At 63.6% G+C, this 57671-nt stretch carries 51 protein-coding genes (1 of these 51 running past the window's edge); 26 read left to right on the top strand and 25 right to left on the bottom strand.

Annotated features, from left to right (window positions below):
- Positions 1-327: 327 nt before the first annotated feature.
- The 6 genes from R5H30_RS18130 to nanR form a co-directional block, all read right to left on the bottom strand.
- On the bottom strand, positions 328-2304 hold the full coding sequence (locus R5H30_RS18130; protein ID WP_318330010.1) for a DNA phosphorothioation-associated putative methyltransferase: 1977 nt from the start codon (positions 2302-2304) through the stop codon (positions 328-330).
- Between the two features lie 745 nt (positions 2305-3049).
- Positions 3050-4399: a four-carbon acid sugar kinase family protein gene (locus tag R5H30_RS18135; RefSeq protein ID WP_318330011.1), complete on the bottom strand. Its 1350-nt coding sequence runs from the start codon at positions 4397-4399 to the stop codon at positions 3050-3052.
- Positions 4396-5649: a ribulose-bisphosphate carboxylase large subunit family protein gene (locus R5H30_RS18140; protein ID WP_318330013.1), complete on the bottom strand. Its 1254-nt coding sequence runs from the start codon at positions 5647-5649 to the stop codon at positions 4396-4398. The genes R5H30_RS18135 and R5H30_RS18140 overlap by 4 nt, the downstream gene beginning before the upstream one ends.
- Entirely contained in the window at positions 5646-6689 is a 1044-nt protein-coding gene (locus R5H30_RS18145) for a Gfo/Idh/MocA family protein (RefSeq protein WP_318330014.1), read from the bottom strand. Before R5H30_RS18145 ends, R5H30_RS18140 begins: the two co-directional genes overlap by 4 nt.
- The gene (locus R5H30_RS18150) at positions 6686-8578 is read right to left on the bottom strand and encodes a D-apionate lactonase family protein (RefSeq protein ID WP_318330015.1); all 1893 of its coding nucleotides are present in this window, start codon (positions 8576-8578) and stop codon (positions 6686-6688) included. Before R5H30_RS18150 ends, R5H30_RS18145 begins: the two co-directional genes overlap by 4 nt.
- A gap of 35 nt (positions 8579-8613) precedes the next feature.
- A complete protein-coding gene (nanR, locus tag R5H30_RS18155) occupies positions 8614-9366 on the bottom strand; it encodes a transcriptional regulator NanR (RefSeq protein ID WP_318330016.1) in 753 nt (250 codons plus the stop codon).
- A 200-nt stretch (positions 9367-9566) separates the two neighbouring features.
- Between nanR and R5H30_RS18160 the strand changes: the two genes are divergently transcribed.
- Genes R5H30_RS18160 through R5H30_RS18175 form a run of 4 tightly spaced genes read left to right on the top strand, consistent with a single transcriptional unit; the run spans position 9567 to position 11117 of the window.
- Positions 9567-10400 carry a phosphogluconate dehydrogenase C-terminal domain-containing protein gene (locus R5H30_RS18160; protein WP_318330017.1) on the top strand — a complete coding sequence of 278 codons (834 nt, stop codon included), beginning with the start codon at positions 9567-9569 and terminating at the stop codon, positions 10398-10400.
- Between the two features lies 1 nt (position 10401).
- Positions 10402-10557, top strand: coding sequence for a hypothetical protein (locus R5H30_RS18165; protein ID WP_318330018.1), 156 nt, complete (start codon positions 10402-10404; stop codon positions 10555-10557).
- 54 nt (positions 10558-10611) lie between these two features.
- Positions 10612-10950 carry a cytochrome d ubiquinol oxidase subunit II gene (locus tag R5H30_RS18170; RefSeq protein ID WP_318330019.1) on the top strand — a complete coding sequence of 113 codons (339 nt, stop codon included), beginning with the start codon at positions 10612-10614 and terminating at the stop codon, positions 10948-10950.
- Positions 10951-10973: 23 nt separating this feature from the next.
- The gene (locus R5H30_RS18175; protein WP_318330020.1) at positions 10974-11117 is read left to right on the top strand and encodes a hypothetical protein; all 144 of its coding nucleotides are present in this window, start codon (positions 10974-10976) and stop codon (positions 11115-11117) included.
- 280 nt (positions 11118-11397) lie between these two features.
- Here R5H30_RS18175 and R5H30_RS18180 read toward each other — a convergent pair whose 3' ends face one another.
- The 6 genes from R5H30_RS18180 to R5H30_RS18205 all read right to left on the bottom strand — a co-directional run bounded on the left by R5H30_RS18180 (position 11398) and on the right by R5H30_RS18205 (position 18006).
- Complete coding sequence (locus tag R5H30_RS18180; protein ID WP_318330021.1) at positions 11398-12552, bottom strand: alpha-hydroxy acid oxidase; 1155 nt, start codon at positions 12550-12552, stop codon at positions 11398-11400.
- Positions 12552-13289, bottom strand: coding sequence for an SDR family oxidoreductase (locus tag R5H30_RS18185; protein WP_318330022.1), 738 nt, complete (start codon positions 13287-13289; stop codon positions 12552-12554). The genes R5H30_RS18180 and R5H30_RS18185 overlap by 1 nt, the downstream gene beginning before the upstream one ends.
- 10 nt (positions 13290-13299) lie before the next feature.
- Complete coding sequence (locus R5H30_RS18190; protein WP_318330023.1) at positions 13300-14064, bottom strand: SDR family oxidoreductase; 765 nt, start codon at positions 14062-14064, stop codon at positions 13300-13302.
- A 3-nt stretch (positions 14065-14067) separates the two neighbouring features.
- Positions 14068-15366 (bottom strand): M24 family metallopeptidase, encoded by a 1299-nt coding sequence (locus R5H30_RS18195; protein WP_318330024.1) that lies wholly within the window; start codon positions 15364-15366, stop codon positions 14068-14070.
- A 63-nt stretch (positions 15367-15429) separates the two neighbouring features.
- Positions 15430-16239, bottom strand: a complete 810-nt coding sequence (locus R5H30_RS18200) for an SDR family NAD(P)-dependent oxidoreductase (protein WP_318330025.1) — start codon at positions 16237-16239, stop codon at positions 15430-15432.
- A gap of 18 nt (positions 16240-16257) precedes the next feature.
- On the bottom strand, positions 16258-18006 hold the full coding sequence (locus R5H30_RS18205) for an ABC transporter substrate-binding protein (protein ID WP_318330026.1): 1749 nt from the start codon (positions 18004-18006) through the stop codon (positions 16258-16260).
- 305 nt (positions 18007-18311) lie between these two features.
- On the opposite strand from R5H30_RS18205, the gene R5H30_RS18210 reads away from it, so the two are divergent.
- From R5H30_RS18210 to R5H30_RS18240, 7 genes are all read left to right on the top strand, one after another.
- Positions 18312-19262: a sugar ABC transporter substrate-binding protein gene (locus R5H30_RS18210; RefSeq protein WP_318330027.1), complete on the top strand. Its 951-nt coding sequence runs from the start codon at positions 18312-18314 to the stop codon at positions 19260-19262.
- Between the two features lie 81 nt (positions 19263-19343).
- Positions 19344-20132 (top strand): SDR family NAD(P)-dependent oxidoreductase, encoded by a 789-nt coding sequence (locus R5H30_RS18215; RefSeq protein WP_318330028.1) that lies wholly within the window; start codon positions 19344-19346, stop codon positions 20130-20132.
- A gap of 65 nt (positions 20133-20197) precedes the next feature.
- A complete protein-coding gene (locus R5H30_RS18220; RefSeq protein ID WP_318330030.1) occupies positions 20198-21172 on the top strand; it encodes an ABC transporter permease in 975 nt (324 codons plus the stop codon).
- Positions 21173-21185: 13 nt separating this feature from the next.
- Positions 21186-22187, top strand: coding sequence for an ABC transporter permease (locus tag R5H30_RS18225; RefSeq protein WP_318330031.1), 1002 nt, complete (start codon positions 21186-21188; stop codon positions 22185-22187).
- Positions 22184-23695, top strand: a complete 1512-nt coding sequence (locus R5H30_RS18230) for a sugar ABC transporter ATP-binding protein (protein WP_318330033.1) — start codon at positions 22184-22186, stop codon at positions 23693-23695. Before R5H30_RS18225 ends, R5H30_RS18230 begins: the two co-directional genes overlap by 4 nt.
- Positions 23696-23942: 247 nt before the next feature.
- Positions 23943-28292: a chemotaxis protein CheB gene (locus tag R5H30_RS18235; protein ID WP_318330034.1), complete on the top strand. Its 4350-nt coding sequence runs from the start codon at positions 23943-23945 to the stop codon at positions 28290-28292.
- Positions 28293-28315: 23 nt separating this feature from the next.
- Entirely contained in the window at positions 28316-28657 is a 342-nt protein-coding gene (locus tag R5H30_RS18240) for a response regulator (RefSeq protein WP_318330035.1), read from the top strand.
- A gap of 239 nt (positions 28658-28896) precedes the next feature.
- On the opposite strand, the gene R5H30_RS18245 is transcribed toward R5H30_RS18240, so the two are convergent.
- The 6 genes from R5H30_RS18245 to R5H30_RS18270 form a co-directional block, all read right to left on the bottom strand.
- Complete coding sequence (locus R5H30_RS18245; RefSeq protein ID WP_318330036.1) at positions 28897-30057, bottom strand: dihydrodipicolinate synthase family protein; 1161 nt, start codon at positions 30055-30057, stop codon at positions 28897-28899.
- A gap of 63 nt (positions 30058-30120) precedes the next feature.
- Positions 30121-30882, bottom strand: coding sequence for a 3-ketoacyl-ACP reductase (locus R5H30_RS18250; protein ID WP_318330037.1), 762 nt, complete (start codon positions 30880-30882; stop codon positions 30121-30123).
- Positions 30883-30969: 87 nt separating this feature from the next.
- On the bottom strand, positions 30970-32544 hold the full coding sequence (locus R5H30_RS18255) for an acyl CoA:acetate/3-ketoacid CoA transferase (RefSeq protein WP_318330038.1): 1575 nt from the start codon (positions 32542-32544) through the stop codon (positions 30970-30972).
- Positions 32545-32653: 109 nt separating this feature from the next.
- Positions 32654-33814 (bottom strand): acyl-CoA dehydrogenase family protein, encoded by a 1161-nt coding sequence (locus R5H30_RS18260; protein ID WP_318330039.1) that lies wholly within the window; start codon positions 33812-33814, stop codon positions 32654-32656.
- A 17-nt stretch (positions 33815-33831) separates the two neighbouring features.
- Positions 33832-35109: a TRAP transporter large permease gene (locus tag R5H30_RS18265; RefSeq protein ID WP_318330041.1), complete on the bottom strand. Its 1278-nt coding sequence runs from the start codon at positions 35107-35109 to the stop codon at positions 33832-33834.
- Complete coding sequence (locus tag R5H30_RS18270) at positions 35109-35579, bottom strand: TRAP transporter small permease (protein ID WP_318330042.1); 471 nt, start codon at positions 35577-35579, stop codon at positions 35109-35111. The genes R5H30_RS18265 and R5H30_RS18270 overlap by 1 nt, the downstream gene beginning before the upstream one ends.
- A gap of 126 nt (positions 35580-35705) precedes the next feature.
- Between R5H30_RS18270 and R5H30_RS18275 the strand changes: the two genes are divergently transcribed.
- The 3 genes from R5H30_RS18275 to R5H30_RS18285 all read left to right on the top strand — a co-directional run bounded on the left by R5H30_RS18275 (position 35706) and on the right by R5H30_RS18285 (position 39790).
- Entirely contained in the window at positions 35706-36707 is a 1002-nt protein-coding gene (locus R5H30_RS18275) for a LacI family DNA-binding transcriptional regulator (RefSeq protein ID WP_318330043.1), read from the top strand.
- An 81-nt stretch (positions 36708-36788) separates the two neighbouring features.
- Positions 36789-37766 (top strand): TRAP transporter substrate-binding protein, encoded by a 978-nt coding sequence (locus tag R5H30_RS18280; protein ID WP_318330044.1) that lies wholly within the window; start codon positions 36789-36791, stop codon positions 37764-37766.
- 41 nt (positions 37767-37807) lie between these two features.
- A complete protein-coding gene (locus R5H30_RS18285; RefSeq protein ID WP_318330046.1) occupies positions 37808-39790 on the top strand; it encodes a hypothetical protein in 1983 nt (660 codons plus the stop codon).
- A gap of 38 nt (positions 39791-39828) precedes the next feature.
- On the opposite strand, the gene R5H30_RS18290 is transcribed toward R5H30_RS18285, so the two are convergent.
- The 7 genes from R5H30_RS18290 to R5H30_RS18320 form a co-directional block, all read right to left on the bottom strand.
- Positions 39829-40881 carry a hypothetical protein gene (locus R5H30_RS18290; RefSeq protein ID WP_318330048.1) on the bottom strand — a complete coding sequence of 351 codons (1053 nt, stop codon included), beginning with the start codon at positions 40879-40881 and terminating at the stop codon, positions 39829-39831.
- Positions 40878-41642, bottom strand: a complete 765-nt coding sequence (locus tag R5H30_RS18295; RefSeq protein ID WP_318330049.1) for an ATP-binding cassette domain-containing protein — start codon at positions 41640-41642, stop codon at positions 40878-40880. The genes R5H30_RS18290 and R5H30_RS18295 overlap by 4 nt, the downstream gene beginning before the upstream one ends.
- Before the next feature lies 1 nt (position 41643).
- Positions 41644-42672 (bottom strand): ABC transporter permease, encoded by a 1029-nt coding sequence (locus R5H30_RS18300; RefSeq protein WP_318330051.1) that lies wholly within the window; start codon positions 42670-42672, stop codon positions 41644-41646.
- A gap of 65 nt (positions 42673-42737) precedes the next feature.
- Positions 42738-43670 (bottom strand): substrate-binding domain-containing protein, encoded by a 933-nt coding sequence (locus R5H30_RS18305; protein WP_318330052.1) that lies wholly within the window; start codon positions 43668-43670, stop codon positions 42738-42740.
- Between the two features lie 66 nt (positions 43671-43736).
- Positions 43737-44540, bottom strand: a complete 804-nt coding sequence (locus R5H30_RS18310; RefSeq protein WP_318330053.1) for a 3-methyl-2-oxobutanoate hydroxymethyltransferase — start codon at positions 44538-44540, stop codon at positions 43737-43739.
- The gene (locus R5H30_RS18315) at positions 44537-44848 is read right to left on the bottom strand and encodes a MocE family 2Fe-2S type ferredoxin (protein WP_318330054.1); all 312 of its coding nucleotides are present in this window, start codon (positions 44846-44848) and stop codon (positions 44537-44539) included. The genes R5H30_RS18310 and R5H30_RS18315 overlap by 4 nt, the downstream gene beginning before the upstream one ends.
- Positions 44849-44866: 18 nt before the next feature.
- Positions 44867-45877 carry a fatty acid desaturase family protein gene (locus tag R5H30_RS18320; protein ID WP_318330055.1) on the bottom strand — a complete coding sequence of 337 codons (1011 nt, stop codon included), beginning with the start codon at positions 45875-45877 and terminating at the stop codon, positions 44867-44869.
- Positions 45878-46155: 278 nt separating this feature from the next.
- Between R5H30_RS18320 and R5H30_RS18325 the strand changes: the two genes are divergently transcribed.
- The 12 genes from R5H30_RS18325 to R5H30_RS18380 all read left to right on the top strand — a co-directional run.
- Positions 46156-47205 carry a LacI family DNA-binding transcriptional regulator gene (locus R5H30_RS18325; RefSeq protein WP_318330056.1) on the top strand — a complete coding sequence of 350 codons (1050 nt, stop codon included), beginning with the start codon at positions 46156-46158 and terminating at the stop codon, positions 47203-47205.
- The gene (locus R5H30_RS18330) at positions 47202-47978 is read left to right on the top strand and encodes an SDR family oxidoreductase (RefSeq protein WP_318330057.1); all 777 of its coding nucleotides are present in this window, start codon (positions 47202-47204) and stop codon (positions 47976-47978) included. Before R5H30_RS18325 ends, R5H30_RS18330 begins: the two co-directional genes overlap by 4 nt.
- Positions 47975-48850 carry a MurR/RpiR family transcriptional regulator gene (locus tag R5H30_RS18335; protein ID WP_318330058.1) on the top strand — a complete coding sequence of 292 codons (876 nt, stop codon included), beginning with the start codon at positions 47975-47977 and terminating at the stop codon, positions 48848-48850. The genes R5H30_RS18330 and R5H30_RS18335 overlap by 4 nt, the downstream gene beginning before the upstream one ends.
- A gap of 90 nt (positions 48851-48940) precedes the next feature.
- Entirely contained in the window at positions 48941-49663 is a 723-nt protein-coding gene (locus R5H30_RS18340; protein WP_318330059.1) for an SDR family NAD(P)-dependent oxidoreductase, read from the top strand.
- A gap of 30 nt (positions 49664-49693) precedes the next feature.
- Positions 49694-50824 carry a Gfo/Idh/MocA family protein gene (locus tag R5H30_RS18345; protein WP_318330061.1) on the top strand — a complete coding sequence of 377 codons (1131 nt, stop codon included), beginning with the start codon at positions 49694-49696 and terminating at the stop codon, positions 50822-50824.
- Between the two features lie 12 nt (positions 50825-50836).
- Positions 50837-51751 (top strand): sugar phosphate isomerase/epimerase family protein, encoded by a 915-nt coding sequence (locus R5H30_RS18350; protein WP_318330062.1) that lies wholly within the window; start codon positions 50837-50839, stop codon positions 51749-51751.
- A gap of 34 nt (positions 51752-51785) precedes the next feature.
- Positions 51786-52808 (top strand): ABC transporter substrate-binding protein, encoded by a 1023-nt coding sequence (locus R5H30_RS18355; RefSeq protein WP_318330063.1) that lies wholly within the window; start codon positions 51786-51788, stop codon positions 52806-52808.
- A 57-nt stretch (positions 52809-52865) separates the two neighbouring features.
- Positions 52866-54380 carry a sugar ABC transporter ATP-binding protein gene (locus tag R5H30_RS18360; protein ID WP_318330064.1) on the top strand — a complete coding sequence of 505 codons (1515 nt, stop codon included), beginning with the start codon at positions 52866-52868 and terminating at the stop codon, positions 54378-54380.
- Positions 54377-55345: an ABC transporter permease gene (locus R5H30_RS18365; RefSeq protein WP_318330065.1), complete on the top strand. Its 969-nt coding sequence runs from the start codon at positions 54377-54379 to the stop codon at positions 55343-55345. The genes R5H30_RS18360 and R5H30_RS18365 overlap by 4 nt, the downstream gene beginning before the upstream one ends.
- Complete coding sequence (locus tag R5H30_RS18370; RefSeq protein WP_318330066.1) at positions 55342-56319, top strand: ABC transporter permease; 978 nt, start codon at positions 55342-55344, stop codon at positions 56317-56319. Before R5H30_RS18365 ends, R5H30_RS18370 begins: the two co-directional genes overlap by 4 nt.
- 16 nt (positions 56320-56335) lie before the next feature.
- Positions 56336-57412, top strand: a complete 1077-nt coding sequence (locus tag R5H30_RS18375; RefSeq protein WP_318330067.1) for a Gfo/Idh/MocA family protein — start codon at positions 56336-56338, stop codon at positions 57410-57412.
- Positions 57409-57671 carry the start of a Gfo/Idh/MocA family protein gene (locus tag R5H30_RS18380; RefSeq protein WP_318330069.1) on the top strand. Its footprint extends 850 nt past the window's final position, so only the first 263 of its 1113 coding nucleotides appear in the window; the start codon lies at positions 57409-57411; the stop codon falls past the right edge of the window. The genes R5H30_RS18375 and R5H30_RS18380 overlap by 4 nt, the downstream gene beginning before the upstream one ends.

A 57671-nucleotide genomic window follows, 5' to 3' on the forward strand; every position in this document is an offset into this window, starting at 1 on the left:
CTATCAGCCATCGCGCTCGCCGCCGCAGTCATATTCTGGCTCTGAAAATCAATGAGTCTGGAGCCTAGCTGAGTATTCGGCGGATAGGGTTGGCTTTGGCCGGGTCTGATCAACAGACGCTTTCAAAGGACGGCAGCGCTCAATTGTCGAGTCACAAGATCGAAATAGAACAATTTTCCTTTATTGTTTTATTGCCAAACCAGCCAAGAATATTCTGTGGATATCTGGGGTATCTGTCGGATCCATTCAGGCGCAGGTGCGATTTAGTATAGCAACACCTCATGCTTATAATCCAGCCTCATCAGCCTTTTACTTAAAGTGCCCTTGCTATCGGAAAGCAACAGGCGCCCAACTCCACCCGTTGAGAACAAGACCCGCAGTTTCGGCGGCCAACGCTATCTCCGCTCCGGTGGCGCGGATCCCGAGCCCATCCAACCCGATTTCACTCGCTTGCGCATCGAACCTTTTCTGACGCTTAAACCCAGTTTGATCAGTTGCCATGAAACGAGACTTCAATAGCAGGCGCTGATCCTCACCGTGGTGGTCGAAGTCCGAAATTCGCTGCCGCCTCAGATCGACCTTGGTTCGAACCTCTAGACGCGGAAGAGGGGACAGCTCAAAGTCTGCATAGCGGAAACCTGTCAACTTGCCGGTTCGAAGATGAAATTTTATAAGTTGCATCTCGTCGAAGCCACCGGCGTACTTCTCAGCACAGCCTGCAAAACAACGCAGCACTGCGGGGAGTCGCGGTGTCAGTTCGGTGCTAACCCAGTAGTTATGTTCTTCGTCCAAATAACCCAGACCTTCGCTGGCGGTAGCCTCGGCCGCGGCGCAGAGACGCTCAGAGTCAGCGAGAGAGAAAAGCAAATCTCGCGCTGTCGCTTGCGCCATGGTGAAATTTTGGAACAGCGCGCGAACATCCCTTTGGAGACGCTCTGGCAAGTCCCTGTAATTCTTGCGCCGATTGAATTGATTGAGCGCTAAATAGACAGCGATATCTTCCTGCCTCTGCTGGGCTACTTCGTCGAGAACCTCGGGGTCGGACAGGCTGCTCGCCAAACTGATTGCCTTCGCGGCTGAGGTATTTGCCGCCGCGAGCCGGTTAAGTATTTCTTGCGGAAGTTCGACCACCGCTGGCCACCTTCCAAGTTCTGTCGCTACTGCCGCAATGGCTTCGAGGTCGGGTCGGAGGGCCTCGAAGGCCGCTTCTCGCGCCTCCTTTCGCCGTGCGGCGGCGCTCACGGCCGGGACGGACCGGCGAGTTTGTCGAGACAGCAGGTAGGATTGCTCGGACAACGGATCTGCAAAAATGAAGAAGAGACCTGGTCCTGCCGGAAATGCCTCTCTGCCAAGCGTGGATTCAATAAATTCCTTGAGTTCGACCGGGCGATAGAATTTCTGAAACGTACCGCGGCGTGTGACGTGCCCGTCACCATAGGGTCGGCACGTCTCTGTTCGCGCCCGGCTAGAGGTGATGACGGAGACCGCAAGGCAGCGTTGCGCGAGGGCAAAGGCCGAACGCAGGACATCCTGCCGCTCAGCGGGGGTCTCGATCACATTCAGAACAAAGCCGAGGTTTACGACATTAGCTGGCTCGCATGGCTGATCCGGAGCGTAGTATGGATCCCACCCGGCGGCCGAAATGCCAGCCGCCTGAAGCCCTTCGATATCCGATCCAAATCCGCACCCGTAATCGAATACGGTGGTCTCTTCATTGATTAAGCCATAACGGATCAGTGATTGAATTGGTGACGATAGTCCGTCTCTCCGGATGGCCGCGAGATGTCGCTGGATGGTGGCATCTGGCTTTGAAAGGGGCTCGTCAAGCAGCTCAATTGTATGCCCAACAATTTTGACTCCCGCTTCCCGCATACGTTCGTCCCATGCACGCCTTGTCCCAATGGAACTCGTCTCTCTGAGAAGCCCTATGCGTTCGAGGCCCATCGTCAGTTCGCTAAACTCCTCGAGCCTTGGGTGATCAGCTGGCAGGAGAAGTTCTTTGCGATGAAGTACTGGTGGGTTGACGCGTGCACGGTAAGAACGCCGAACCGCAGTCTGGTTCTCTAGATTTACGGTGATGCTCTCAAGCAAGGCCGGAAACGGCCGTTCAAAATCCTCGTAGGTTAGGAGCGAAATTCGCTTTAGTCCAATCGTGTTAAGCTTGACGACGTTCCAGTGCGATGAATTCGCTATCGCTTCAGCCTCCCAGATTTCTGACCGCAAGGCTTGCTCCAGACGGGCGACCGCATCTCGATGCAGGTAGCGGTTACCCGCGACTAGCTTTCCAGGATCTTCCGCATGCATTGCTGCACCTTTCAATTAGCGGCCATACTACCTATCGACAGCAGGATGCCCGCGTGGTGGTAGGGTGGCGATGGCTTGTCGGTTTACTCCACCATGATAGCTTGGCAGACGACAAACCTGGTCACGCAGTCGGTGAAACCTCGACCGATCTGGCGTGCTTCAACTGAATTATGTATCTCTGCGAGGTCTCTTCACGCAAGCGTCGAGCCAGTCGCGTCAGTCTTCGATCGGTAGCTTGTCTGGAAAGCTTTGAACCTCACGTTCGAATGCCTCGACATCCGACAACCTGTAGGCCACCCGGCCGCCGATCTTGAGGTATCGCGGACCTTCCTGGGCCCAACGCCAGCGCTCAAGTGTTCGGTGGCTGATCTTCCAGCGGGCCGCCAGTTTTTTCTATTCACACATACTTCGCTCATTTTCGTCTCCTTTTGCGCAACTCACTTCGGTCGCAAAAGAACGAATGCGTGAGAAGAAAAACTATTCAAGTCGGTAGGTTGCGTGCTCGGAGGCTATGTTCGAAACAGACGGAAAAGGCGTGAATTGGCGCAAGCCTTAGAAGCGGGGTCGGAACGTTCGGGACGGAGCGGCCCCCATCGGCATGGGGTCGGACACTTTTCTCAAGATTTCAGGGATTTTCGTGGCGTCTAGACTCGATCCGAAACGCCAAAACAGCCGAATTGCGGAGCGAGTCATTCCCTCCGCCAGCCCAACCGGAGCGAATTTGCACAACCGGCCCGGATCACCTTCAGGTTCCCTCGCGCAGTCGCCCGAAAACATCGACCGGGCCCATCTGGCCGCCTTTTAGCATGATCTCGATCGGCAGTTGATCGGGGTCTGCGAAATGCCCGGTGTGAAGCGCGGCCCCGCCCGCAATGGCCGCGAGCGGGGTCAGCGCCGCGATCCCGAGCGCTGTCGCGGCGTGGCTCGAAGTGTCTCCCCCCGCGATGGCGACGCGGGACAGTCCGTGCGCCTGCGTCAGCCGCGCCAGGACCTGTCCTATCGCCGCCGCAAGTGCGATCCGGGCTTCCGGCATGGGCCGGTGTGCCCGATCCGCGGCTTGCCGGAACCGGTCGATACGCGGGTCATCGGGGCCGCGCGCTGCATGAACGATCACGTCGCGGCCTGCCGCGATATAGGCGCTCGCGGCCGCCACCGCCTCGGCGATCACCTGCTCTTCCGTCCCGGCAGCCGTTTGAGGCGAGTCGAAGGCGACGGTGGCGAAACCATGCGCCTCGCCCCACGCGATCTGATCGGCGCTTCGCGGCGATTGCGACCCCGAGACCACGGCGATGGGACGCCCGGTTGGCCCGAGTGAACCGCGCGTGCGTCCGGTGCATAGACCAAGATCGGTCCAGTGCGCGGCAAGCCCGGCGGACAGGCCCTGGCTGGCCACGGCGATCCCGATCTCGTCCCGGAGGCCCCAGATTGCGGCGGCGGCGCGCTTTTCGGTGGTCGCGTCGATCACGTCAACCGAAACGACTGGCCGTGCGCTGCGCGCTTCCCGGCGAAAGGAGTCTTCCGGTGCCTCCGTCGCCAGATCTTCGAGCGTGACAAGCCCGACGCCCAGATCGGTCTGACGTGAAAGGTGAACCCGCGTATCGGAATCGTCGATGGGCGTCGAGGGATGCCGCGACATCGTGCCATGCCGGTCGATCCGGGCCATGCCGTCGGCGTCCGAAGCGAAGAGATGACCGAAGGCCTGGTACCGACGAAAAGCAGGCGCGGCGAACATAACAGGCGTCAGCGCTCGGCCAGTCATCTTCGACCCGATCTCGATGGCGCGCCCGATCGAGCCGATGTCTGGGGCGGAATCCATGGTCGAGCACACCTTGTACTGGATGAGCTCGGGATCCTGATCTTTCAGCCACTCGAAGATCGGTGGCAATTCCCGATCCATCCAGGCAGGCGATTGCGACCGCGCGCTTCCCGCGATGCCGATGGCTTGGGCGTCGGCGAAACGTGCGCGGAGTGCGGCATCCGGGAAGCCTACAAATAGCACCGCCTCGATCCCATAGCCGTCCAGGATCTCGGCCACGACAGCTGAACCGGTGAAGTCGTCGCCATACCAGGCAACAAGCGGCCTGGTCCCGGTCATTTCGACACACCGCCAAGGGCGCGGGCGAGCTCTGGCGAGCGCCTTGCCCTGTCGGCAAGTGTCTCGCCAGCCATGGCCGCGCCCCAGGCCTCTCGAAATGCAGCGACGCCGGCCGCGGGCCCGTCGGGATGTGCCATGATCCCGCCGCCCGCCGCATGGATCAGGTCTGTCGATCCAAGAGCCGCATAGGTGTCCGGAGCCTGCCGAGCGGTCTGACCGGACGAAAAAACCGGCACAGCGATGCAGGGCTTTTCGGCGAACATCGGCGTCAGACAGTCGCGGGCCGAAGCAATCACGCTCTCGTCGGCCTCGCAAAACTTGTTGGCGAGGCCGTTGACATGCATGTGATCCGCGCCAGCCAATCGCCAGAGCTTGGCCCAAGCGGCATAGGCCCACCCCAGCGAGGGATGACGCGACAGAACGCCCCAGCCGTTGCGGTGTGCGTGGATCGGAAGTTCGGAATTGCGCGACAGTCCGAGAAAGCCCGACATGCCAACCGAATTGAGGCTGACCATGACGCAACTCCCGCCGAGATCGCGCACGAGATCGTGCCGACGGCGCATCTGGTCGATCTCGCCGGTAAGATTGAAGGCGAACATGACCTTTCTGCCGGTCCGTTCGGCGTGGTCGTTGATGACCTCCATGACTGCGCGCACCCGGTCGTCGAAAGGGCAGTTGGGACCATCCGACTGCAGTTCGTCGTCCTTGATGAAGTCGATTCCCGCCCGCACGAGCTGATCGACCATCCCGGCAGTATCTTCGGCGGACATCCCGACGCTGGGCTTGATGATTGTCCCGATGAGCGGACCCTCTTCGACGCCCGAGAGACGCCGCGTACCCGCGATCCCGAACCGGGGACCGGGATAGGCCTGCGCGAAACTCTCCGAGAGCCGGAGGTCCATCAGGCGAAGCCCCGAGAAAGCGGCGAGCTCGAAAAGATTGCCCGCAACCGTCGCGATGAGGTTCGGCAGCGATGGCCCGATGTTCGCGACGGGCCAGGACAGCGTCACGAGAGCCGTTCGGATCGCACGGCCCTCGGGTCGCGATGCCCCCGAGAGTGAGGGTGTGTCGACTTCGCCCAATTCCTCGATGCGTTCCACCCGTGCTCCCGAGCGCGCCCGAAGCTCAGGTGTCTCACCTGGCACAGATACGAAGGTGCCCGAAGATTGCTCGCCCGCCATCGAGGCGGCGGCGTCCTCGAGCGGCCACGCGGTTTCGATCAGGTAGTCGGCCTCGAAGCGTTCGCTCATCGATGGGCCTCCTCATAGCCGGCCAGGGAAACCGGAGTGCCTGCCGCCGCCGAGGCATAAGAGGCAAGCGCAAGATCAAGCGTCTTGAGATTATCCGCCCCCGATGGTTGCGGCGCGGCGCGTTCTGCCAGCACGTCGACCACGTGGCGTTGGAAATTGATGACGCTGTCCTGAACCGCATGCCAGGGCTTCTCACCCCAGTGGGGCACCTCCGGTTCAACATCGATCTCGCGGTTCCCGTCGCGGCGGGTCAGCGCCAGGCGATATCCCTTTTGCAGTTCGAGGGTCCCTTCGGGTCCTTCGATCCGCGCGAATGTTTCGGGAAAGGGATCGGGGGTTTCGACAGAGTAGAAACTCACATCGACCAGCGAAACCGCCCCGTTGTCATGGCGCAGCAGCGAAGAGAATGCATCCTCGCCCTTTACATCCGGGTTCAGTCGCTGGGTCGCGCAGTCCACACTTGTCACATCACCCAGAAGAAAGCGCGCGACGTCATAGACATGCACACCGACGTCCATCAACGCGAGCCTGGGAACCTGCGCCAGATAGGGTTGATTTGCATACACGTCAAAGCCGTGGCGAAACCGGATATGAGCGAAATGCGGGTTCCCGATTGCGCCTTGGTCCAAGAGGCTCTTCATCTCGATAAACCCGCGCTGCCAGCGAAAATTTTCGTGGATGATGAGCGATGCGCCGGCGTCCTCGGCCGCATTTACCATCGCGCGGGCATCGGCCTGGGTTTCGGCCATGGGTTTCTGACAGATCACGACGCGACCGGGCGAGACGGCAGCTTGCGTGACCGCCAGATGCGTCGGCGGCGCGGTGGCGATGTCGACGAAATTGGGCGAAACGGCTTTCAGCATGGCCTCGGCGTCGGTGAACCACTCGGGCACGCCGAATTTTTCAGCGGCGGCTTTGGCGCGCCCGCTGTCCAGATCGCAGACCGCGACGAGGTCCGCACCCTCGAGTCCGGCCCAGGCATTCAGGTGGTTCTCGGCAAAAAAGCCGCAGCCGATCAGGGCCCCCCGGAATTTTGTCACGCCCCGTCCTCCAATTCCTGAAACACGAGATCAAAGGGCTGAAGTTGGACCATGCCGCTGTCCTTGGGTGAAAGCGCCACGCGCCAGTTCGGAGTCCCGCGGGTTCGAGCTTCTGCATTCGCGTCGAAATGCCAGAACCGCCCTTTGTCCGCAGTCTGGAGATTCGCGGGCGACAGTCCGCAATTGGCGAAAACCGCTCCGCCTTCGAGCGAAACTCCGACGATGCCGTGGGGCAAGGCTCCGATCACTTCGCCCGCTTTGCCGCCGTGCTTCGAAAGGAAACCCAGAAGGTGACAGAGCGGACTGTATTCGCGTTTACCGTCCGCGATCCGCGTCACACCGAAGGGACCCGCAACAGAGGCAAGCGAGAGGGAGGCCACGCCCGCCTCTGCCGCCGCCGCATAGGCGCCAAGCGCGAAGGCTGCGCCGAAGCGAGTCCATTGGCGTGGGTCGTCCATCGCCATGGCGATCTTTTCGCCGCCGGGATTGGCAACGGTCCCCGCGCCGTAGGGGTTCGTGCGCATTCCGATCGAGACCAGCCCCAGGCAGAGCGGCAATCCGTCCGCGATCGTCCGCGCACTGGCAAAAACCTGCGGCAGGGCCTCGAGTGTTTCCATGACCGAGACATCGTCGGCGGCATGGACGATTGCAGTCGTCGAATGAGAGACAAAGTCGACTTGGTCACTTCGGGGCGGGCACCTGTTCAATTCGGTGAAGTTGGTCAGCATGCCGGCTCCGATCTCCGCCTCCGGAAAGGCGGTCCGGGCCCAGTCGGCCGCTTCCTCGGGCGTGGTGCCGAGCGGCCAGTCTCCGTCCGGCTGGTAGCTTTTCAGGTACGGCTCTGGCAGGGCGAAAACCCTGCGGGGCCGAATTCCCCGATCGGACAAGGCTACGGCGAATTTGGAGACGTCTCCGGGTTCGGTCCCCTCTGGCAGAACGATCTCGAGATCGAGTGGCGTCGCACCCACCAGATGGTCCGGGACGCCGTCTTGGGGCTCCGGACTGCGCCAGATCACATGCGCAGGGGCAATCGCAGTAATCGCGGCGGCCGTGTCGTCAGGATCGTCCCAGCCATTTTCGGCGACCAGTCCGATTTCGGGCAAAGTTACCGGTCGGGCCGCGGGCTCCGGCTTGGTCGCGGTTGACGATCCGCTTTCCCGGACGGCCAGCGTCACGCTCTGCCGGATTGTCTCGCCCGCCGCGATACGATAGGGAAATCCGAGCGAGAGCGGCCGCGAGTAGGTCTTGAAAGAGGCGTCGGTCCAGTTCCGCTGGTCCTCCATCTCGAAGAGGTCGCCGGAAAACTCGATACGAAGCTCGACCGGGCCGACGCTGTGCTCCATCACGACGATATCTGTCGCAGGTTGCGAGGGCATGACCGCCTGCGGGAATTCGGTGGTTTCGGTTTGCCCATCGCTGTGTGTGATCCGAAGGGGCTTGCCCACGACGTCAACAAGCGGTGACAGAAGCACGAACCCGATGCGGTTCAACTCAACGTCGCTAAGCACATGGCCCTCGAACCGGGCTGTCAGCCCGCCAGTGCCAACCTCGAAACGCACCGTCCCGTCGATCGAGCCGTCGAGTGCGGAGAAGTCAAACCCGAAAGTGTGGAGGTTGGTTTGTGTGCTGAAACCATGGGGCCTGGTGCGAAGCGGAGTCGTGGCCCAGGAGCTGTCCCGGACGAGGAATTCCAGGCTTCGGACAGCTTCAACGCCGGAACACCGAATGCTGCGCAGGCCGTTCGGCAAGGGCGCATATGTCACCGTTCCGAGACGCAGGGTTTCGCCGCGCGCCTCCGAACTTGAGGCAGTGCTCTGCTGTGTTGACGTCATCTGCCTTCCCTTGAACCGACCTTGTTTTAGTATGTTATGGTCATCATACCAGTTCAATGAAATTTCGGTTTCAGAAGCAACTACATCCTAGTCTAGGTTAGATTGGCCTTTTGATACAGGACGTTGGCGCGATTCAAGTGATCGACCATGCGGCTTTCCGCCAGGTCGGGATCGCCTTTCTCTATGGCATGGAGGAGCGCTTCGTGCTCCTGCAGTGTCAGGCGCTCGAGCCCGGGCACACGCACCATGTCGATGTGAAATCGGCGCAGCCACTGGAAGATCGACCGCGACGCGGCCGAAAGGATCGGATTGCCGCCTACCATCGCGATGCGTTCGTGGAACTGTTCATCGAGATCGAGGAATCTAGGAACGTCGTCAGAGGCTTGCGCTGCGCTTGCAATGAGCTCCGAAAGGTCGGCGAGGTCGCTTTCGGTCCGCTGCACCGCCGCGATCCTTGCATTGCGCGCCTCCAGCACCAAACGCACTTCTTTCAGATGCGCCATGGTCGCCTCGGAGTAGGACAAGACGTGATGCATGGTCAAAGCAAGCTGCTCGAACACCGGTTCCAGCGTAGGTTGAGCGACCCTTGGACGTTCGCCATGACGGACGGTAATCAGGCCCATGGCCTGCAGCGACTGCATCGCCTCGCGGATCGCCGGACGGCCGACGCCGTACAAATCCATCATCTCGCGCTCCGACGACAGGGTGTCGCCCGGCGCCAGCGACTGCTCGTCGATGCTCTCTAGGATGCGCTCCCGCACCTCGTCGGCCAGTTTGCGCCGGCGAATCGGCTTGCGTTCATTCGGCCGGTTCATCTGGCTGCCTTGTGTCCTTTCGCCAAACACCGGGCGTTTCGCCCGTTGCGCCGCCTTCCCTTCAATCGGCTATTTTCTTCAGTCCGTAAAGCATTTGCGGTGCAGCCGCCGATCTGACCTGACCTCATCTGGAACCAAGCAAGATATTCGTAGAGGACGGCATGTCATCTGGTATGATATGTATAATAGATGATCAACGCCACTGCGTTGCGACCGGGAGACAGCCGAAAATGACCGAAAAGATCGCCATTCTTGGCGCCGGCGGAAAAATGGGCTTCAGGATCACCAAGAAGATCTTCGATGCCGGCTACGACCTGACCGCGATCGAGATTGGGGAAGACGGCCGCGCTCGGCTTCGAGAAGCCAGCATACCAGTATCGGAGGGTGACAGCTGGAAAGCGGAGGCCGACGTCATTGTCCTGGCGCTGCCTGACTCCGTCATCGGCAAGGTCGCAACCGATCTCGTGCCGCGCCTGAGGCCCGGCGCCATGGTTCTGATTCTAGATGCCGCCGCGCCCTATGCCGGCGTGCTACCCGAACGTGAAGACGTGACCTATTTCATCGGCCACCCCTGCCATCCGCCGCTTTATAACGACGAAACCGAATGGGATGCACGGCGCGACTATCACGGCGGCGTCGCCGAACAGGCCATCGTCTGCGCCCTGATGCAGGGGCCAGAAGAACACTACGACCTCGGCCGGGAAATCTGCGAAGCCATGTGGTCGCCGGTGATCCGCACCCACCGCGTGACATTGGAACAGCTTGCCATCCTGGAGCCGGGCCTGAGCGAAATGGTTGCCATGCCGTTTATCGACGTCATGGTCGAGGCGGTGGACGAATGCGCCGAGAAATACGGCATCGACCGGCAGGCAGCTTTCGATTTCATGATCGGCCATCTGAACGTCGAGATTGCCATGTGGTTCGGCTTTGCGCCCAAGGTGCCCTCGGACGCGGCGCTGCGCCTGATGCGGTTCGCCAAGTCGGTGGTCGTCAAGGACACATGGCGCGACGCGCTTGATCCCGGCAAGGTCAGGGAAGCGTCGGAGCTGATCGTGAAGGGATGACATGAGCCTGCCGGGCGTCTCGACGGTCATCTATGACGGTTGCAACGAGGTCATCGTCTATTTCGCCCGCGCGGCCGCAAAGGGTCACGTCACGGGAACGGATGACATCATCCTCTCGGGCAAGGCTGGGGTCGAAGCACAGGCCCCTGCGGATTAACAGCATGCTGCCGGAAATCCTTCCGAACTTCGCCGACCTTACCGGCTGCCTACCATGGTCGCTCGCACCGCTCATGGGGCTATCCTGATCTACGTTGTCCTGGATGGCTTCTGTCTTGGCGTCGGTATCCACTTCTCGTTGGCCGAGCCGCGCGAGCAAGACCGTATGATAGGGCGGTTCTGGGATGCCAATGAAATCTGGCCCGTGCTCGCAGTCGGGCTGTTGCTTATGGCCTTTCCGACTGCACATGGCTTGATCCTGTCGACCCTCTATCTGCCGGTCTTCTTCAAGCTTGTCGACCTGATCCTGCGCGGCGTGGCCTTCGAGGTTCGTGCAAGGCGCGCGAACAGCACAAGCGACTTTGGAAACGTGCATTTTTTGCCGGCTCGCTGACGACCGCTCTGGCTCAGGGCTTCATGCCGGGTCGGTACATCTTGGTGCTGGAGCGGTTCCCGCCGGCGCTGGCGTTCGCTGCGCTGAAGGCAGTGTTTCTGGCCGTCGGTTACAGCTTCATCGGAGCGATCTGGCTGGTGCATAAACGGGACACGATTTGCGGATAAACTCGATCCGCTGGTCCAGCGAAGCGCTCTGAGGCGTGATCCTTGGCGTTGGCGCCGTGGCGCGGGCGACGCTGCTCGTCTGCGCGCGAAAATTCGACAAGCGGTTCGGCTTCCCCGAAGTTCCGTGGGTCGCTCCGCTTCCGGTGGTCTTGGCCGCGCTGAACCTGGCGCTCTGGGCCGTGCTGCGCCGCGTGCCTTTTCGGAACCCCCGTCTCACCTGGCTGCCCTTTGCCACCTCGGCGAGACAAGTTACTGTTGCAGCACGTCCCAAAGGTGGTTGCTATTCCCGAGACATGCCATCTTTGACGTGCAAGGCTGATTGCGCAAGCGCGGCATAAGACGAGATACCAAGCTGGCCGAGCGCGCGGAGAAGTTCCAGCTTCAGGATGTCCATCGCGCGTTCCGCGCCCTCGTCTCCGCCCGCGCCGACGCCATAGGCCAGAGCCCGGCCCGCCAGGACAAATCCGGCGCCCAGGGCTTTTGCGCGAAGGATATCGGCGCCCCGCCGAATGCCGCTGTCGAGGATGATCTCCAGCTTGCCGCTCAGGGCCTCGGCAATGTCGGGCAGCGCCTCAATGGTCGCCGGGCCAAAGGCGACCTGTCGGCCTCCATGATTGGACACGACGATGCCGTCCGCCCCCAATTCCGCACATCTCACGGCGTCTTCCGGATGCAAGATCCCTTTGACGACGAGCTTACCTTTCCAGCGGTCACGTATTCGCTTGAGCTGCACCCAGGTCAGGCCGGGAGTGATCAGCGTCTTCTGCACGTCGGCGTAGGACGTCGCGTTTTTCAGAAGATCGGCGTAGTTCGCGATATTGGGTCTTCCATGGCGCAGGCTGGTGAGCGACCAGACCGGATTGGCTGCAAGTTGCAGCATAACCCCGGGTGTGAACTTGAAGGGCACCGACAACTGGTTTCGGATGTCACGGTCGCGTTTTCCGGCAGCCGGAACATCCACCGTGACCATCATCACCTGATAGCCTGCTGCTTCGGCGCGCGCGATCAGACCCTCGGTCACCGCGTCGTCGCCAGAGACATAAAGCTGGAACCATCCGTTGCCGTCAGCCGCCTCGGCCAGTTGCTCGAGGGTCGTGGAAGCGGCGGAGCTGGCGACATAGGGCACGTTCTCGCGCTTGCAGAGCCGTGCCAGCTTCAGGTCGGCATCGGGCCAGAAGGCATTGAGCATTCCGATGGGCGCCTGGCCGAATGGCTGATCGTACGTCTGGCCGAAGATTTCCGCCTTGGTGTCGATCTCGGCGACATCCACCATGTAACGCGGCACGAGTGCGATCTCTTCGAAGGCCTCGATATTGCGGCGCATGTTCCGTTCGCCTTCGGCGCCGCCATCGACAAGATCGAAGGCGAACCTCGGGATACGGCGTTTCGCGCGCGCCCGCAGGTCGTCAATGGATGCCGCCCGGTCCAGCCCCATCAGATCGACCAGCCTCCGTCCACGGCAAACGACTGTCCGGTGGTAAAGGCCGACAGATCGCTTGCGAGGTAGCAGACCATCTCGGCGATTTCTTCGGGCGTGCCGAGACGGCCCATCGGCTGACGCGCCTTGAAGGCGGCCAGTGCGGCTTCGAAATCGCCGGTGGCGCGCAGCCGGTCTTCCAGCGACGGGCTTTGCACCGTGCCGGGGCAGATCGCGTTGCAACGTATCCCGTCTTTAACGAAATCGGCGGCAATCGACTTCGTCATGCCGATGATCGCAGCCTTGGAAGCGCCATAGGCGAACCGGCGCGGCGCGCCCTTTTCGCTCGAAACGATCGAGGAGATGTTGACGATGGATCCCGAGCGCTTGTCCAGCATCCCTGGAAGCACCGCTTTGATGAGCCGGAACATGGCTTTTGCGTTCAGGTCGAAAGACCGGTCCCATGCCGCCTCGTCACACTCGAGGATCGTGCCGTCATGAACCCAGCCAGCGCAGTTCACCAGTACGTCGACCGCATCGACCTCGGCGACCAGCGCGCCGACCGCGTCGGCGTCGAGCACGTCCAGCCGGCGTGTCGCGATCCTGTCCGACGTCAGCGATGAAAGTCCGTCTTCATCGATATCCGTCGCGATTACGGATACCCCCCGCGCCGCGAGAGCCTCTGCCGAGGCGCGACCGATCCCGTTTGCGCCAGCGGTGACAAGCGCGGTCTTTCCGTCGAGTGCGTCTGTCATCCTGTCTCCTTCATCTCGCCAACCAGCCACCGTCCACGGTGACCACGCTTCCATGACAGTAAGAGGCCGCATCCGAGGCGAGGAAAACGGCAGCGCCGCCGATCTCGGAAGGTTCGGCGAAGCGTCCCGCCGGTATCCGTTCCAGAAGCGCCTTCGAGCGTTCGGGATCGTCGCGGAGTGCCTGCGTGTTTTCGGTGGCCGTGTACCCGGGCGCGATGGCGTTCACGTTGACGCCGCGCGGCGCCCATTCGTTGCAGAGCGCGCGCGTCAGTCCGAGCACCGCATGTTTGCTGGAGGCGTAAGCGGGGACGCGAAGCCCGCCCTGCGAACTCAGGACCGAGGCAACGATGACGATCTTGCCGGACCCCTGCTCGACCATCTGGCGTCCCGCCGCCTGGCTGAGGAGCCAGACCGTATCGAGGTTGATTGACAGTACGCGCCGCCAGTCTTCGAACGGCATGTCCGTCGAATTCTCGCGGTGGATGATGCCAGCGTTGTTGACGAGGATGTCGAGCCCGCCGAGCACGTCTGTCGCAAAGCCAACGACGTCGCGCGCCGCGACCTCGTCCATGCCGTCGAAATCGGCCTTGACCGCCGCACCTGTACGACCCGCCGCCTCGATGCGCGCTAGCGTGTCTTCGGGCGCGTGACTACGATAGGTCAGGGCGACGTCGGCCCCGGCGTCGGCAAGGGCAAAGGCAATTCCCTCGCCGATCCCCGTGGCACCACCGGTGACCAGGGCCTTGCGCCCCGACAGGTCGAACGGATTTGGCATGACCTAGTACCGGTTCGCGATGGGCAGGTCTTCCGCGGGGAAAAGCGAGATCACCTCGCAGCCTGTCTCTGTCACCACGACCTCCTCCTCGATGCGGGCGGCGGAGTAGCCGTCGGCGGCGGGGCAGTAGGTTTCCAGCGCAAAGACCATGCCGGTCTGGATTTCCATCGGGTGATCGAGGCTGATCGCGCGGCTGATGATCGGGCGCTCGTGCAGCGCCAGACCCAGCCCATGACCGAACTGCAGGCCAAAGGCCGCATCCTCGTTCGGGAAACCGAGGCTTTCCGCGGTCGGCCAAACCTCGGCCACCTTGTCGGTGGTCACACCGGGTCGGATCATCGCGATGGACGCGTCGATCCATTCGCGGGCCTTCACGTAGGCGTCGTTCTGCGCGGGTGTCGCGCGCCCGACGTTGAAGGTGCGGTAATAGCAGGTCCGGTATCCCTGGTAGCTTTGCAGGATATCGAAAAACGCCTGATCGCCGGGCCGGATCAACCTGTCGGTGAAGTTGTGCGGATGCGGATTGCAGCGTTCGCCGGAAATTGCGTTGATCGCCTCGACGTCGTCTGACCCCATCTCGTAGAGCATCTTGTTGGAAAGCGCGACGATATCGCTCTCGCGGACGCCGGGTTTCAGCTCCTCGTAGATCATGTGGTAGACGCCATCGACCATGGACGCCGCCTGCGTGAGCAGCTGGATTTCGTCCCAGTTCTTGATCTCGCGGGCCGCCAGCATGATCTGCTGACCGTCGACGACATGAATGCCCTCTTCTTGCAGGGCATGGAACATCGCCGTTTCGGCATAGTCGACGCCGACCGGCATATCGGCCATGCCCGCGTCCTTGATCAACTCGGCGATCATCTTGGCGTATTTCTTCATCAGGCCAAAGTCGGGCGGGATGGTGCCGCGCATGCCGACTACGCCGGCCAGGCAGTGATCCGGTTCGAGCCAGTCGGAATACCGTTTGTGGTGGACGGCTGCCGAGCCGAAATCCCACACGTACGGGCTGTCATCGCCCGTCAGCAGGCAGAAGCGGCACATCTTGTCCCGCTCCCACTCGCCGATCTTGGTGGCGCTGACATAGCGGATGTTGTTGACGTCGAAGAGCAGAAGCGAGCCCGCGTTCGAGTTCTGTAGCGACTGGCGTGTCCGTGCGAGGCGGTAGCGACGCAGACGGTCGTGGTCGATGCGGCGCTCGAAATCGACCGAGGTATGGCCCCATGCGGGCAGCTTGTCGCGCCATTCCCAGTTGGGTTCGAGGTCTTTCGGGGTAAGCATGTTCGGCAATAGTGCGCGTGACATAGGCGGCTCCTTTCGGGAAGGGCGTCCTCCCCCGCTATCGAGTGAAAAAGATCGGAAATGCGGTTACTTGGTGACCCAGCCGCCATCGACCGAGATCATCTGGCCGGTCATGTAATCGCTATCGTCGGAGGCAAGGAATGACGCGGTCCCGATGATGTCCTTGGGGTAGGACACACGCTTGATCACCAGATTGTTCTCGACGATGTCGTCATAGGCCTGGCCCGCGCGCTCCTTGAAGCCGATCTCGACCAGATCCTTGTCCAGTTGTTCCCAGAGCGGCGTGACGACCACGCCGGGTGCATACCCGTTGACGGTGATGTTGTGCTCGGCCAGCCCGAGCGCGCCACATTCGGTCAGCGCCAGGCAGCCGTATTTCGACGTGCAATAGACCGTCACGTCCACCAGAGGTTTGCGCGAGGCGATCGATCCGACGTTGATCAGCTTGTAGGGGTGATCCTCCATCGGGCCTTGGGCGATCATCTGCCTGGCCGTCTCCTGCATGCCCAGCCACATCGCCTTGGTGTTCACGTTCATGATCATGTCCCAGTTGTCTTCATCGATATCCATGAAGAACCGGGGCTTGTTGAGGCCGGCGTTGAAGAGGCCGACGTTTATGGACCCGAAGGCCTCGACCGTTGCGGCAACGGCCGCGGCGTTGTCCGCGCGCTTGGTCACGTCACACTTGATCGCAACCGCCTTGCCGGCTCCGGCGCCGTCGATCCTGTCGGCAACCCTTTGCGCCTCGTCGCCGTCGAGGTCTGCCAGGCAGACGTTTGCGCCCTGCGCGGCGAAGGCTTCGGCATTGGCGGCACCCATGCCGCGTGCGGCACCGGTAATCAGGATGTTCTTACCTTTCAGGCGATTGGGGTCCATGACATCTCCTCCTCGATCCTACGGTTTCCCGTTTGGTCCCATCAGCGCATCGGCCCTGGCCTGGGCCTTACGCAACGCGTGTTGCGGGGTGGTGATCCCGCGCAGCATGTCGTGAAATTCTTCGCCGCAGATGCGGATGATATCGACGATCTCCGGCACCGGCGGGCGCGGCCAGAACTGCAACTCATCGCGCCAGGACATGGCATCGACGGCCTCGAAGATCGGTGAGGCGCGGCGCACCTCCGGGTCCGACGCGACCGAGTAGCGCGGGTTGGTGCGGCTGCCGTTCTGGATGTAGAGCTTCTGCGCCTCGGGCGAAGTGAAAACGGTCAGCGCCTCCACCGCGGCCGGCACGCGCTCGGACGGCAGATTTGCAGGGATGCCCATGACATACCCGCCGACCGGCGCGACGGGGTTCGCACCAGGGCCCGCGGGATGGGGAAGATAGCCCGTCTGCCCATAGGCCGGCGAACTTTCATCGAGCTCGAAGTACGGGGCAAGCAGCGTGTAGCCGTAGGCCATGGCAATCCTGCCCTCGGCATAGGGGCGAATGCGTTCGTACCAGGACATCGACAGGATATCGGCCGGCGAAAACTGCAGAAGCTCGATCAGGAATTCCGCCGCGCGCCGTCCCGCATCGGTATCGATCGTGGGCCGATACCCGCCGGCGGCCAGATTCCGGGTATCGAAGCCACCTGCAATTTCGGGGATGTCCAGGACCGGCTGTCCGAAATCCGCCATCGTCATGAGAACCGTGTGGCCCAGAGCGGTGCCGCGCGCCGCATTCCAGGCGATGCCGTGCAGCCCGCGTCGCGGGTTGTGCAGGGTGCGCGCGGCCTCGAGCAGATCGTCGGTCGTCGCGGGCGGTTCGAGCCCCGCGTCGGCAAAGAGGTCGCGACGGTAAAGCAGCAGCTCCGGCGTCGTCTGTGCCGGCACGCCGTAGGCGCGGCCGCCCCAATGTGCCGCCTGCCAGCCGGCCGTGTGGAAATCCGACGGGTCCAGCCGGGTCACGTCCATCGCCTGGTCGAGCGGCATCAGAACATTTTTCTCCGCGAATTCCCCGATCCAGGGCAGATCGACCGCGATGATGTCATAGCGGCTCGTGCTGCGTTCGGCATTGCGCAGCGCTTCTTCGCGCAGGCGGTCGATTGAAAACGCGCGCTGGCTGATCTCAGAGCCGATGACCTGCTCGAACTGACGCTTGAGCGTATCCATGACCATGAACGTCGGATCGCCGTGGACCAGCACCCGGACGCCGCCCGGTACCTTCAGCGGTTCTTGCAGAACGCTCAGCGGAGGAATGGATCGCGCCGCCGCGTAGCTGCCGCCGAAATAGTAATCCTTGGATGTCTCATCATCTTGTTGCCCACCGAACTGCATTTCAGCAAGGCGGCGAATGCGCCCCGAGACTTGCATCCACTGCTCCAGCAACAGCTCGCTGGGATGCATGGAAAAACTCTTGCCGGTCTTGGTCCGCGGCCGCTGCTCGATCAGACCCGCCGCGATCACCTCTTTTAATTTTCGGTTGGCTGTCGCGTACGGGACACGACTGGCGCCGATCAGCGCGGTCGGCGTTACCGTCTTTCCGGAAAAGTGCCCGTTGAGCAAATGCACCACCATGCGCAGATGCGGATTGGGCGCGATCAGGTCGAACAGACCTTCCAGCTCGTCGCTGAAGTCGTCGAGAAAGGACAGCACATTCAAAGCCTCGGTTTTCGCCTGCGGCGAGATCTGGCTAGATAGGCTATGTCCCGTCATCGCATTCATTTGCGCCCGTGGCTCCCTTCGCGCATCAATCCCTTGCTGGGCGGCTGATCTGTTCGATCTGGAAGATTTCTCAACAGCCATTTTGACGTCTCCAATGGTGATCAGTCCGGGACGCAAAGCATATTTGGGAATCTGTCCAGAATGGATAGAAAAATATCCATAACGGATCATTTTTGCGCATTTTGGATGATGCGAAACGGGCAAGTTGTCGGGCAATCATCCGGCGTACCGGGCGATGAAGCGGCCGCCGGGGGAGGTGGCCAACGAACATGGATGAACCACGAAATTTCCGGGAGGAGACTGGAATGACACTTCGTACGACGCTTGCCGCAACGACCGCGATGCTTGCCCTGACGGGAATGGCATCCGCCGAAACGATGAAGATCGGGATCACCCAGAACAATGTCGGCGTCGACAGCTATCAGACGACCTACGAGAAAGCCTTCATCGCTGCCGCAGATGAGAACCCGGACGTGGAAACCGTCGTTCTCGACGCTGGTGGTGACGTGGCGCGTCAGATCGCCCAGATGGAAGACCTGATCCAGCAGGAAGTCGATGCGATCATCATCTGGCCGACAAACGGCGAGGCCGTGATCCCCGCCGTCCGCAAGGCGCACCAGGCCGATATTCCGGTCATCGTGACCAATTCGAACGTGGCCGAGCAGGGCTTCGATTTCGTCAAGTCGTTCTCGGGCCCCGACAACATCACCCAAGGTGCGCGCTCGGCGGAAATCATGTGCGACAAGTTCACCGAAATGGGCATTCAGGATGAGGCCCAGGTTGTCCACATTACCGGCCAACCGGGCTACACGACGGCCATCGAACGCGCCAAGGGGTTCGAAGATCGTCTGCCGGAGGTTTGCCCGAACGTGACCGTGGTCGACACCCAGCCGGGTGACTGGAACCGCGAAAAGTCGCAGCAGGTCATGGAGGCGTTTCTCGTCAAGTACGACGACATCGACGGGGTCTACGCCGGTGACGACAACATGGGCGTCGGAGCCCTGAACGCCGCCAAGGCGGCCGGACGCGACGGCATCATCTTCGTCGGTGCGACCAATTTCGCCGTCGGCTACGAGGCGATGGGCGCGGGCGAGTACTGGGGGTCAATCTACCAGTCGCCGGTCGATGACGCCGAAGCCGCGCTGAAAACCGCGATCGACGTGCTGAACGGCGAAGAGGTTCCGTTCCTCAATTACTTCGACACGCCGAAGATCACTCAGGACAACATGGGCGACTTTACCAAGCCCGTGTTCTGAGCCAAGCCGAACCGGGGCGCGGGCCAGGTCCGCGCCCTGAGCGTTTTTCACGAACCAACAGGTTTGAGGGGGACACGCGGCATGGGACGTGTAACCGACCGCGTCTGCATCGTGACGGGCGCCGCTCAGGGTATCGGACGCGCCATCGGAGAGGCGCTGCTCGATGAGGGCGCCAAGGTCTGCTTTGCCGACATCAACGGGAACAAGGTCGCTGACGTGGCCGATGCAAACCGCGCTGACTACGGTGACGATGTGACCTCGGCCCAGGTGGATGTCACCGACCGCGACCAGGTCCGGGCCATGATCGCCCATACGGTCGAGACCCACGGACGGCTCGACGTGACGTTCAACAATGCCGGCGTCAACAAGCCGATGAACTTCATGGACGTGACCGAGGACAACTGGAACTTCATCATGGGCGTGAATGGTCTGGGCTGCATGATCGGGATGCAGGAATCTGCCCGCCAGATGATCCAGCAAGGGCAGGGCGGAAAGATCATAAATACCGCCAGCATCGCCAGTCGGCAGGGCTTTGACAACGTCGCGCCCTACTGCGCATCGAAGTGGGCGGTGGTCTCGCTGACGCAATCCGGCGCGCGGGATCTGGCGAAACACGATATTACCGTGACGGGTTTTGCGCCCGGTGTGGTTGCGACCGAGATGTGGAAACAGGTCGACCGGGACCTTATGGACATCGGCGCCGCCGAACGTCCCGGCCAGGCGATGGAGGAGTTTTCCGCCGAGATCCTGCGGGGCCGCGTGGCGCGACCCGAGGACATAACCGGCACGACGACGTTCCTTGCATCGAAGGACAGCGACTACATGACCGGCCAGATCGTCATGATCGACGGGGGAATGACGCTGGTCTGAGCGCAGTCAAAGACCACGACGAGTGTCGGCCTCCACGTCTTGCCGACAACCCGAGGGAGGGGAAGATGGCGACATTGACCAAGGCCCGGATGGGCAGCCTGCTGGCAAGTCAGGGCATCCTGATCGCCTTCGTGCTTTTCATGATTGCGTTCACTTTCGCAAATCCAAAGTTTCTATCTGCCGACAATGTGCTGAGCGTGATCCGCTCGTCGGCCATTCTCGGTGTGATCGCCCTTGGCGTGACCTTCGTTGTCATCGGCGGCAACCTCGATCTGTCGGTCGGCTCGATGATGTCGTTCTCGACCATCGTCGTTCTGGATCTGCACGACAAGATCGGACCCTTCATGGCGATACCGGCCATGTTCGCCATGACGCTCTGCCTCGGGGCATTCATCGGCTTTCTGGTCGGCTATCTCAGGCTCAACTCTTTGATCGTGACCCTGGGAATGCTTTCGGCCATCCACGGTCTCACCCTGACCTATTCCGGCGGGCAGAACATGGACATCGCCGACAAGGAAGGCACGTGGTTCGGCGTGTTCGGGCAGGGTGACGCGCTGGGCGTTCCGATACCGATCCTGATCTTCGTGTTGCTGGCGACGGTGCTGGGAATGGTTCTGGCCAAGACACCTTTCGGACGCAAGGTCTATGCGGTCGGCGGCAACGGAACGGCAGCGACCTTCTCGGGCATTCCACGCGCGCGCACGGTCTTCTATTGCTACCTGATCTCCGCATTTTGCGTCGCGACTGCCGGGCTCATCCAGGCCAGCCGGTCGCTGGGCAGCCAGAATACGGTGGGGCAGGGCCTCGAACTCGAGGTCCTCGCAGCGGTCATCCTCGGCGGCGCGTCTCTTCTCGGAGGCTCGGGCACGATCTTCAAGACGGTGATCGGTGTTCTGATCCTTGGTTTCATCCAGAACGGCCTGCTGCTTCTGGGCCTGCAGTTCTACGTCCAGTTCATCGTGACCTGGGTCATCATCATTCTTGCCGTCTGGCTCGATATCGCGGCCAAGCGCGGCAAGCTCTGGTCGCCGATCGCGTAGGGGAGGGGAATTCATGCAACCGGGTACACTGTCCAAGGCGCTGAAAAACGGCGCGATCTGGGGCTTCATCCTGCTGGAACTGGTGTTCTTCAGCGTCGCCGGATCCTACCTGTCGATCTCCGATCAGGCCTTCATGGACTGGGACAACATGCTTCTGCTGCTCAAGCAGTCGGCCCCGATCGGGATCATCGCGATGGGCATGACCATCGTCATGGTGAACGGCAACATCGATCTCTCGGTTGGTGCTACTTTCGCGATTGCGGCAATCATCCTGCTGGACAGCATGACCTGGCCGATCTTCGCAGGCTTGGGCGACTGGGTGATCCCTGTGGCCTGGCTGCTGGCGCTGTCCGTGGGAACGCTCCTGGGCGCACTCAACGGGTTGATCGTGTGGAAGACCGGGGTGGACGCCTTCATCGTCACGCTGGGCTCGATGCTCGGCTATCGCGGTATCGTCTTCATGTTCAACGGTGAAAATCCGACCAGCCACCTGAATTGGACGCTGGTGGATTTCGCCGAGGCGGAGTTCCTGGGCTTTGCGACCGCGTCCTGGTTTCTTGTCGTCGTGACCGTGGCGATCTGGTTCCTGATGACCAAGACGGTGCATGGGCGCAACGCCTATGCCATCGGCGACAACCGCGAAGCGGCGGTGAACGCCGGTATCCGCGTCGGGCCGCACATGATGATCAACTTCGCGATCATCGGCTTTCTCGCGGCCCTGTCTGCGGTCGTGTTCTATTCCGAAAGCGGCTCGGTCAACCCGAACGACGGGCAACTCTATGAACTCTGGGTCATCACCGCCGTCGTACTTGGCGGGACCAAAATCACTGGCGGTGCGGGCTCTGTCATCGGCACGTTTGGCGGCGTCATCGCGATCCAGCTTCTGCGCAAGGGTCTGGGCCATATCGGGGCGGACACATCGACCGTGAACCTGGTCATCGGTCTCATTCTCGTCGCCGTTCTGTTCCTGGATCGTCAACTCAACATCAAGGGCAAAGAGGAGTTGAAGGTATGACCGACGCAAAACCCGTCCTCCACCTCGATAACATCGTCAAGACCTTTCCGGGCGTGCGTGCACTCGACGGTGTGTCCTTTTCGGTGATGCCCGGCGAAGTGCACGCGCTGATGGGCGAAAACGGTGCCGGAAAGTCCACCCTGATGAAGGTCTTGGGCGGCATCTATCAGCCTGACGGCGGCAATATTTACATGGGCGAGGACAGGGTCGGCATGGCAGGCCCGTTGGAGGCGAAGGCCAAAGGCATTGTTTTCATCCACCAGGAACTCAGCCTCGCCGAAGAACTCACGGTGGCCGAAAACATCTATCTGGGTGAACTGCCGCGCAAGAGCTTTGGCCGCGTCGACTGGGCAAGGCTTGCCGACCAGACCAACGCCATCCTGAAGAAGCTGAACGTGAGTTTCGATGCGAAGACACGCGTCGGCGATCTCTCCATCGCCAACCAGCAGATGGTCGAGATTGCTCGCGCCCTGACCGTGGAAGCGAAGGCGGTGATCTTCGACGAGCCGACCGCGTCGCTGACCGATGCCGAGAAGGTCGTGCTGTTCGACGTCATTGCCGATCTGAAGCGCGACGGCGTGGGCATCATCTACATCTCGCACCGCATGGAGGAGATCTTCAAGATCACGGACCGCATCTCGGTCCTGCGCGATGGCCAGTATCAGGGCACTGTCGCCACCGCCGACAGCACCGAAGAGTCGGTGACGCAATTGATGATCGGGCGCAAGCTCGACCTCAGTCGCAACGTGTCGCACCACGAACTCGGAGACGTGGCCCTCGAGGTGCGCGGCTTGAGCTGCGGCAAGCTGTTCAGCGATGTCAGCTTCGAGATCCGCCGGGGCGAAGTTGTCGGCTTCTATGGTCTCGTCGGCGCGGGCAGGACCGAGATTGCCGAAACGCTCTTCGGCCTGCGTGATCCCTCTCAGGGAAAAATCCTGCTCGATGGGGAAGAGGTTCGCATCCATTCGCCTGCAGACGCCATCGCACGTGGGATCAGCCTGGTTCCGGAAGACCGAAAAGGTCAGGGTCTTGTGCTTGGCATGAACTGCCGGGACAACATGACGTTGCCGCAGGTCGATGATCTGAAGGCCGGGCCGTTTGTGGCTGAAGGGGCCGAGGTCGCGATCTTTGACCAGTACCGCGACCGGCTGGATATTCGCACGCCGGGCTGGAAGGCGCGGGCGGGCAACCTGTCGGGCGGCAATCAGCAGAAGATCGTCATCGGCAAGTGGCTGTCGATGCACCCGAACGTGCTGATCGTTGATGAGCCGACCCGAGGCATCGACGTCGGCAGCAAGTCGGAGATCCACAAGCTTCTGCGCGAACTTGCGGCACAGGGCTATGCGGTCATGGTGATCAGCTCGGAAATGCCCGAGGTGTTGCACGTCTCGGACCGGATCGTCGCGATGTATTCCGGTCGGGTCATGCGCACCTTTACCTCTGACGAGGTGACGGAGGACAATCTCATTCAGGCGATTTCCGGACTCGGCGGCGATCAGGCCGCGTGATCGACCCTTTAGGACAAACCGCGCCTGAGGTGCGTCAGGGAGCCAATTCTCATCGCGCGTCCGCGGCCTGAAGTGGCGTTGCGGGAACGGCGCGACAGCCCTAGTCTCTTTCCTGTCGAAGAATTCGAAACATATCCATACCTGCGCCTGTTAGGTTTCTGGCGGGATGCCAATGCTTCAGGACTGTCGTATCATGTGAAACTCTGGTGCCGATCCGGAGAGAAGGCTGAGAGTGCGAGCGACGAAGATGTCCGAAAAAGACTTTCCGATCGTGGGAGTCGGTGCGTCCGCCGGCGGGCTTGACGCCTACAAGTCACTGCTGAAGTCGCTTCCGACGGACACCGGTGCGGCGTACATCCTGATCCAGCATCTCGATCCGAACCATGAAAGCATGATGGCGGAACTTCTGGCGCGGCAGACCAGCATGAAGGTTCTGCAGGCCGAGAACGAGATGGCGCTTGAGCCGAACACGGTCTACGTCATCCCGCCGGGCAAGTTCATCCGCCTTATCGATCACGGCCTTTTTCTCGACGATCCGGTCAAGGAAAAGGGCATCCGGATGGCGATCGACTACTTCTTCCGGTCGCTTGCCGAGGTGCGCGGCGAGAAGTCCATCGCGATCGTTCTATCGGGCACCGGCAGCGACGGAACGCTCGGGATTCGCGAGATCAAGGCCGCGGGCGGCATGGTGATGGTGCAAAAGCCAGACGATGCCGAGTATGACGGCATGCCGCGCTCGGCCATCGACACCGGTGCGGTCGACTTCATCGCCCCGGTCAGAGAGATGGGCGAACGGCTCGTCGACTTTCTGCGCCATCCCTATCTGCGCAAGCACGACCGCGGCACCGCCCTGTCGGAAGAGGCGCCAGACGGGTTCGCCAAGGTCCTGAAGATCCTCAGGTCTCAGACCGATTACGATTTCCGAAGCTACAAGAAGGGCACCGTCGAACGGCGCATCCAGCGCCGGATGGGGCTCAGACAGGCCAAGACGCTCGAGGATTACGTCGAGATCATGGGGGAGACTCCCGAAGAGGTGCAGCAGCTGTTCCGGGATCTGCTGATCGGGGTGACGCGATTTTTCCGCGAGCCCGAGGCCTGGGAGGCGTTCGGAGACGAGGTGCTCGATCCGCTGGTGACGCGTACCAAGAACGGCGCGCGCTTGCGGGCCTGGGTGCCTGGATGCGCCAGCGGCGAGGAAGCCTACACGCTTGCCATGACGCTCTTCGACCGGATCGAGCGACAGAACAAGGAGATTACGGTCCAGATCTTCGCAACCGACTTGAACGACCGCGCCATTGAGGCCGCCCGGTCGGGACATTACTCTTCTGCGGCATCCCCCGACATACCGGAAAAAATGCTGAACAAGTACTTTACCGAGGACGGGGACAATATCCGGGTCAACAAGCGCCTGCGGGAAACCGTGGTCTTTGCGACGCAGAACGTGATCTCGGATCCGCCGTTTTCCAAGCTCGACCTGATCACCTGCCGAAACCTGATGATCTACCTCGAATCCGATGTTCAGCAGCGGATGATCGAGATGTTCCATTTCGCCCTGGCGGATGGCGGACATCTGTTCCTTGGAAACTCCGAGAATGCCGAGCGGCCTGGGCGGCTGTTCATCCCTGTCGACAAAACGCACCGCATCTACCGCAAGAGCGATGCGGCCCGCGCTCCCACGGGCAGCTTTCCGATCGTTCCTGCGGGGCGGCGTGGCAAGACCAAGGAAACCGACAAGACGACGCCGGTCTACAGTGCGAGCACCGAGCAGGCCCGCCGCACGCTCATGGAGCGTTTCGTCCCGGCAGCCGTGATGATCGACCGGTCCCTGGAAGTTCAGTATTTCCACGGGCCCGTTCGACACTACCTCGACTTTCCGTCGGGAGAGCCGACGGTGCAACTGCCCGAAATGGTGGTGCCCGCCCTGCGCACGAAGTTGCGCGCGCTTGTGACATCGATCCAGAGCGGTAAGTCGCGGGAAGAGGCCGTCGTGCAGAAGGTCCCGAGGAACGGGCATGAGGTCTCTGTCCGACTTGTCGCGGAGTCTCTCAGCGACCCCGAGACCACACCGGCGATCCTGATCTATTTTGAGGATGTCTCGGAACTGCGCGATACCGAAGCGGACCGCGAAGCACGTGAACGGGCGCGCGCGTCCTCGACACCGGAAGAGCAGAGCGAGGTCGCTTCGCTGGAATACGAGCTGCAGTCGACCCGCGAGGATCTGCAATCGACCATTGAGGAGATGGAAACCGCGAACGAAGAGCTCAAGGCCTCGAACGAAGAGGTCATGAGCATGAACGAGGAATTGCAGTCCACAAACGAGGAGCTCGAGACCTCGCGCGAGGAACTGCAGTCGCTCAACGAAGAGCTTGCGACCGTCAACAGCCAGCTCGAGGACAAGATCGAAGAGCTGGAGCGGACCAACAACGACCTCACGAACCTTCTGGTTTCCACCGACATCGGGGTGATCTTTCTCGATACCGAATTGCTGATCCGCCGGTTCACGCCGGCCATGAAGGACATAATGCGCATCATCGACAGCGATGTGGGGCGGCCGGTGGAAGATATCGCGATGCGGGTCAGCGACCCGAAGCTGATCAAGGACGCCCGGGTCTCGCTGCAGAAACTCACCGAGATCGAGGCCGAGATCACGAATGACGAGAAGCAGCACCTGATCCGCAGGGTTCGTCCCTATCGCACCAGCGAGAACAGGATCGAGGGCGTCGTGGTCACCTATACCGATGTGACCAAGCTGCAGAACGCCCGGGCCGCGGCGCGCCTGCGCGAACAGCAGCAGGAGGCCGTTGCCGAACTCGGGCGCGAGGCGCTGGCAGGCGAGCCTCTGGGCGAGGTTCTCGACAGCGCGGTGCAGGAAGTCGCGAAGCATCTTGGCGTAAGGTTCGCGAAGATCCTTCAGCTCGATGGCGATCGGCGCAACCTGACATTGCGCGCCAACATTGGATTTCAGCAGGGCGAGCTTGGTGTCACCAAGGTCGAAGCGGGCGTCAGGAGCCAGGCCGGTTTCACGCTCGATCGGTCGACGCCGGTTGTCGTTCGCGACTTCCGCGAAGAGAAACGCTTCAGCGCACCGCCTTTGCTGAAGGACCATCACATTCTTTGCGGGGCCAGCGTCATCATCGGTCCGGTCGACGATCCCTGGGGCGTTCTCGGGGCGCACGAGATGGACATCGAACGCTGTGGCTTCGACGCCGACGACATCAACTTCCTGCAGTCCGTCGCGCATGTGCTCTGGCTGGTCATCGCGCGCGATCGTTCGATTGCGGAACTCGACCGCGAGCGGGCCCAGCTGCGCGACATGACCGACGCCTTGCCGGTGCTCTTCGCCATCGTCGACCGTGACGCGCGTTATGAATTCGTCAACAAGGCCTACGAGGCCTGGGGCGCGGACACGGGCGAGGTCGAGGGCAGTCTGGTGTCGGATATCCTAGATGACGACGCGTTCCGCGAGGTCGAGCCGCATATTAAGGCCGCGCTGAACGGCGCGCCTCAGAACTTCGAGGTGACGGTCAAGCCCTTCGGAGGCAAGTCTTCTCGCGCCAGCCTCGTCAGTTATGTTCCGCGCCGGGACGAAAATGGAGACGTCACGGGTTTCTACTCCGCCTCCATCGACATAAGCCGGCAGAAGCGCCTCGAACGCAATCTCGCGGAGCGGTTCGAACAGTACCGTGTTCTGGGCGAATCCATACCCTTCGGCGTCTGGATCACCGATGCCGAGGGCAAGCTGACCTATGTGAGCCAGTCCTTCCTTGACCTGATCGGCATGACCGAGGACGAGGCGTCGGGTTTCGGCTGGATCGACTGCCTAGAAGAAGCGACGCGCGAGGAGACCGCGCGTCTTTGGGAGGAAACGCGCGACGCAGGAGCCAACTGGGAGAAAGAGCACCGGGTGATCGGCAAGGACGGTCAAACCTACCACGTACTCGCCTTGGGACGTCCGATCCGCAATGCCGCGGGCGAAATCACCACGTGGGTCGGCCTGAACCTCAACATCACCGAGCGAAAGGCGGAAGAGGAGCGGCTTAGCGTGATCTCGGCGGAACTCGACCATCGCGTGAAGAACATTCTGGCCACCGTCAGCACGATCGCGCGCATGACCGGGCGCTCGGCCAGTTCGCTTGACGACTACCGCAACGCACTGCAATCGCGCCTTTATGCCATGGCCACGGCGCACAAGCTTCTGGCCGAGCAGGACTGGCGCGGAATGGACCTGGGCCTGCTCGTCAAGACGGAACTGGAACCTTACGCCGAAACCCACGCCGACAGGGTTCGGATCGAAGGACCCGAGGTGCGCCTGCCGCCTTCGATGGTGCAAAGCCTTGCGCTGGCCTTGCATGAACTCACCACCAACTCCGCGAAGTACGGTGCGCTCGCCAGTGACGGCGGACGGCTGGAGATTTCCTGGCAGACCAACGGCAGGACGACCTTGAGTTGGAACGAAAGCGGACTGGAAAACGTTTCTAAACCTGAAACGCAAGGGTTCGGAACGACCCTGCTGACGAAAATCTTGGCCGCGCAGGATGTGGACGTGCACCTGGACTTTGCTGAAACCGGGCTGTCCGTGGACGTCACGTTCGGCTGACGACTGAATGCCGGACGGTGCGAATGAAAGTTCTGTTGCTGGAAGACGACCCGTTCCTCCAATTCGACATCGCCGATACCGTCTCGATGTCGGGTCACGAGGTGATCGGACCCTTTTCCAACGAGGAAGAGGCCCTTGCGCGCTGTCGCTCGGAACTTCCCGATGCGGCGGTCATCGACTTCAATCTCGGAGAGGACAAGAACAGCAGCCGCCTTGCCGATTTCTTCATCGAGAACGACGTGCGGTTCGTGATTACGACCGGGTATAGTATCAAGCACCTGCCCGAGCGCTTGCACGCAGTGCAGGTCATCGAAAAGCCCTTTACGGATCGCGCCGTGTTGCAATTTCTGGATGGTTCTGACTGATCCGTCCGGGCCGCCGGTGACACCCTGCCATTGCCGCCTGCCAAGTAGCACGCTGCGAGAACCAAATCCCGCCGCGGGACCCTCGCCATGATCAACGTGTCCATTTCGGTTCTACCAGCCGGCGGGGTGACTGGGTCCGAACCGGGCAAGCGCGCGGCGGATCGCGGTGCTCGGTGCGGTGCCTGCGCTTCGCAGGTCTTGTGCGACGACTCCGGCCCGCGTCGCGAGGCCGCGATGTCTCAGGTGATCCCGTGCAGGTCCAGTAGCGTCGACATGCGCTTTTCGGCAAGGTCGGGGTCGGAAAGAAGGTGCGCAGTGTCCGCAAGGCGAAATACCTGCGCGTAATGCGTGATGTCGCGCGACGACTGGAATCCGCCAGGCATGATGAAATGGCTTTGCGCCCCGTTCAACCAGGCGAGGAAGGCGATCCCGGCCTTATAGAACCGCGTCGGGGCGCGAAAGATCTCGCGCGAGAGCGGCACCGTGGGCGCCAGAAGCCGGTGGTAGGTGTCGAGATCGCCGGCGGCGAGCGCTTCCAGCGCCTGCGACGCTGCCGGCGCGATGGCGGCGAAAATTCCTAGCAGTGCATCGGAATGATGCTCTCCGTCGCCCGCGATCAGGTCCGCGTAATTGAAGTCGTCGCCCGTATAGAGTTTCACGCCGTCCGGCAGGCGTTTGCGAAAATCCTCTTCATGCTTCCGGTCGAGCAGCGAGATTTTGATCCCGTCCACCTTGTCGGCGTGATCGCGCATCAGTGTCAGAACGGTTTCAGAGGCGAGATCGACGTCGCCCGACCCCCAGTAGCCGGCAAGTGCGGGATCGAACATATCGCCGAGCCAGTGCAGGATCACCTTGCCTCGAGCCTGCCGGACCAGCGTGGAGTAGGCCTCGAGATAATCCTCAGCGGTCGCTTCGATAGATTTGAAGGCGCGTGAGGCCATCAGGATGATCTGGCCACCGGCGGCTTCGATGGCCTCCATCTGCGTCGTGTAGGCCGCGACGATGTCGTCAGTCGTGCGGATTTCGTCGAGCGTCAAATGATCTGTTCCGGCGCCACAGGCAACGCGGGGCTTCAGCGGGTGGGCCGCCGCCTCCGCCATCGTGCGCGTGATCAATTCCTTCGCTGTGAGCCAGTCCAGTCCCATGCCGCGCTGCGCGGTGTCCATCGCCTCGGCCAGTCCCAGGCCCTGATCCCAAAGCCAGCGTCGGAATCCCAGCGTGTTCTCCCAGTCGATTGCCGGACGGCCGTCCCAGGGATCACGCTCGGCGATCGGGTCCGAGACAACATGCGCTGCGGCGAAGGCGGTACGCGTGAACGCCTGACGCGGGGCGCGCGGCATCAGCGGATCGCCGGTCATGACAAAGGTTTCGAGCGTGCGGTTCTGGGTGGGAAGGCGCATTGTCTCTCCTAGGTTGTTTCGTGCGAGTTCGGATTTTTCTCCGCGGTTCGGCCCGCGGACCCGTCAGAGTCGCGGGATCGACAGGCCTCCGTCGATGGGCACCGCGGCGCCAGTTGCAAAAGCCATGCGCCCCTCGACCATCGGCAGGATCGCTTCGGCAATGTCGGACGGTTGCCCCCATCGGGACGCAGGGACCAGGCCGCCCTCGATCCGGGGCGTGTAATCGGCGTGCACGCCGTCGGTCATCGGCGTCTCGATGATGCCAGGCTGGATCTCGAACACCCCGATGCCGGCTGGCGCGAGACGGGCCGCGAAATGGCTGGCCGCTGCCGATGCCGCGGCCTTGGAGACGCAGTAGTCTGCCCGGTTGATAGACACCATTTTCGCGCTGATTGAGGTGACGAAAACGATCGAGCGATAGGTGTCCACGTCCTCTCGGGCCAGCATGCGACGCGCGACGTCGCGGGCAAGGAAGAATGCGCCGCGCAGGTTCACGCCCATGACGAAATCGAAGTTCTCCGGCGTGATATCGAGCAAATCGCCGCGCACGCGTGATCCGACGCCGGCGTTCGAAACCAGTGTCGTGATTGGTCCCTGTTCCGCCTCGATCCGGTCGAGCAGGGCGCCGCGCTGGCCGATGTCGGCGATGTCGTTGGCGTAGTAGCGCGCCTCCGGGCCCAGAGACTCGAGTGCTGCGGCGACGTCGGGGTGATCCGGTGCACTACGTGAGGCAAGCGCCAGCCTGAAATCGGCCTGCGACAGAACCTTCGCGATCCCCAGACCGATGCCGCGCTGGCCCCCGGTGATGAGTACGGTTCCGGTCATCTTGCATTTCCTTTCAGGTTTCGTCTGGTCTTCCGGGGCGGTCCGCAAAGTCGCCCTTGGCGTCTCGGTTGCGGCTACAGGTACGGATCAGAGATCGAGTGCCATTGGTGTTGGCGCCAGCAGGCGCAAGGGCATGACGCTGGCGTTTTCCGCAACACGCACGCGGCCATGCGAGGCTTCGGCGATATCCCGACGCGCGTCGATGCCCGGCATGATCTCGGTCGCCACCAGCCCGCCATCGTCCAGGCGGATCACGCAGCGTTCGGTAACGTACATGACATCCTGTCCGGTCTCTCTCGCACGCGCGCCCGAAAAGGTCACATGCTCGACCGCGTCGACCATCTTGGTGAACTTTCCGGGCCGGGCGACCCGGATTCCTGTGTCGTCGAGTTCCAGCCCGGCGGCGGTCTCGAAATAGCCCGAAAAGACGATCTTGCGGGCGTTCGCAGTGATGTCGACGAAGCCGCCGCATCCGGCGGTGAGGTAAGGCTTTTTGCCCAGCTTCGAGACATTGACGTTGCCTTGGGTGTCGATCTCGAGAAACGACAGGAACGACACGTCGAACCCGGCGCCCTGAAAGTACGTGAACTGCTGCGGTGCGGGCATGTAGGCATCTGCGTTCGACGCGCAGCCGAATGCGAAGTCCATCAACGGCATGCCTCCGACCGCCCCCTGTTCTATAGCCCAGGTCACAGCCTGCGGATGTCCGGCCTCGAGCAGGATGCGCGGCACCATCGTCGAGATTCCGAAGCCGAGGTTCGCGGTCTCGCCAGCGCGCAGCTCCAGCGCGGCGCGGCGCGCAATGATTTTTTCAACGCCGTGCGGCACGTGAGTGAAACTCTCCCAAGGCCGCAGGATGTCGCCGGAAATTGCCGGATCGTAGGGCGTCTCGGTCGTCTGGTATTGCGCGGGGTCGAGCACCACCACGTCGACTAGGTGACCCGGTACGCGCACATCGTGCGGTCGAATCGTTCCGCGCGCGGTCAGTTGCTTGACCTGCGCGATGACCAGGCCGCCGTGGTTGCGCACCGCGATGGCCTGTTCCAGCCCGCCGAGGTAGGCTCCTTCCTGCTCGAAGCTGAGATTTCCGTGCTCGTCCGCGGTGGTGGCGCGGATGATCGCGACGTCCGGTACGATGTTCGGGAAATGCAGCCAGGTCTCGCCGCCAAGCTCGACGCGAAAAACGATCGGTTGCGCCGCGGCCGCCGTGTTCATCGCGCAGCCTTCACGTTGGGGATCGACGAAGGTGTCGAGACCGACCTGCGTCAGGACGCCGGGTTTTCTTGCGGCAACGTCGCGGTGCATGTCATAGAGGATGCCCGACGGAACATTGTAGGCGGCGACCCTGTTTTCGGTCAGCATGCGCCAGATCTCCGGCATCGGCAGCGAGGACGGTCCCGACGGGTAGGAGCCTGCCACGATCCGCGACAGCAACCCGTCCCTGGCGATATGATCAATGCCCTTGATGCCGTACATGTCGCCGGCGCCGATCGGGTGCAGCGTGGTCAGGTCGCGCGGGTGTCCCTCGCGCGCGTACCGTTCGCCGATCGCTTTCAGCATCAGGTCCGGGCAGCCGAGACCGGAGGACGAGGATACCGTGACGACGGCGCCGTCCGCGATCCGACCAGCCGCCTGATTGGCAGTTGCAAGCTTGCTATTCACCCTTGAGCCTTTCCGCAACCGGTCGCGGTGCCTTGCTCTCGGTGGTTTTTGTTGAGCGGCGACATGGCGCTCGATACCGCGCAATACGCCTTCGGACTTAGGCCGCGGATCACAGGCGCGCCCCATGCCGCAGCAGTTCACGGGCGATGATGTTGCGCTGGACCTGGTTGGTGCCCTCGTAAATCTGGGTGATCCTGGCGTCGCGGTAGAGCCTTTCGACCTCGCAGCCCTGAATGTAGCCCGAGCCGCCGAAGACCTGCAGCGCGTTTGAGGTCTGCGCCACGCACATGTCGCCAGCGAAGCACTTCGCGATCGAACAGGCCGCGGTCGCGGGACGTCCGGCATCCAGAGCCGCCGCGGCCTCACGCACCAGGGCGCGGGCGGCGGCGATGTCCTTGGCCATGTCGGCCAGCATCCATTGCAGACCCTGCTGATCGGCAATGGCCTTGCCGAACTGGCGGCGTTGCTGCGCGTAGTCGAGCGCCGCCTCGAGCCCTGCCTGCGCGATGCCGACGGCCAGCGAGGCGATGCCGACACGCCCCTTGTCAAGCACGCTCATCATGATGTGGAACCCGCGGTTCAGCTCACCCAGCAGCGCGGCTTCGGGCAGGGCGACGTCATCGAAGGACAAGGCGCCGATCTGGCTCGCGCGCTGGCCAAGCTTTTGCTCCTTGGGGCCGCGGCTGACACCCTCGGCATGCAGGTCGACGATGAAGATGCTCATGCCGCGATGGCCGGCCTTTGGGTCGGTGCGCGCCAGAACGAAGCCGAGGTCGGCGACGGGTGCATTGTGAATCCACAGCTTGCTGCCATTAAGCACCCAGCCATCGTCAGTGCGCGTCGCCGTGCTGCGCAACGCCGAGACGTCCGAGCCGGCCTGCTCTTCGGTGATGCAATAGGCGATGCGGGTCCGGGCCCCCATGACGTCCGGCAGGTAGCGCGCCTTCTGATCGGCGCTGCCGTAGCGCGACAGTAGGGTGCAGATCAGCTCGACCACGCCACACTGGTCGGCGATCGAGGCATAACCGCGCGACAATTCTTCCATCACCAGGGCGTAGGACAGCACGTCGAGGCCGGCGCCGCCTTCGGCTTCGGGGACAGTGATGCCGAAGAGCCCAAGCTCGGCCATCTCGTCGAAGATGTCGCCTGGAAAAGTGCCGTCCCGGTCGAGCGCCTCGACACGCGGCCGGACCCGATCCTCGGAAAAGGCGCGCGCCGTGTCGGTCAGGCTCTGGTAGATGTCGGCGTCGAATTTCGGCCGGTGGAACATGTCGGGCAGTCTCTTTCTCAGCCGGCCACGAGACCGGGCAGCAATGTAGTAATGGGCGGGACGACGATCAGCAGCGCGAGCACGAGCAGGATCACGCCGAACATCTTCATCGTGTCGCGCAAGGCATCGTGCATCGGGATCTTTCCGATGGCGCAGGCGATCAGCAGGCACAGCCCGTAGGGCGGCGTGATCAGCCCGACGGCGAGCGAGACGCCGGCGATCACGCCGTAATGCACCGGGTCGACGCCGACGGCGAGCATGGCGGGCAGGAACAGCGGCCCGACGATGATGGCGATGACCAGTGCGTCAAGGAAGGTGCCGAGCACGATGCACAGCAGCGCGAAGGCCGGCAGCAGCAGGTAGGCCGGCATGCCGCCGGTGGCGTCGAGCAGGAGGTTGGGCACCTTGTAGAAGGCCAGCAGCCAGCCGAAGAGCCCGGCCGAGCCGTAGCAGAACAGCGACAGGCTGACGAGCTTGGCGCTGTTCGACAGCACCTCGACGGATCGCTCGAAGTTAAGCGTTCGGTAGACCACGAGGCCGAGGAAGAACGCATAGAGCACGGCGAGGATCGACGCCTCGGTCGGCGTGGCGAAGCCGGTGATGATACCGCCGATGATGATGACCGGCGTTCCAAGGCCGAGAACCGCGCCGGTGAAGGCCTCGCGCAGTTCCGTTCGGTTCGCACGTTTTTCCACCGGCCACTCTTCCGCCCGCGCGCGCCGGGCGACATATCCCATCTGGGCGAGGGCGATCAGGATGCCCGGAATGATCCCGCCGGCAAAGAGTTGCGCCACCGAGGTGCCGGTGATCGCGCCCCAGACCACGAAGAAGATGCTGGGTGGGATGATGCCGCCGAGAACCGAGGAGGCTGCCGTGACCGCAACAGCGACGGACGTGCTGTATCCCTTTTTCTGCATTGCCGGGATCATGACGGCGCCGACACCGGCGGTATCGGCAGTCGAGGATCCCGATACGCCCGCGAAAAGCATGCTGACGAGGATGTTGATATGCGCAAGCCCGCCGCGCAGATGGCCGACCAGTGCATAGGATAGCCGGATCAGCCGTTCGGTGATGCCGGTCTCGTTCATCAGCGATCCGGCCAGAAGGAAGAGCGGCACTGCCAGCAGTATGAAGCTGTCGAGGCTGGAATAGAAACGGCGCGCCAGCATGAAGATGTTGAGATGCGGCTCGATCATCAGCACCGAGGCCGAGGCGGCCATCAGCGAAACTCCAATCGGCACCCCGAGCAGGATGCAGACGGCCATGACTGCCAGCATGAGAAGGACGAGTTCCATCAGCGCGCCTTCTCGTGCGGGCCGGAGCCGCGCAGCGTCTGCCAGAGCGCCCAGGCGATCGCGAGCACCGAGATCGCGGCTCCGACGAAGAGCGCACCGTAGCTCGTCGCGCTGGGCAGCCCGGTGACCAGAGAGGAGCGGTTGAAACCCTTGAGAAAGAACGACCAGCTCGAGAACAGGAAAAAGGTCATCACCAGCAACGTCAGCGTCTCGGCAAGCAGGCCCGGCCAGCGACCGAAGCGGCGCGTCAACTGTTCCTGAACGAAGGTGAAACGGAAATGCGTGCCCCCGACGAACCCCCAGGCTGTCCCGAGCATGATCATCCACATGAACACCGTTCGGGCGATTTCCTCGGTCCACAGGAAGGGCGGAACCATCGGCAGGTAACGCGCAAAGACCTGGTAAGCCACCAGCGCGCAAAGTGTGACCAGCATCAGGGCAAGAGCGGCCTTGCAGAAATTCGCGAACATCAGTCCTCCCATGCGTTTCGGTGACGCAGATTGACAAGGAAGCGATTAAACGTTTTACCTAATTTGCACCGAAACGCAATCTCGAATTGATGATTTACTTGGGATCGTGATGAAAGGGCGCCGGCTATGGGAAAGAAAGTCAGCATACGTCAGGTGGCCGAGCACGCCGGTGTGTCGGTGGCGACCGTATCGCTTGCGCTTAGCGGCAAGGGGCGAATTTCGTCCGACACGGTGCGGCAGGTCAAAAAGTCGGCGGCCACGCTGGGGTTCATTCCGAACCGCAGCGCCTCGCGGCTGAGGTCGGGACGGTCGCTTCTGATCGGGCTCGTGGTCAACGATATCGCCAACCCGTTCTTCGCCGAACTTTCTGCCGACGTCGAGGCGCATGCCTCGGAAAACGGCTACCTTTCGGTGATCGCGAACACCAACGACGACATCGAGAAACAGGCGTCGGTCATCGAGACGATGATCGGGCAGGGTGTCGCCGGGTTCATTATCGTGCCAGCCGACACGTCCACGCCCGACACCTTTCAGGTGATCCGCGATCATGACATGCCCTACGTGCTGTGCGTGCGCGACATAGGCGACGGGAAGGCCGACTTTATCGGGTTCGATAACTTCACTGCCGGCGTCATGGCCGCGGAACACCTTGTCGAAAAGGGACATCGGACGTTCGCGTTCGTCGGAGGGCGCCTGTCGGTCGACAACTTCCGGCGGCGTCTCGACGGGGTGCGCCACGCGCTGGCCCGGCACGGGCTTACGCTGCCGGACAACTGCGTCCGCGAGGGCGTGCCGAGCCGCGCGATCGGCCTTGCGGAAACCGGCGATCTGCTGGCTTCCGGCGCCGAGTTCACGGCGCTCATCTGCTACAACGATTTCGTCGCGGTTGGCGCCTATGCGGCGCTGAACCAGGCTGGCCGGACGATTGGCGAAGATGTCGCCGTGGTCGGCTTCGATAACGTTCCCGAATCGGAGAGCCTGTCTCCGCCGCTTACCACGATCGAGCTTTATCCACGCGCGATCGGCAATCGTTCCGCCCGCGCGCTGATCGACGCGGTAAACGGGTCTTCCGGCCCGCACGAGCGCGTCTATCTGGCGCCCGAACTCATCTCGCGCAGCTCGACTTGACGTCCTTTCGGAGGATTGGGGCTTGCTTTTCGCCGTGGATCGATGCTTAAACGTTTTATCAAAATCTCACGGGAGGACCGTATGAAAATGATCACCACACGCCAATTCGCGCTTGCCGCCAGCCTTGCGATGGGTACCGCGCTGCCGGCCCATGCCGTCGAGCTTGCCGCCTCGATCGACGGGCCGGTCTCTACCGCTCAGGGGCAGGGTATCCTCAAGTTCGGAGAGATCGTCTCCGAGCTGACCAACGGCGAAGTGACCGTCGAGCTGTTCCCCGATGCACAGCTCGGGTCGGGTGGAGAGGCCTTCGAGCTGCTCGAGGATGGTCAGATCGCGATCCTGACGACGGCGCCGGGGTACCTCGCGGAATTCGCGCCGAGCGTGCAGCAGTTGGTCGTGCCGTTTGTCTTCCGTGACTTCGACCACTGGGAGAAGGTCGTCAGCGGCCCGATCGGCGACAAGCTGGCCGAGGACGTGCGCGAGAACACCGGCGCGATGATCCTGGGCTATTTCGGCGGTTCGATCCGCAACCTCGTCAGCTCGAAACCTGTAGAGTCAGTCGGTGACATCGAAGGTCTGCGTGTGCGCCTCCATCCGGCGGACGTTCAGGTCAAGGCATGGGAAGCGCTTGGTGTCGTGCCGACGGTGATGGCCTATGGCGAGATCTACTCGGGCCTGCAACTCGGAGCCATCGACGGGCTGGAGAACGAGGCCGAGTGGGTTCTGCGGATGAAGTTCTACGAGCAGGCCAAGTACTACGTGCAGACCGAGCATGAGTACGTGACGCGCCCGATGATCTTCTCGGAAACGATTTTCGAGAATCTGACGCCGGAGCAGCAGGAAGCGGTTCTGGAGGCGGGCAAGCAGGCCGCGGCCTACCAGCGCGACCTCGAGCATCAGTTCGACTCGGAATCGAAGGTCACGCTGGCCGAAGGGCACGGCGTAAACATCGTCGAGATCGACAAGTCGAGCGTGCAGACCACCGTCGCCGCGGCCCTTGAGCCGGTCATCGAAGGCCTCGGCCTTGCCGAAGACGTCGCCGCGATCCGCGCTGAATGAACAGAGGCAGGCCCCGCGCCACCGCGCGGGGCCGACCAATCATGTTCCCAGACGATCTGCTGCCCGAAGGATCGGAGTTCGATCCTGAGCTCTGTCTGCCCCGGGTCCACATCGACGGGCAGCCGTTTCACACCACATGGATGGCCGCCGAATACGCCGCACGTCTGATGACGCGTTCCGGCGCCGAGGGCCAGGCCGCGGCGGTCATGGACGCTCTTGAGGGATCGCAGGACCGTGATCCCGGCTCGCCGGATTTCGGCAATTTCCGATGGGAACGCGAAGACCGGATCGTCGAAGACCTGAACGCCGCCCCCTTTGTTTCGATCCGTCTTGCGCCGGCACTGCTTCGCCACGGCGCGGCGCTTGCTCCAAGGGCACTCGAACGCGCCTGCCACATGATTCGGTTGTGCCTGGAGGCCATCGTGCGCATAGACGTCGCGTCAGACTACACCAACATCGTTGCGCAATCCGTGGCATCCCTGCGCATCGGCGGCGCGCTGCTCGGCGACGCGCGCTTTCTCGACATCGGCGCGACCCGGTTCCGCCGCTGGATGGAGATGGTAGATCGGGCCGGCCTTGCCCATGAGTACAACTCGCCAGTCTACACCGAAATGACGGTTGCCTCGCTCTCCCAGATGGTCGACCTCGACCCGGACCCGGAGCTGAGGTTCGCCGCCGACCAGTTTCGGATGCGACAGGTTCTGGGCTTCGCGCTGCGCATCCACCCGGAGACCGACCGGCTGGCGCCACCCTATTGCAGGGCTTACGCGCCGTTCATGTTCGCCAGAACCGCATCGGAACGAACTGTTGTCGAAGGTTGGATCGAAAAAGGGTGGGCGCCGGAGTGGATATCCGCCGCGCTCGAATGCACCGGTGAAGTCCGCGAGACCTCGGACGGGCGCACGGGGCTGCACCTGACCAGCCGGCTCGACGCCGGTCTGTCGATGGGCACGGCTTCGGCGGAGCTTGCCACCCAGAACAACCGGTTCATCGCAGCGCAGTCGATGCCCTTCGGCGTCCACCTGTCGCGCGGCGCAGACCGGCCGCCGACTGTCGTGTTCTCGCGATACATTCTCAACGACCAGTGGCTCGGCTCCTACAGGACCACCGGGTCGCGCCCCGTCGACCAGGTTTTCTTCGACCACGGGGCCTTTATCGGGGCGCAGGACGGCAACCGCGTCTTCTGTCTCTACCGTCCGCGCACGCTCGACGCCTGGGAGCGGACATGGTCGGCCAAGGCATGCCTGATCGTGTCGGACGAAGGCGAGGTCAGCGAGATCCTCGCCGACGGATCGCAGGTCTCCGAGCTTCCCGCGGATCTCCCGCCTGGCAGTTGCGTTGAGCTCATCGTTTCGGGTCGCCGGCTGACGCTGCAGCCACTCAATGGGCTTGAACTTCAGCCCGATGCGCCGGTCCGTGTCCAGAGTCGTGACGGCATGCTTGTGGTGGAATGCCATGACTATCTCGGCCCGCCGAGAACCTTCTGGACCCAGGCCAAGCCCGGCTCGTTCTTCCAAGGTTACATCCGTTCGGGGTTTCATGTCACGCTGCAGGACGCTGCCGAACGCGCCCGCCCAGTAATCTCGCAATCGCTCGACGACTTTCGCGGCGCGGACGGCCAGCGGGTCTGGTCGCTGAACGATGATGCGGGGCTGGGCCTCGACGTCGACCTGATGGGCTGGACGCTGGAGGGCGAACGGATCGCGTCGGGCGACCCGGCACCCATGCTCGCCTCCTCGGTGGCCGTGCAATCGCGGTCGGGTCGACTGACCTGCAACGGCGCCACGCTGACCTGCGGGCCGGTTCCCGCGACGCTGCTGGCCTGGCCCGAACGCAACCTCTGGGTCGCCTCCGTCCACGCCTTCGACGTACCGGACGCGATCACGCTCTCGAACGGTCGCGGAGAGGTGCGTTTGCCGAACGCGCGCGGCTGCGTGGTTGTCTGGTCGGGCGACCGGGTGCGCGTCGAAGCTACGGGGCTCGAAGGCGAGATCGCGGTGACCGGTGCCGAACTCGAAGGGTAGGGCGTGGCGGGTCGCGACGGCTGACGAGCGCGACCGTTTCACTCCGAGATTTCGATAAACGCCGCATCGACGGCGACCCTGCGCCGGCCACCGCCTTCCCCGGTGACGACAAGCACATCTCCGTCGATCTCGATCGTCGCAACGGCCTCGCCGCCCGGCCAGTCGATGGCACCGATGATGTGCCGGACCGTTGCGGGTCCATCATCGAGCGACAGCGCGCCGGGACCGGAGAGATCCGCTTCGGTCGAGAGGCCAAGCATGTGATCCGCGGCCCCTTCCTCGACCCCGAGACAGCCGAAATGCCGGCCGGACCACGGGGCGTAGTCGCGCCCGCCGTTGGAATGCCACAGCATCGTCATCGGCAGGTGCCGCGCATTGCGCAGCGAGAGGTAGAGATCTCCTTCTGCAGGGCGCGTCACTGCCGTCCAGCCAAGCACATGGCCGCCGGCCTCGACCCCGATGACGAAATCCTCGTGCCGGGGATTCCACGGGTAGCGCGTGAGGTCGACGGGGCCGTCGAGGCCCGGAAAGATCGTTGGATCGTCGGATTTCTCTGGGCAGATCAGCGCGGACCGGCCTCGGGCGGGATCGCTTTCCTGCGGCGTCCGCGGCGTTTCCCAGTGGCTTTTCGCCGATGTCCGGATCAGCCCGCCGGACTTCAGGGAGACATTGGCATGGTTGGCCACGCTGACCCGCCCCGTGCCGTTCTCGAAGACATGGCTCTGGTAGACGAAGGGGTGTCCGTCGCGCACCCGCAGCGTCTTGGTCAGGGTCGCGCCGTGAACCTTGCGGTCGAGGATCGCGGTCAGGGTCCCGTGGCCATTCTCGCGCACGGTCCAAGGCGTGTTCGGCGGCCAGCCGTGCAAGGGTGATCCGTCCTCGCTGTCGGCGAAGGGTGCGCAGAAGAAGTCACCGCCGAGCGTCGCCATGAGAGGCGCGGCGTCCTCGGGCATCACCTCGTCGGTTCCGACCCATGGGGCCCGGTGTAGCGGCGTGATCTCTCGCCCTGCATCCGACACCGTGAACCCGTCAAGCTGACCGGTATCCGGCCGGAAGCCGAACCGGATCCCTTCGGCCTGTACCTCGATCATGCCGCGATGTGCTCGCCGGTGATGATGTCCTCGACGTCCTGGATGCTCGATGTCTTCGGGCTGAGGTCGTCGGCGACGATCTCGCCGCGCCGCATCACTACCATCCGGTCGACGACCTGGAACACGTGGTGGATGTTGTGGGCGATGAAGATGCACGAATGGCCGCTGTCGCGGGCGTCGCGCACGAACCGCAACACGCCCTGGGTCTCGGCGACCCCGAGGTTGTTGGTCGGTTCGTCGAGAATGATGAGCTCGCTGTCGAAATACATCGCCCGCGCGATGGCCACAGCCTGTCGCTCTCCGCCTGACAGCGACCCGATCGGCGTGGTCGGCGGGATGTTCTTCGAGATGCCGACGCGTTTGAGCAGCTCGCCCGCCACCTGGTTCATCCGCTCCTGGTCGAGCCGATCCAGAAACCGCGGGCCGCTGCGCAACTCGCGCCCGAGGAACAGGTTGCGCGCGATCGAAAGCTGCGGGACGAGTGCGGAGTCCTGGTAGATGGTCTCGATCCCGGCATCGATTGCGTCGTTGGTCGAGCGCAGGTTCAGCGGCTGGCCATTGATCCGGATCTCGCCCGAGGTGTAGGGCACGGCGCCCGACAGGACCTTGATCAGCGTCGATTTACCCGCGCCGTTGTCGCCCAGAAGGCCCACGATCTCGCCGCGCGGAATCGTGAGGTTGACGTTCTTCAGCGCGTGGATTCGGCCGTAAAACTTCTCGATGTTGCGCATCTCGACAAGAGGCGTATCGCTGGCGGACATCTCAGACCCCCTCGTTGTGGCGCTTCTCGAGCGCGGCGTGCAGCGCCATCATCCCGAGGATGATCGCGCCGATGAAGATGTTGTAAGCCAGCCCCGGCACCCCGATCAGCACGATGCCGTTGCGCATCAGGCGCAGGATAAGCACGCCGAGCACAGTGCCGATAATCGTGCCGCGCCCGCCGGTCAGCACCGTGCCGCCGATGACGACCATTGCGATGACCTCGAGTTCGTAACCCATGCCCGAATTCGGGTTCGCCGCCGAGACCCGGATCGACGAGATGATCCCGGCCAGACCGGCCATCGCAGAGGTCAGCATGAACAGGATCAGCTTCACCCGCTTTATCGGTACCCCGCGGTTGCGCGCGGCCCCGGCATTGCCCCCGGTGGCCTGGATCCAGTTGCCGAAACGCGTGCGGGTGAGAAGGAAGTGGAAGGCGATGGCGATCAGGATGAACCAGATCAGGCTCATGTAGATGCGCAGCCCGCCGATGTAGAAGTCACCGACGAGCACCGTGGCGAGCCATTGCTCGCCCGCGTCCCAGGTGCGCTGCGGAAAGCCGCTGGTGAGCCAGAGCGCGCTGCCGCGCACCATCAGCAGCATGCCCAGAGTAACGAGAAAGGACGGGATGCCCAGCCGGGTGACGAAAAGCCCGCTGAAGCAGCCGATGGCCATCGCCACGAGCAGCGCGACGAGAAAGGCCGGAAAGAGCGGCATTGCGCCTGCGTTGAAGAGCGTCCACATCACGACCGGTGTGAAGCCGAAAACCGAGCCGACCGAAAGGTCGAATTCGCCCGATGTCATCAGCAGCGTCATGGCCAGCGCGATCAGGCCCAGTTCGACAGTGAAGGTCAGGGCGTTGGAAATGTTGGTCAGCGACACGAAGGCCGGGTTGATCGAGGTGAAGACCACCAGCATTACCACCAGCAGAACCAGGGGGCCGAATTCCGGCATGGCAATGAGCAGCCGCACAAGACCCGGGCTCTTGGGCGGCGACGCGCTTTCGGCGCTCGCGGTGTTGGTGTCGGTCATGTATCGCGTCCCGTCAGTCGGTTGCACAGACCCGCGGCGGCGTCCGCCGCGGGCCGCGAGTCAGGTCAGTTGCCGCCCATGATCCCGTGATAGAGCGGGGCGGTGTCGGCCTCGTAGAGCGCGCCGGTGATGACGTTGAAACCGATCGGGATGTTGCTGGTCTCCATCAGCAGCGCCGACAGGCACATGTAGGACGTCGCCTGCGGGTCCTGCCACATGGCGGCCTCGACATAGCCGTCCATCACCTCTTGCGTGGTGTCGAGCGAGTTGCCCCAGCCCACGACCGGGATTTCGCCCGGCTCGACGCCGGCCTGGTCCCAGACCCGCTTGACCGAGCCGGTGACCATGTCGCCGAGCCCGATCATCGCGCTGATGCGGTCGCGGTTGGCGGTCACGTAGTCGGTCATGCGCTGGATCACCTCGGCCTGGTCGAGCGTGGCGTCGGTTACCTCCCAGGTGATGCCCATCGGCTCGAAAACCTCGGCGATACCCTTTTCCTCCTCGACACCGTATGAGGCACCGGGCACCTCGACGGGCATCCAGACGAAGTCGCCTTCCTTCACGTGGCCATTGTCGACGAGATACTGCGCCCAGGAGCGCCCGACGTAAAGAAGATCGCCGCCCACGTAGGCGTTCCAGTCCGGCGCATCGTCCGGCGTGTTGAAGTTGACGATCGGGATGCCCGCGTCGCGCGCTTCCTGGACCACGTCGACCATCGATCCCGGATCGGGGCTCGTCGAACAGACGCCGTCCGCCCCGGCCGCGATGGCTGCGCGCACCGCCTCCTGCTGGCTTGGCACGTCGCCGGAGTGGAACGAGGTGTTGACGGTGTGGCCGGTGTCCTCGGCCCAGTCGTCGGCCCCTTGCAGGAAGTAGGTCCAGACAGGGTCTGCCGGGCCGCCGTGCGAGATCCAGTAGAAGGTCTTGCTGTCCTGGGCGAATGCCGTCCCGCCCGCGAGGGCCAGCGCCGCCGCTGTCCCAAGGAATGTCCGTCTCATCATGGTTGGTCTCCTCCTCCGTTGATCCCGGCGAAGTGTTCGCCGGTGGTTGGTGCTCTTGTTATGTCATGATTCCGCAAGCTTCTCGCGAAAGCTTTCGAGTTCGGCGGCCGGCATGCGAACGAGGTGGCGGTCTTCAGGAAAGGCTCCGGAAGCCACGTCGCTGGCGAATTCGCCGAAGGCTGCGACCCGTTCGGCTTGCAGCCGCGCGTATTCACCTCGGAAATCGCGGTAGGTCTTGGCATGACGCGGGATATGCCCCTCGGTATAGCCGAGGATGTCGTCGGCGAAGAGATACTGCGCATCGCAGCCCGGACCGGCGCCCATCGACCACAGCAGGATGTCGACACGGGCCGAGATCTCGGTGGCGACTTCCTCGGGGACGACCTCGATCTCGACCGCGAAGGCCCCGGCCTCCTGGTAGGCCTTGACCTCCTCGAAAAGCCGCCAGGCGTTCTCGGCGGTCTTGCCGACGGCGCGAAATCCCCCGGTCCAGGTCGCGCGGGCCGGCACCAACCCGACGTGTCCGACAACGGGGATGTGCTCGCGGGCGAGATACTCGACGGTTTTCAGCGACCCCGAGCAATAAAGCGCGTCCGCGCCGCGTTCGATGGCCGAGCCGCACCAGCGCAAATAGTCGTCCGGCGTTCCGGCCTCGAGATGGGTCATGCCGGTCATCGAGAAGACCGAGGGCGCGACCGCGCGGTAGGCCGGGTCGAACAGCAGTTCCGGCGGCACCGAGGCGATGTCGATACCGGCGGTTTCCGCCGCCTCCGCCTCATCGAGCGTGAAGTAGCGCAGCATGGTCAACTGCCGCTGGCCCTTGAGCTGGCGCAGGTCGTGGACGGTAGGCAGCTTGCGGTCGCTCATTCGATCAGGACCTGCACGCGGCCATCCTCTTCGCGGGCCGGGTAGGTCGCGAGATCGACGCAGACAGGGGCGCGCTTGGCGGCGCCGGTGCGATAGTCGAAGAGCCCGTTATGCTTGGGGCATTCGATCTCGTTGTCCATGACCAGCCCGTCGGCGAGATGCACCTGCTCGTGCGTGCAGAGCCCGTCGGTGCAATAGAACTTGCCGTCGACACCGTGGTAGATCGCGAACGTGCGCCCGTCGTGATCCCAGCGGATCACGTCCTCTTCCTCGATGTCCTCGCTGGCGCAGGCGTCAATCCAGGGCATCCAATTCCTCCGTTGGGGTCATGCGGGCTGTCGTTCCGGAACGGCGCTGTGCAGCGTGTCGCGGTAGGGGCGGGCGGTCGGCGGCAGCTCCCGAACGAGGTAGTAGCCCGGCTCGCGCCGTTGCCGCATGACGGCCTTCATCATCTCGCGGTAGGCCTCCCAGATCGACCTGTCGGGCGGTGGCAGGTCGTCCTTGATGGTCTCGTGCAACTCGGGCAGCGCGTAGTAAGGCACCATCGGGAACATGTGATGTTCGACGTGGTAGTTCATGTTCCAGTAGATCCAGCGGCTGACCGGGTTCATGTAGACGGTGCGGCTGTTCAGCCGATGGTCAAGCACGTCCTCGGCCAAGCCACCGTGCTGCAGAAGACCCGTCATCACCATGTGCCAGCACCCGTAGGCGCGCGGCCCGCCGATCAGCAGGAACGGGATCGTGGCCTTCCAGCCCATCCCGGCCAGCAGCATTCCGAGGCCTGCCAGTACGGTGGCGAGGTAGATGGCGACGTGGATGCGCGCCCAGAAGATCGCCTTGGGCCATTCGCTTTCCGGGATGTAATCTTTTTCGTCCGGCGACAGGGTGCCGGCCGCGTTTCGGAACAATACCTTCAGCGACATCCAGACCTCGTAGACCCCGACATAGGCCAGCGCCTTGGTGGCCAGCTTGATCGGATGCATCCAGGCGATTTCGGCGTCGCGCCCGACGATGATCGTGTCGGTGTGGTGCCGGGCGTGGCTCCAGCGCCAGTTGACCGGGTTCCGCATCACCTGGAAAGAGGCGATGTGATAGACGACATCGTTCATCCAGCGCGTCCGGAACGCGGTGCCATGTCCGCATTCATGCCAGCGCGAATCGCAAGCCGATCCGTAGAGCACGCCGTAGGCGAGCCAGAAGGGCACGGCGAGCCAGGACCCCCAGAAATAGATGCCGCCCGCCGCGAACAACACATGCAGCAGCACCCAGAGCGCCGTGTCGCGCAGGGCCGGACCGTCGCGGCGCTGCATCAGGCGCTTCATCGTCTTGCGCGGCACGTCGGTGTGATACCAGTCGGCGGCTGCAAGACCCGACTCGACCGCATGACGTGCCGATGCGCCGGTCAGCGAATAGTCCGGCGTACGATCTTCCTCGATTTCCCTGATCTCGTTGATCTTCGCGCCCTCCCCAGCACCCGGATCACACCCGGAATATCTGCCGGGCGATGCCGCCCGATCTCTCCCGGATACCGAAGCATCCCGGGTCGGGCGCTTGACCTCAACCGGAAATCACATCAGATCACATCAGCCGTACGCCGAGAGGGAGGCTCGCCGCCGTGAGACGCGCGACGATCAAGGGCATCGCTGAAGCCGCCGGCGTGTCCACTGCCACGGTCGACCGGGCGCTGAACGGGCGCGCCGGCGTCAGCGCCGCGAACCGCCACCGCGTGCTCTCGGCAGCGCGTGATCTCGGATATCTGCCGTCGGAAGGCATGGTCATCCTGCCGTCGCGACCGGCCCGGCTGGAGTTTTTCATCCCCTTCGACCGAAACGCCTTCATGCGCGACGTGATCGACAGCATTACCGATTTCGCCTCCACGCTGCCGCTGGTCGATACCTGCCGCGTCGTCCCGCTCGACGGGATCGGACCCGAGGCGCTGCTGCCGGCGCTTGACCAGGTGTCGTTGCAGACCGACGGCGTCGGCATCATCACCACCGATCACCCGCGGACGCGGGACGCCGTGACCGCGCTGTGCCATGCCGGGGTGCGCGTGGTGACATTGGCCTCGGATGTGACCGGCACGCCGCGGTCGGCCTATGTCGGGGTCGACAACCGCGCGGCCGGGCGCACCGCTGCGCAGGTGATGGGCATGGCGGCGGGGCATCTGCGCGGCGACGTGGCGGTTTTTCTCGGCAGCGGCGCGTTTCACGGACACCGCGAGCGCGAAGCCGGGTTCCGCGAGGTGATGGCGCAGCGGTATCCGGAGTTCAAACTCCTGCCGGCCATCGAGACCGAGGAGAACAGCGACCGGTCCTACAGGATGACGACGCGGCTGCTGGACCGGACCGAGGCCTTGCGCGGCATCTATTGCATCGGCGCGGGCAGGGAAGGTATCGTCCGCGCATTGCACGAAGGCGGTGAGGGGGCGCGTCCGTTCGTGGTCATGCACGACCTGACCGAAAGTTCCGCTGCTTGGCTGGCGCAGGACCGGATCGACGCGGTGATCGATCAGAACGCGCGCATGGTCGGAGAACAGGCGGTCATCCGACTGCTCGGGTCCATCGCCGCAAGCACGCCTTTGCTGCCGTTCAAGAACATCGAGCCGAGGATCATCGTCCGCGAGAACCTGCCCGGCGGCACGCAGCGCGAAGGCCACTCGGCATGAAGGTCGATCTGGCGGGGAAGATCGTCGTCGTAACCGGTGCGGCCAGCGGAATCGGTCGCGCCGTGGTCCGCCGGATCGTCCAGTCCGGGGTCGGCGGTGTGCTAGCGACCGACCGCGATCGCGCGGGGCTCGAGGCCCTGGGCGAGGAACTAGCCGGATACGATGCACCGGTCTCGATGCATATCTCGGACCTGTCGGAACCTTCGGCAGGGGCGGAGATCGTCGGGGCCGCCGTGCAGGCCTTCGGACGGGTCGACGGCCTCGTGAACGCTGCGGGCCTGACCACGCGTGCCGCGTTGGTCGATGGGGATGCAGGGACCTGGGATCGCCTGTTCGCGGTGAATGCGCGGGCGCCGTTCTTCCTGATGCAGGCGGCGATCAGGGACATGCGGCGGCGCGCTGCGCCGGGCAGCATCGTCAACATCCTGTCGATGAACGCGCACTGCGGTTCGCCCGAGCTTGCGATCTATTCCGCCACGAAGGGCGCATTGCTGACGTTGACGAAGAACGCGGCGAACGCCCATCTCGGCGACCGCATCCGCGTCAACGGGATCAACCTCGGCTGGGCACTGACCGAGGCGGAGCACGTGATGCAGTCGGAAACCCTGGGTCTCGGCGCGGACTGGGCGGAGAAAGTGGTGTCGCGCCTGCCCCTAGGGCGGCTTCTCAATCCGGAAGAGACCGCGCGGCACGTGCTCTTCCTGCTCTCTGACGCGTCCGAGCCCATGACGGGCGTCATCGCCGACCTCGAGCAACGCGTGGTCGGTGCATGAGTGGCGGACGCGAGGACAGGGCAGCCACCGCGCCGCGGATGGATTACGAGAGCTTCGTGTCGCTCCTGGTCGCACGGCGCGGCAAGCTGAGCCGTCGCCATGCCCAACTGGCCCAGTTCTGCCTCAACCACCCCGAGGACGTGGCAATCAAGACCATCGCGCGGCTGGCCGAACAGGCCGGTGCGCCGCCGGCGACTTTCACGCGCTTCGCCAAGGAACTCGGGTTCAGCGGGTTTCCCGAATTGCAGGCCGTGGTGCGCGAACGTGTCGTCGGTCCTGGCCCCAGTTTTTCCGAGCGGCTTTCCGGGATCACAGCCGTGGACCGCCCCGGCGCGATCGGCGAGGACGATCTGGAGCGGCCGGACAGGGTTTTCGAGACACTGGTCGAAGCGGCCGTGCATTCGCTGGTCCGGATCGAGGAAACGCTCGACCGCGACGGGCTCGCGGGGTTCGTGGAGGATCTCGACCGCGCCGAGGCCGTGCACGTGGTCGCCGCGCGCGGTGCCTTCGGGATCGGGGCCTACGCGTTCTACGGGCTGGCCAACATCGGCAAGCGCACCTATCTCGTCGACAATCTTGGGGCGATGCGGGCCGAGCAGATCGCCGCCATCGGCCCACGCGATGCCTTGCTGGTGCTGACCTTCGACGACTACACGCCCGAAACGGTCGAGATCGCGCGATTGGCCCGCGAAAGCGGGCGCCAAGTGCTTGCGATCACCGACAACGAACTGAGCCCCGTCGTGCCGTACGCCAAGCGCACGCTTTACGTGACCGAGGCGCGCTTGGGACACTTCCGTTCGCAGGTGCCTGCGCTGGTGCTTTGCCAGTCACTGATCGTCAGCCTTGGCCGTCGGCCGGGTAACGTCGACTGACGCGGCGCAACTGTTTCATTTCTGAGAAAATGAAAAATCTGTTGCGCGCCGGCTCGCAACCTGCAAGCCTGAGCCTCGGGAGGAAGGGGAATGTCGGTCACGCACGACTTTTCCGGCGCGGAGGTTCTGGTCGTCGGCGCAAGCCGCGGCGGCATCGGTGCGGCGATCGCCCGGGCGTTCCGGGCTGCGGGCGCAGAGGTGACGATCACCGGCGTCGAGGAGAGCCCGGTCGCAGCGGACAGGGATCGGTTTCGTTACGTGCAGCTCGACGTCTGCGATGGCGCAGCGATCGAAGCGTACGCTGCCCGGACCCAACACCTCGACATCCTCGTCAATTGCGCCGCGATCACCGCGCGCGGTGAGGAGATGGCCCCGGACTTTTTCGCCAAGGTGGTCGACGTGAACCTGCACGGCACCTTTCGGACCGCAGCCGCTTTTCATACCGCGCTGAAGGCTGGGGAAGGCGCGATCATCAACGTGGCCTCGATGTACGCCGTCTTCGGCAGCCCGAAGAACCCGGCCTACGGCGCAAGCAAGGCTGCTGTGGCCCAGCTTACCCGCTCGCTCGCCATCGCCTGGGCCGAGGACGGGATTCGCGTGAACGCCGTCGCGCCGGGGTTCATCGTAACCGAACAGTCCGCGCGCAGCCGCACCGACCCCGATCACGTGGCGGCGGTCAACAAGCGGACACCCCTTGGGCGTTGGGGCGCGCCCGAGGATATCGCCGGTCCGGTCTTGTTTCTCGCCTCGGACGCGGCGAAGTTCATCACCGGGACATGCCTCGCGATCGACGGAGGATACTCGATTGCCTGACGAAAGCCTGACCGCACCGGATGACCGGACATGACCGGCGCGGCCATCATCGGCACCGGGTTCATCGGCACGGTGCACAGCTGGGCGCTGCGCCGTCTGGGCGTGGCCATCCAAGGCGTTCTGGGTAGCAGCCCCGAGCGCGGCGCCGAATGCGCCGCAGCGATGGGGGCCGCGAAGGCCTACGCGTCGCTGGACGACCTGCTCGCGGACCCGGCGGTCGAGGTCGTGCATGTCACGTCACCGAACCACGCCCATTTCGAGCAGGTGATGCAGGTGCTGGCCGCCGGGCGCCACGTCGTCTGCGAAAAGCCGCTGGCGATGACCGCGGCGCAATCGGCCGAGATGGTCGAGGCCGCGCGCAAGAGCGGCAGGGTCGCGGCGGTCTGTTACAACGTTCGGTTCTACCCGCTCAACCAACATGCCCATGCGATGGCCGCCGAAGGAAAGCTCGGCGACATCCGGTTCGTGACCGGTCACTATCACCAGGACTGGCTGGCGAAACCGACCGACTGGAACTGGCGGCTCGAGGCCGACGAAGGCGGCGCGCTGCGCTCGGTGGGCGACATCGGGACGCACTGGATGGACCTCACGAGCTTCATCATCGGACAGAAGCCGGTGAGCGTGCTGGCCGATCTTGCGACCTTCCTGCCGGAGCGGCAGAAGCCGAAGGGCCCGGTCGCCACCTTCGCCGCCGCCGACGGCGAGACCGAGACGGTGACGATAAAGACCGACGACGCGGCGACAATCCTGTTGCGCTACGAGAACGGCGCGCGGGGCGTGATGTCGACAAGCCAGGTGAACGTCGGTCGCAAGAACGAACTGGTCTGGGATATCGCCGGGTCCAAGGCCTCGGCCGCCTGGCACTCCGAGACGCCGGACCAGCTCTGGATCGGGCACCGCGACGCCCCGAACCAGATCCTGAGCCGCGACTTCGGGCTGATGAATTCCACGGGGGCCACTGCCGCGAGCCTGCCTCCGGGGCATGTCGAGGGCTTCGCCGACAGCTTCTTCGCGTTCTTCCGGCAGGTCTACGGCGACATTGCCGCCGGTGGGCGCCAGCCGGCATCGACCTATGCGGGCTTCGAGGACGGGCATTTCGAGATGCTGTTCTGCGACGCCGTGCTGAAGAGCGCCCGCGACGAGCGCTGGACCGACATCTGATGAGGTGACGACATGAAACTTGGCCTTCTGACCGCGCCGTTCCCGGACACCGACCTGATGTCGGTCGCGGACTGGACCGCCAAAGCCGGAATGGAAGCGCTCGAGATCGCCTGCTGGCCCGCCTCGGGCGGCGAGGCGCGGCGATATGCCGGGACCTCGCACATCGACGTGGCGGCGCTGGAGCAGGCGCAGGCCGACGAGATCGCCTCGGCCCTGTCGGACAAGGGTATCGCGATCTCGGGTCTCGGCTACTATCCCAATCCGCTGCATCCCGACGCGTCGCACCGCGACGAGGTCATCGGCCATCTCAAGCGGGTGATCGAAGCCGCGGCGAAGCTGAAGGTGCCGGTGGTCAACACCTTCATGGGCGGTGACCGGACGCTGAACCTCGACGAGAACTGGGAGCGCGCCGCGTCGATCTTCCCCGACATCGTAGCCCATGCGCGGGGCAACGGGGTCGTGCTGGCCTTCGAGAACTGCCCGATGATCTTCAGCCATGACGAATGGCCGGGCGGGCACAACATCGCCTACAGCCCCAGGACCTGGCGGCGCATCTTCGAGACCTGGGGCGAGGACGTGGGCATGAACTACGACCCCTCGCATCTCGTCTGGCAGATGATCGACCAGACCCGGTTCATCAAGGAATTCGGCAGCCGCATCGTGCATGCGCATGCCAAGGACGTGATGATCGACCGCGATGGGCTTTACGAGAACGGCATCATGTCGGTCGGTATGGGCTGGCAGATCCCGCGAATGCCGGGGCTGGGCGATGTCGACTGGAGCGAGATCTTTTCAGGGCTCTACCGCGCGGGCTACGATGGCCCGATGATCATCGAACACGAGGACCGCGCATTCGAGGGGTCGGACGCCGACATCAAACGCGGCTTCCTGCTGGCCCGCGACATGCTGCGGCCCTTCGTGAAGTAAAACGACCAAGGCTAACAAAAACGGGAGGACCACCATGAAACGCATCTACCGCACCGCCGTCGCGGCCTCGGCGCTGGCCATCGGCTTTGCCGGGCTGGCCGAGGCCTACACGATCGGCATTTCGAACACCGTGCAGGGCAACGGCTGGCGCGAGGAAATGATCTGCGCGATGAAGGCGCAGGCCAAGTCCTCGGGCAAGGTCGACTCGCTCAACATCGCGCATCGCAACACCGACGCGGCGGGCCAGCTCGAGGATATCCGCAACCTGATCGAGGCCGGCGTCGACGCCATCGTCGTCAACCCGGCGAACCCCGAAGGGATCAACGCCGCGATCAAGGAAGCGACCGACAAGGGTATCGTCGTGGTCGCCGTCGACCAGGCTGTGACCGAACCCTCGGCCTACGTGCTCTCGAACAACCAGGAGGAATACGCCTACCTCGGGGCCAAGTGGCTTTTCGAGCAGATCGGCGGCTCTGGGAGCGTGGTCTACATGCGTGGCGCGGCGGGGGCAGCGGCAGATGATGACCGCGACAAGGGCTTCAAGCGCGCGCTCGAGGAATATCCGGACGTGACCGTGGCCCATGAGGTCTTCACCGGCTGGCAGCAGGACCAGGGCAAGCAGCAGATCCTCGACTACCTCGCCACCGGCATTCCCTTCGACGGCGTGTGGACCAGCGGCATCGATAACGTGATTGTCGACGCCTTCGTCGAATCCGACGTGCCGCTGGTGCCGATCGTGGGCGCGGACAACGCCGGTTTCGTCGGTCAGCTGTCCTCGGTCGAAGGGCTCGAAGGTGCGGCGGTGACCAACCCCGGCTCGGTCGGCGGTGCCGGCGTGGCGCTTGCGCTGCAGATCCTCGAGGGCGAGGCACCTGCGGAAAAGACCGTTCTCGTCGATCCCGAGATCTGGTCGAACACCGATGATGCGGGCCGCGCGAAGATCGAGGAGGCGCAGAACCCCGACCTCGACCCCGAGTGGCCGGTCAGCGTGTCGATCCCCGGCTGGACCACCTACACGATGGAAGAAATAGTCGCCTGCGAAGGCCCGGGTGAGTAACCGGTGGCCGGCCCCCGATGTGACGGGGGCCGGCACTGGCTTGGTAGAGACCGTTTCGTGACCGACGACGCGCGTGCATCCCCCCTGCTCGAAGCGCAGGGGGTGGCGAAAAGTTACGGCGCGGTGCGTGCGCTCACGGACGCGTCGCTCGAGGTGCGGGCCGGAGAGGTCGTGGCGCTCATGGGCGCGAACGGCGCGGGCAAATCGACCTTCGTCAAGATTCTCACCGGCGCGCTCAGGCCCGATACCGGATCGGTCCGGATCCGGGGCCGCGACCACTTCGTCGCTTCCCCGGCCGAGGCGCGCAAGAGCGGGCTGATCCCGGTCTACCAGGAGCCTTCGCTCATCCCCGACCTCGACGTCGCCGACAACCTCGCGCTCGGCGACACGCCGGTCGATGCCTTCCGGCACTGGCTGAGCGAGCTCGGGCTGGGCGACACGCGGCTCGACGCGATGATCCGGGACCTGCCGCTGGCGACGCTGCGCACCATGGACCTTGCTCGGGCGCTGGCGGGCGAGCCCGACGTGCTGTTGCTCGACGAGATGACCGCGGCCCTGCCGACGGACCTGGTGGAAAAGGTGCTGAAGGTCGTGCGCGGGCAGGCCGATGCCGGGCGCGGGGTCATCTACATCTCGCACCGTTTCGCAGAGATCGCCGAGCTGTGCGACCGTGCCTCGGTCCTGCGCGACGGTCGCACGGTGGGCTCGGTTCCGATTGAGGAAGGCGTGGAACAGCGCGTGGTCGAGATGATGCTGGGCGCCAAGCTCGACGCCGGCGCGCGCGCCGAACGCCGGGCGGACACCCGGCACACCGGCACGCCGCGCCTGAGGGTGCGCAACCTATCGGCGGGTGCCAAGCTGCCGGACGTGTCCTTCGAGGCCCATGCCGGCGAGGTACTGGGCATCGTGGCGCTGGAAGGGCAGGGGCAGGACGAACTGTTCGATCTGCTGGCAGGCTTCCGACAGCCGGAAGCCGGCAGTATCGAGGTCGACGGAGAGGCTGCGCGCTTTTCTCATCCGGCCGACGCGATCCGGGCCGGGCTGACGCTGGTCCCGGGCAACCGCGCCGACGCGTTGCTTATGCAGCAGTCGGTGCAGGACAACATCTCGCTGCCGTTCTCGGCGCGACCGGCGAACTGGGGCCGCATCGACGCCCGGCGCGAAGAGGCGCGGGTGACCGAGGCCATCGAGCGCCTGCAGATCGACACCCGGGCGCAAGGGCAGGTGCGGCGGCTGTCAGGTGGCAACCAGCAGAAGGTCACCATCGGGCGCTGGGTGGCGACCGGCGTCGAAACGCTGCTGCTCTTCGATCCGACACGCGGCATCGACGTCCGCACCAAGCGCCAGATCTACCCGCTTGTGCGCGAACTGGCCGCGAACGGCGCGCTGGTGCTGTTCTACACCTCGGAACTGGAGGAGGTTCAGCTTGCCTGCGACCGGGTGGTGGTGATCTTCAACGGTCGCGTGGTCGACATGCTCGACGCCGCCGACGCGGACGAGGCGACGCTGATGCGCGCGGCTTACGGACTGACCGCGGGCGAGGCGCAGGCGCAAGGCAAGGTGACGGCGTGAAACTTCTGTCCCGCAACGGCTGGATCCTGGGGCTGGCGGCGATCTTCGCGTTGCTGCTGGTCGCGACCAAGCTGATCCAGCCCAATTTCGGAGCCTCGGGCGTCGAGTCGCTGGGCCGGGCGGCGCTGCCGTTCGCTTTCGCCACGGCGGCACAGGCCATCGTGGTGATTGCCGGTGGGATCGATCTTTCCATCGCCTCGATGATGGCCGTCGCCAGCGTCACGGCGGCGCTGCTGATGGACGGCGCGAGCGATGCCGCCGTCATTCCCATCGTGATCTTCGTCCTGGCGCTGGGCGGCGTGATGGGGGCCATCAACGGGTTGCTGATCGTACTGACACGGGTGCCGGACATAGTCGTGACGCTGGCCATGCTCTTTGTCTGGGAAGGCGTCGCCCTGTTGATCCTGAAGGCGCCGGGGGGTGCGGCGGCGCCCTGGCTCATGCAGTCGATCGTCGGCGGTGTCACGATCCCCGGCATCCCCGAGACGCTGACCGCATGGTTGCCGAAATCGGTGCTCGTGCTCGCCGTCGCGGTCGCGCTGATCTGGGTGCCCCTGCGGCGTTCGAAACTCGGGCTGTCGCTTTACGCCATCGGAAGCGACCCGATGGCCGCCTTCCGCTCCGGTGTCTCGGTCGGGCGCACGAAGGTTCTGGCCTATGCCTGTACCGGTGTTCTGGCCGCGATGGGGGGCCTGTCGCTGACCATGAGCACCGGCATCGGTGAGCCGATCCCGGGACCCTATCTGCTGGCAAGTGTCGCGGCGGTGGTGCTGGGCGGCGTCGTTCTCGGCGGCGGGCGCGGCGGGCTGCTGGGTCCGATCATCGCGGTCTTCATCCTGCGCCTCGTGCGCATGGATCTGACGCTGCTCTCGGTCGATCCCAACGTCACGACGATCATCGAGGGCACGATCATGGTCGTCGTCGTCATGTTCGGCGGTATCCTCGCGGCACGGAGGCGACGATGAACGCGCAAGCCGAAACCCTAACCACCACGCAGCGGATCGGACGTTTCCTCCAGGCCTATCCGATCGTGCCGCTGATCGTGCTTCTGGCGGTTCTCGTGGGCGCGCTCGAGGTTATGCGCCCTGGTATCGTCAACGAACGCTGGATCGCCAACACGGTCAAGTTCGCCATTCCGCTTGCCATGCTGGCGGCGTGCCAGACCCTGACCATGCTGACAGGCGGTATCGACCTTTCGGCAGGCGTCGCGGCCACGGTCAGCGCTTTCGTCATGGCGACGCAGGTCTCGATCCTCGGACCCACCGGCGCGATCCTCGTCTCCTTGTTGCCGGCCATCGCCATCGGTCTCGTCAACGGTTTCGGCGTCGGGATCTGCCGCGTGCATCCGCTGATCATGACGCTCGGAACAGGCCTGATCGCGACGGGCTGCCTGCAGGTCTACCAACGCTTCGTGATCGCGACCGGGTCAAGTATCCCCGAAGCGCTGGCCTGGCTCGGCACGGGGCGCACCTGGGGGTTTCCCAACGCGCTTCTGCTCTTCGTGCCCTTCGCGGCACTGATCCTCTGGGGGCAGCGCCGCATGGGCTTCGGGCGGTTGCTCTATGCGCTCGGCGACAACGAGAACGCCACGCGCCTGTCCGGTGTGCGCTCCTGGCAGGTCTACCTTGCCCTTTATGCCCTGTCGGGGCTGATCGCGGGCATCACCGGTCTGCTCTACGTCGGGCTGATAAAGGCGCCGTCGCTGTCGCTGGTGAACCCGCTGATGCTGCCTTCGGTCGCCGCCGCCGTCATCGGCGGAACCTCGATCTTCGGCGGGCGTGGCGGCTATTCCGGCACCATCGTCGGCGCGTTGATTTTGACCGTGCTCGGCACCATGCTCACGCTGCTGCAGATGCCCGAGGGCGTGCGCCGCATCCTTTTCGGCGGGATCATCCTCGCCGTGACCGCCATCTATGTCCGCCTGACCGAGGACGGCTGACCAAGGGAGACCGCCCGTGACCCGCTATCGCATCGCCGGAATCAGCTTCGACCACATGCATATGGGAGACCTGCTGCGTCTGGTCCATGACCACCCCGAGGCGGAAATCGCCGGCATCTTCGATCCCGACCCCGAGCGGATGAAAGGCGCCGTCGAGACCTTCGGCATCCCGCAGAATCGCGTTTTCACCGACCTTGCGACCTGCATGGAAACGGCCAGGCCCGACATGGTGATCCTGTGTGCCGCCACCGCCGAGCACGGTGACTACACCGAGCGTCTCGCGCCCTACGGATGCCATGTCTTCGTGGAGAAACCCTTCGCCGCCTCCGCCGCCGAGGCCAGGCGCATGATCGCGGCGATGGAGGGGAGCGGAAAGCTGCTGGCGATCAACTGGCCGCTCGCATGGGTCGAAAGCCACGTGACCGCCAAGGGGCTGATCGACGCCGGCACCATCGGCGACCTGATCGAGGTGCATTTCTACGACGGCAACCGCGGCCCGCTGTATCACCTCGCCGACAAGGTCGAGGTGACCCCCGAAGAGGTCGAGCGCGGCAAAGCGGACTCCTGGTGGTACAAGAAGGCCGCGGGCGGCGGTAGCCTGCTCGACTATCTCGGCTACGGTGCCACGCTGGGGACGTGGTACATGAACGGCGAGGCGCCGCTCGAGGTGACCTGCGTGATCGACGAGACCCCGGGCATCGAGGTCGACCAGCATTCGATCACCGTTTGCCGCTACCAGCGCGGCCTGTCGAAGATGGAAACCCGTTGGGGCACCTTCACCGATCCCTGGATGATCCAGCCGCAGCCGCGCTGTGGCTTTGTCTTCGTCGGGTCGGACGGCACGATCGCCAGCTGGGACTACGCCGACCACGTTACCGTGCAGACGCGCGACCGCCCCGAGCCCCACGAGGTCGCGGCCGAGCCACTGTCCGAGGGCCGCCGCAATCCGATCGAGTACGTGCTGGGCTGCATCGCGCGCGGCGAGCCGGTGTCCGGCCCCCTCGACCCTGCGCTCTGCCTCACCGCGCAGCGCATCGTCGACACCGCCGCGCAATCGGCGCAGGAGAAACGCACTCTGGCGTTGCTGCCATGAGCGCCGAAACCCCCGACGCCGACACCTATGCGCTGCGCAGCGGGGCGGTGGCCGAAATCGCGGCCCCCGATCTGCCCTACCGGCCCCCGATGCCGCGGGATTACAGCCCGCGAATCGCCCTGATTGGGGCAGGCGGCATCGCCGGGGCGCATCTCGACGCCTACCGCGCGGCCGGCTGGACGGTGGCGGCGATCTGCAATCGCACGCTGTCCAAGGCCGAGGATCGCGCGCGCGAGTTCTTTCCCGACGCGATGGTCAC

It is taken from the genome of Roseobacter sp. FCG-D35 (assembly GCF_033436665.1).
Classification (GTDB): Bacteria; Pseudomonadota; Alphaproteobacteria; order Rhodobacterales; family Rhodobacteraceae; genus JAWQFO01.

Excerpts from the sequence above, each read along its gene's own strand:
- R5H30_RS18130 (WP_318330010.1), bottom strand. The coding sequence starts at position 2,304 with ATGCATGCGGAAGATCCTGGAAAGCTAGTCGCGGGTAACCGCTACCTG.
- R5H30_RS18135 (WP_318330011.1), bottom strand. The coding sequence starts at position 4,399 with ATGACCGGGACCAGGCCGCTTGTTGCCTGGTATGGCGACGACTTCACC.
- R5H30_RS18140 (WP_318330013.1), bottom strand. The coding sequence starts at position 5,649 with ATGAGCGAACGCTTCGAGGCCGACTACCTGATCGAAACCGCGTGGCCG.
- R5H30_RS18160 (WP_318330017.1), top strand. The coding sequence starts at position 9,567 with ATGACCGAAAAGATCGCCATTCTTGGCGCCGGCGGAAAAATGGGCTTC.
- R5H30_RS18165 (WP_318330018.1), top strand. The coding sequence starts at position 10,402 with ATGAGCCTGCCGGGCGTCTCGACGGTCATCTATGACGGTTGCAACGAG.
- R5H30_RS18170 (WP_318330019.1), top strand. The coding sequence starts at position 10,612 with ATGGTCGCTCGCACCGCTCATGGGGCTATCCTGATCTACGTTGTCCTG.
- R5H30_RS18175 (WP_318330020.1), top strand. The coding sequence starts at position 10,974 with ATGCCGGGTCGGTACATCTTGGTGCTGGAGCGGTTCCCGCCGGCGCTG.
- R5H30_RS18180 (WP_318330021.1), bottom strand. The coding sequence starts at position 12,552 with ATGGGGCTGGACCGGGCGGCATCCATTGACGACCTGCGGGCGCGCGCG.
- R5H30_RS18185 (WP_318330022.1), bottom strand. The coding sequence starts at position 13,289 with ATGACAGACGCACTCGACGGAAAGACCGCGCTTGTCACCGCTGGCGCA.
- R5H30_RS18190 (WP_318330023.1), bottom strand. The coding sequence starts at position 14,064 with ATGCCAAATCCGTTCGACCTGTCGGGGCGCAAGGCCCTGGTCACCGGT.
- R5H30_RS18195 (WP_318330024.1), bottom strand. The coding sequence starts at position 15,366 with ATGTCACGCGCACTATTGCCGAACATGCTTACCCCGAAAGACCTCGAA.
- R5H30_RS18200 (WP_318330025.1), bottom strand. The coding sequence starts at position 16,239 with ATGGACCCCAATCGCCTGAAAGGTAAGAACATCCTGATTACCGGTGCC.
- R5H30_RS18205 (WP_318330026.1), bottom strand. The coding sequence starts at position 18,006 with ATGAATGCGATGACGGGACATAGCCTATCTAGCCAGATCTCGCCGCAG.
- R5H30_RS18210 (WP_318330027.1), top strand. The coding sequence starts at position 18,312 with ATGACACTTCGTACGACGCTTGCCGCAACGACCGCGATGCTTGCCCTG.
- R5H30_RS18215 (WP_318330028.1), top strand. The coding sequence starts at position 19,344 with ATGGGACGTGTAACCGACCGCGTCTGCATCGTGACGGGCGCCGCTCAG.
- R5H30_RS18220 (WP_318330030.1), top strand. The coding sequence starts at position 20,198 with ATGGCGACATTGACCAAGGCCCGGATGGGCAGCCTGCTGGCAAGTCAG.
- R5H30_RS18225 (WP_318330031.1), top strand. The coding sequence starts at position 21,186 with ATGCAACCGGGTACACTGTCCAAGGCGCTGAAAAACGGCGCGATCTGG.
- R5H30_RS18230 (WP_318330033.1), top strand. The coding sequence starts at position 22,184 with ATGACCGACGCAAAACCCGTCCTCCACCTCGATAACATCGTCAAGACC.
- R5H30_RS18235 (WP_318330034.1), top strand. The coding sequence starts at position 23,943 with ATGTCCGAAAAAGACTTTCCGATCGTGGGAGTCGGTGCGTCCGCCGGC.
- R5H30_RS18240 (WP_318330035.1), top strand. The coding sequence starts at position 28,316 with ATGAAAGTTCTGTTGCTGGAAGACGACCCGTTCCTCCAATTCGACATC.
- R5H30_RS18245 (WP_318330036.1), bottom strand. The coding sequence starts at position 30,057 with ATGCGCCTTCCCACCCAGAACCGCACGCTCGAAACCTTTGTCATGACC.
- R5H30_RS18250 (WP_318330037.1), bottom strand. The coding sequence starts at position 30,882 with ATGACCGGAACCGTACTCATCACCGGGGGCCAGCGCGGCATCGGTCTG.
- R5H30_RS18260 (WP_318330039.1), bottom strand. The coding sequence starts at position 33,814 with ATGTTCCACCGGCCGAAATTCGACGCCGACATCTACCAGAGCCTGACC.
- R5H30_RS18265 (WP_318330041.1), bottom strand. The coding sequence starts at position 35,109 with ATGGAACTCGTCCTTCTCATGCTGGCAGTCATGGCCGTCTGCATCCTG.
- R5H30_RS18270 (WP_318330042.1), bottom strand. The coding sequence starts at position 35,579 with ATGTTCGCGAATTTCTGCAAGGCCGCTCTTGCCCTGATGCTGGTCACA.
- R5H30_RS18275 (WP_318330043.1), top strand. The coding sequence starts at position 35,706 with ATGGGAAAGAAAGTCAGCATACGTCAGGTGGCCGAGCACGCCGGTGTG.
- R5H30_RS18280 (WP_318330044.1), top strand. The coding sequence starts at position 36,789 with ATGAAAATGATCACCACACGCCAATTCGCGCTTGCCGCCAGCCTTGCG.
- R5H30_RS18285 (WP_318330046.1), top strand. The coding sequence starts at position 37,808 with ATGTTCCCAGACGATCTGCTGCCCGAAGGATCGGAGTTCGATCCTGAG.
- R5H30_RS18290 (WP_318330048.1), bottom strand. The coding sequence starts at position 40,881 with ATGATCGAGGTACAGGCCGAAGGGATCCGGTTCGGCTTCCGGCCGGAT.
- R5H30_RS18295 (WP_318330049.1), bottom strand. The coding sequence starts at position 41,642 with ATGTCCGCCAGCGATACGCCTCTTGTCGAGATGCGCAACATCGAGAAG.
- R5H30_RS18300 (WP_318330051.1), bottom strand. The coding sequence starts at position 42,672 with ATGACCGACACCAACACCGCGAGCGCCGAAAGCGCGTCGCCGCCCAAG.
- R5H30_RS18305 (WP_318330052.1), bottom strand. The coding sequence starts at position 43,670 with ATGAGACGGACATTCCTTGGGACAGCGGCGGCGCTGGCCCTCGCGGGC.
- R5H30_RS18310 (WP_318330053.1), bottom strand. The coding sequence starts at position 44,540 with ATGAGCGACCGCAAGCTGCCTACCGTCCACGACCTGCGCCAGCTCAAG.
- R5H30_RS18315 (WP_318330054.1), bottom strand. The coding sequence starts at position 44,848 with ATGCCCTGGATTGACGCCTGCGCCAGCGAGGACATCGAGGAAGAGGAC.
- R5H30_RS18330 (WP_318330057.1), top strand. The coding sequence starts at position 47,202 with ATGAAGGTCGATCTGGCGGGGAAGATCGTCGTCGTAACCGGTGCGGCC.
- R5H30_RS18335 (WP_318330058.1), top strand. The coding sequence starts at position 47,975 with ATGAGTGGCGGACGCGAGGACAGGGCAGCCACCGCGCCGCGGATGGAT.
- R5H30_RS18340 (WP_318330059.1), top strand. The coding sequence starts at position 48,941 with ATGTCGGTCACGCACGACTTTTCCGGCGCGGAGGTTCTGGTCGTCGGC.
- R5H30_RS18345 (WP_318330061.1), top strand. The coding sequence starts at position 49,694 with ATGACCGGCGCGGCCATCATCGGCACCGGGTTCATCGGCACGGTGCAC.
- R5H30_RS18350 (WP_318330062.1), top strand. The coding sequence starts at position 50,837 with ATGAAACTTGGCCTTCTGACCGCGCCGTTCCCGGACACCGACCTGATG.
- R5H30_RS18355 (WP_318330063.1), top strand. The coding sequence starts at position 51,786 with ATGAAACGCATCTACCGCACCGCCGTCGCGGCCTCGGCGCTGGCCATC.
- R5H30_RS18370 (WP_318330066.1), top strand. The coding sequence starts at position 55,342 with ATGAACGCGCAAGCCGAAACCCTAACCACCACGCAGCGGATCGGACGT.